Origin of the sequence: Actinoplanes sp. CA-030573 (assembly GCF_050951115.1) — a bacterium.
Lineage (GTDB): Bacteria > Actinomycetota > Actinomycetes > Mycobacteriales > Micromonosporaceae > Actinoplanes.
In genome coordinates this window covers 1,956,839-2,012,139 of sequence record NZ_CP192038.1, presented here as the reverse complement: position 1 = coordinate 2,012,139, position 55,301 = coordinate 1,956,839, and the positions used below count along the sequence as shown (strand labels likewise).

At 71.6% G+C, this 55,301-nt stretch carries 58 protein-coding genes (2 of these 58 running past the window's edge); 23 read left to right on the top strand and 35 right to left on the bottom strand.

Features of this window, described 5'->3' with window-relative positions; genetic code table 11:
* Together ACQP2F_RS09415 and ACQP2F_RS09410 are read right to left on the bottom strand one after the other, a co-directional pair.
* Positions 1-212 carry the start of a class II 3-deoxy-7-phosphoheptulonate synthase gene (locus ACQP2F_RS09415; protein WP_433302546.1) on the bottom strand. Its footprint begins 1,195 nt before the window's first position, so only the first 212 of its 1,407 coding nucleotides appear in the window; it begins with the start codon at positions 210-212; its stop codon lies beyond the left edge, outside the window.
* Positions 213-297: 85 nt separating this feature from the next.
* Entirely contained in the window at positions 298-1,773 is a 1,476-nt protein-coding gene (locus tag ACQP2F_RS09410) for a glycosyl hydrolase family 18 protein (RefSeq protein WP_433302544.1), read from the bottom strand.
* 191 nt (positions 1,774-1,964) lie between these two features.
* Between ACQP2F_RS09410 and ACQP2F_RS09405 the strand changes: the two genes are divergently transcribed.
* Positions 1,965-2,642, top strand: coding sequence for a DUF429 domain-containing protein (locus ACQP2F_RS09405; RefSeq protein WP_433302543.1), 678 nt, complete (start codon positions 1,965-1,967; stop codon positions 2,640-2,642).
* Here the strand turns inward: ACQP2F_RS09405 and proC are convergent.
* The 4 genes from proC to ACQP2F_RS09385 all read right to left on the bottom strand — a co-directional run bounded on the left by proC (position 2,629) and on the right by ACQP2F_RS09385 (position 6,066).
* Positions 2,629-3,456: a pyrroline-5-carboxylate reductase gene (gene proC, locus ACQP2F_RS09400; protein WP_433302541.1), complete on the bottom strand. Its 828-nt coding sequence runs from the start codon at positions 3,454-3,456 to the stop codon at positions 2,629-2,631. The two genes, ACQP2F_RS09405 and proC, sit on opposite strands and share 14 nt — an antisense overlap.
* Positions 3,457-3,514: 58 nt before the next feature.
* Positions 3,515-4,543, bottom strand: coding sequence for a 6-phosphofructokinase (locus tag ACQP2F_RS09395; RefSeq protein WP_433302539.1), 1,029 nt, complete (start codon positions 4,541-4,543; stop codon positions 3,515-3,517).
* A gap of 158 nt (positions 4,544-4,701) precedes the next feature.
* Positions 4,702-5,190 (bottom strand): polyadenylate-specific 3'-exoribonuclease AS, encoded by a 489-nt coding sequence (locus ACQP2F_RS09390; protein ID WP_433302538.1) that lies wholly within the window; start codon positions 5,188-5,190, stop codon positions 4,702-4,704.
* A 21-nt stretch (positions 5,191-5,211) separates the two neighbouring features.
* On the bottom strand, positions 5,212-6,066 hold the full coding sequence (locus ACQP2F_RS09385; RefSeq protein WP_433302536.1) for a phosphotransferase enzyme family protein: 855 nt from the start codon (positions 6,064-6,066) through the stop codon (positions 5,212-5,214).
* Positions 6,067-6,307: 241 nt separating this feature from the next.
* Here ACQP2F_RS09385 and ACQP2F_RS09380 point away from each other — a divergent pair, with 241 nt between their 5' ends.
* Positions 6,308-6,988 carry a Crp/Fnr family transcriptional regulator gene (locus ACQP2F_RS09380; RefSeq protein ID WP_433307417.1) on the top strand — a complete coding sequence of 227 codons (681 nt, stop codon included), beginning with the start codon at positions 6,308-6,310 and terminating at the stop codon, positions 6,986-6,988.
* On the opposite strand, the gene ACQP2F_RS09375 is transcribed toward ACQP2F_RS09380, so the two are convergent.
* Positions 6,939-7,676, bottom strand: coding sequence for a lysophospholipid acyltransferase family protein (locus ACQP2F_RS09375; protein WP_433302534.1), 738 nt, complete (start codon positions 7,674-7,676; stop codon positions 6,939-6,941). The two genes, ACQP2F_RS09380 and ACQP2F_RS09375, sit on opposite strands and share 50 nt — an antisense overlap.
* A gap of 174 nt (positions 7,677-7,850) precedes the next feature.
* On the opposite strand from ACQP2F_RS09375, the gene ACQP2F_RS09370 reads away from it, so the two are divergent.
* Both ACQP2F_RS09370 and ACQP2F_RS09365 read left to right on the top strand, forming a co-directional pair.
* Positions 7,851-8,642: a DUF308 domain-containing protein gene (locus ACQP2F_RS09370; RefSeq protein ID WP_433302532.1), complete on the top strand. Its 792-nt coding sequence runs from the start codon at positions 7,851-7,853 to the stop codon at positions 8,640-8,642.
* A gap of 89 nt (positions 8,643-8,731) precedes the next feature.
* The gene (locus ACQP2F_RS09365; protein WP_433302530.1) at positions 8,732-10,171 is read left to right on the top strand and encodes an alpha,alpha-trehalose-phosphate synthase (UDP-forming); all 1,440 of its coding nucleotides are present in this window, start codon (positions 8,732-8,734) and stop codon (positions 10,169-10,171) included.
* Between the two features lie 59 nt (positions 10,172-10,230).
* On the opposite strand, the gene ACQP2F_RS09360 is transcribed toward ACQP2F_RS09365, so the two are convergent.
* The 6 genes from ACQP2F_RS09360 to ACQP2F_RS09335 are packed head-to-tail and all read right to left on the bottom strand — an operon-like array spanning position 10,231 to position 15,819.
* Positions 10,231-10,992, bottom strand: a complete 762-nt coding sequence (locus tag ACQP2F_RS09360; protein ID WP_433302529.1) for an alpha/beta hydrolase — start codon at positions 10,990-10,992, stop codon at positions 10,231-10,233.
* Positions 10,993-11,035: 43 nt separating this feature from the next.
* Positions 11,036-12,379 carry a flavin-containing monooxygenase gene (locus tag ACQP2F_RS09355; protein ID WP_433302527.1) on the bottom strand — a complete coding sequence of 448 codons (1,344 nt, stop codon included), beginning with the start codon at positions 12,377-12,379 and terminating at the stop codon, positions 11,036-11,038.
* 25 nt (positions 12,380-12,404) lie between these two features.
* Entirely contained in the window at positions 12,405-13,058 is a 654-nt protein-coding gene (locus tag ACQP2F_RS09350) for an endonuclease/exonuclease/phosphatase family protein (RefSeq protein ID WP_433307415.1), read from the bottom strand.
* A gap of 42 nt (positions 13,059-13,100) precedes the next feature.
* Positions 13,101-14,051 (bottom strand): ROK family glucokinase, encoded by a 951-nt coding sequence (locus ACQP2F_RS09345; protein WP_433302525.1) that lies wholly within the window; start codon positions 14,049-14,051, stop codon positions 13,101-13,103.
* A 27-nt stretch (positions 14,052-14,078) separates the two neighbouring features.
* Positions 14,079-15,353, bottom strand: a complete 1,275-nt coding sequence (locus ACQP2F_RS09340; RefSeq protein ID WP_433302523.1) for a hypothetical protein — start codon at positions 15,351-15,353, stop codon at positions 14,079-14,081.
* Between the two features lie 13 nt (positions 15,354-15,366).
* Positions 15,367-15,819 carry an SRPBCC family protein gene (locus tag ACQP2F_RS09335; protein WP_433302521.1) on the bottom strand — a complete coding sequence of 151 codons (453 nt, stop codon included), beginning with the start codon at positions 15,817-15,819 and terminating at the stop codon, positions 15,367-15,369.
* Between the two features lie 81 nt (positions 15,820-15,900).
* Here ACQP2F_RS09335 and ACQP2F_RS09330 point away from each other — a divergent pair, with 81 nt between their 5' ends.
* Both ACQP2F_RS09330 and ACQP2F_RS09325 read left to right on the top strand, forming a co-directional pair.
* A complete protein-coding gene (locus ACQP2F_RS09330; RefSeq protein WP_433302519.1) occupies positions 15,901-17,589 on the top strand; it encodes a sensor histidine kinase in 1,689 nt (562 codons plus the stop codon).
* Positions 17,590-17,596: 7 nt separating this feature from the next.
* Entirely contained in the window at positions 17,597-18,265 is a 669-nt protein-coding gene (locus ACQP2F_RS09325; RefSeq protein ID WP_020512124.1) for a response regulator transcription factor, read from the top strand.
* Here ACQP2F_RS09325 and ACQP2F_RS09320 read toward each other — a convergent pair.
* Both ACQP2F_RS09320 and ACQP2F_RS09315 read right to left on the bottom strand, forming a co-directional pair.
* Complete coding sequence (locus tag ACQP2F_RS09320; RefSeq protein WP_433302517.1) at positions 18,262-18,669, bottom strand: DUF4395 domain-containing protein; 408 nt, start codon at positions 18,667-18,669, stop codon at positions 18,262-18,264. The two genes, ACQP2F_RS09325 and ACQP2F_RS09320, sit on opposite strands and share 4 nt — an antisense overlap.
* A gap of 62 nt (positions 18,670-18,731) precedes the next feature.
* Positions 18,732-19,241 (bottom strand): MarR family winged helix-turn-helix transcriptional regulator, encoded by a 510-nt coding sequence (locus ACQP2F_RS09315; RefSeq protein ID WP_433302515.1) that lies wholly within the window; start codon positions 19,239-19,241, stop codon positions 18,732-18,734.
* 66 nt (positions 19,242-19,307) lie between these two features.
* On the opposite strand from ACQP2F_RS09315, the gene ACQP2F_RS09310 reads away from it, so the two are divergent.
* The gene (locus ACQP2F_RS09310; protein ID WP_433302513.1) at positions 19,308-20,534 is read left to right on the top strand and encodes an MFS transporter; all 1,227 of its coding nucleotides are present in this window, start codon (positions 19,308-19,310) and stop codon (positions 20,532-20,534) included.
* 8 nt (positions 20,535-20,542) lie between these two features.
* Here ACQP2F_RS09310 and ACQP2F_RS09305 read toward each other — a convergent pair whose 3' ends face one another.
* The 5 genes from ACQP2F_RS09305 to ACQP2F_RS09285 form a co-directional block, all read right to left on the bottom strand.
* Positions 20,543-21,379, bottom strand: coding sequence for a TlpA family protein disulfide reductase (locus tag ACQP2F_RS09305; protein ID WP_433302511.1), 837 nt, complete (start codon positions 21,377-21,379; stop codon positions 20,543-20,545).
* Between the two features lie 73 nt (positions 21,380-21,452).
* Positions 21,453-22,586, bottom strand: coding sequence for a glycosyltransferase family 4 protein (locus tag ACQP2F_RS09300; RefSeq protein ID WP_433302509.1), 1,134 nt, complete (start codon positions 22,584-22,586; stop codon positions 21,453-21,455).
* Entirely contained in the window at positions 22,586-23,830 is a 1,245-nt protein-coding gene (locus tag ACQP2F_RS09295) for a M48 family metallopeptidase (RefSeq protein ID WP_433307413.1), read from the bottom strand. The genes ACQP2F_RS09300 and ACQP2F_RS09295 overlap by 1 nt, the downstream gene beginning before the upstream one ends.
* Positions 23,831-23,853: 23 nt before the next feature.
* On the bottom strand, positions 23,854-24,075 hold the full coding sequence (locus tag ACQP2F_RS09290; RefSeq protein WP_433302507.1) for a hypothetical protein: 222 nt from the start codon (positions 24,073-24,075) through the stop codon (positions 23,854-23,856).
* Between the two features lie 73 nt (positions 24,076-24,148).
* Positions 24,149-25,522 carry an NYN domain-containing protein gene (locus ACQP2F_RS09285; protein WP_433302505.1) on the bottom strand — a complete coding sequence of 458 codons (1,374 nt, stop codon included), beginning with the start codon at positions 25,520-25,522 and terminating at the stop codon, positions 24,149-24,151.
* Positions 25,523-25,626: 104 nt separating this feature from the next.
* On the opposite strand from ACQP2F_RS09285, the gene ACQP2F_RS09280 reads away from it, so the two are divergent.
* The 5 genes from ACQP2F_RS09280 to ACQP2F_RS09260 all read left to right on the top strand — a co-directional run bounded on the left by ACQP2F_RS09280 (position 25,627) and on the right by ACQP2F_RS09260 (position 31,039).
* A complete protein-coding gene (locus ACQP2F_RS09280) occupies positions 25,627-27,426 on the top strand; it encodes a DEDD exonuclease domain-containing protein (protein ID WP_433302503.1) in 1,800 nt (599 codons plus the stop codon).
* Between the two features lie 96 nt (positions 27,427-27,522).
* Entirely contained in the window at positions 27,523-29,316 is a 1,794-nt protein-coding gene (locus tag ACQP2F_RS09275; RefSeq protein ID WP_433302501.1) for a RelA/SpoT family protein, read from the top strand.
* Positions 29,317-29,398: 82 nt separating this feature from the next.
* Positions 29,399-29,860, top strand: a complete 462-nt coding sequence (locus ACQP2F_RS09270) for an NUDIX domain-containing protein (protein WP_433307412.1) — start codon at positions 29,399-29,401, stop codon at positions 29,858-29,860.
* A complete protein-coding gene (locus ACQP2F_RS09265; protein ID WP_433302500.1) occupies positions 29,857-30,690 on the top strand; it encodes a nucleotidyltransferase family protein in 834 nt (277 codons plus the stop codon). The genes ACQP2F_RS09270 and ACQP2F_RS09265 overlap by 4 nt, the downstream gene beginning before the upstream one ends.
* A gap of 61 nt (positions 30,691-30,751) precedes the next feature.
* A complete protein-coding gene (locus ACQP2F_RS09260; protein WP_433302498.1) occupies positions 30,752-31,039 on the top strand; it encodes an Lrp/AsnC family transcriptional regulator in 288 nt (95 codons plus the stop codon).
* A gap of 51 nt (positions 31,040-31,090) precedes the next feature.
* On the opposite strand, the gene qcrB is transcribed toward ACQP2F_RS09260, so the two are convergent.
* From qcrB to ctaE, 4 genes are read right to left on the bottom strand one after another with little or no spacing between them, the layout of a single operon-like run.
* On the bottom strand, positions 31,091-32,710 hold the full coding sequence (qcrB, locus tag ACQP2F_RS09255) for a cytochrome bc1 complex cytochrome b subunit (RefSeq protein WP_433302496.1): 1,620 nt from the start codon (positions 32,708-32,710) through the stop codon (positions 31,091-31,093).
* The gene (gene qcrA / locus ACQP2F_RS09250; RefSeq protein ID WP_433302494.1) at positions 32,707-33,801 is read right to left on the bottom strand and encodes a cytochrome bc1 complex Rieske iron-sulfur subunit; all 1,095 of its coding nucleotides are present in this window, start codon (positions 33,799-33,801) and stop codon (positions 32,707-32,709) included. Before qcrA ends, qcrB begins: the two co-directional genes overlap by 4 nt.
* On the bottom strand, positions 33,798-34,655 hold the full coding sequence (gene qcrC / locus ACQP2F_RS09245; protein WP_433302492.1) for a cytochrome bc1 complex diheme cytochrome c subunit: 858 nt from the start codon (positions 34,653-34,655) through the stop codon (positions 33,798-33,800). Before qcrC ends, qcrA begins: the two co-directional genes overlap by 4 nt.
* 50 nt (positions 34,656-34,705) lie before the next feature.
* On the bottom strand, positions 34,706-35,305 hold the full coding sequence (ctaE, locus tag ACQP2F_RS09240; protein WP_433302490.1) for an aa3-type cytochrome oxidase subunit III: 600 nt from the start codon (positions 35,303-35,305) through the stop codon (positions 34,706-34,708).
* A gap of 106 nt (positions 35,306-35,411) precedes the next feature.
* Between ctaE and ACQP2F_RS09235 the strand changes: the two genes are divergently transcribed.
* From ACQP2F_RS09235 to ACQP2F_RS09220, 4 genes are all read left to right on the top strand, one after another.
* Positions 35,412-36,374 (top strand): cytochrome c oxidase assembly protein, encoded by a 963-nt coding sequence (locus tag ACQP2F_RS09235; protein ID WP_433302488.1) that lies wholly within the window; start codon positions 35,412-35,414, stop codon positions 36,372-36,374.
* Positions 36,375-36,426: 52 nt separating this feature from the next.
* The gene (locus ACQP2F_RS09230; protein ID WP_433302487.1) at positions 36,427-36,876 is read left to right on the top strand and encodes a hypothetical protein; all 450 of its coding nucleotides are present in this window, start codon (positions 36,427-36,429) and stop codon (positions 36,874-36,876) included.
* Positions 36,877-36,911: 35 nt separating this feature from the next.
* A complete protein-coding gene (gene trpD, locus ACQP2F_RS09225) occupies positions 36,912-37,970 on the top strand; it encodes an anthranilate phosphoribosyltransferase (RefSeq protein WP_433302485.1) in 1,059 nt (352 codons plus the stop codon).
* 112 nt (positions 37,971-38,082) lie between these two features.
* Entirely contained in the window at positions 38,083-38,283 is a 201-nt protein-coding gene (locus tag ACQP2F_RS09220) for a hypothetical protein (protein ID WP_433302483.1), read from the top strand.
* Between the two features lie 55 nt (positions 38,284-38,338).
* Here ACQP2F_RS09220 and ACQP2F_RS09215 read toward each other — a convergent pair whose 3' ends face one another.
* Positions 38,339-38,764, bottom strand: coding sequence for a cytochrome c oxidase subunit 4 (locus ACQP2F_RS09215; RefSeq protein ID WP_433302482.1), 426 nt, complete (start codon positions 38,762-38,764; stop codon positions 38,339-38,341).
* A gap of 9 nt (positions 38,765-38,773) precedes the next feature.
* Positions 38,774-39,616 carry an aa3-type cytochrome oxidase subunit II gene (gene ctaC / locus ACQP2F_RS09210; protein WP_433307410.1) on the bottom strand — a complete coding sequence of 281 codons (843 nt, stop codon included), beginning with the start codon at positions 39,614-39,616 and terminating at the stop codon, positions 38,774-38,776.
* Positions 39,617-39,905: 289 nt separating this feature from the next.
* Here ctaC and ACQP2F_RS09205 point away from each other — a divergent pair, with 289 nt between their 5' ends.
* The gene (locus ACQP2F_RS09205; protein ID WP_433307408.1) at positions 39,906-41,012 is read left to right on the top strand and encodes a cysteine desulfurase family protein; all 1,107 of its coding nucleotides are present in this window, start codon (positions 39,906-39,908) and stop codon (positions 41,010-41,012) included.
* Positions 41,009-41,272 carry a sulfurtransferase TusA family protein gene (locus ACQP2F_RS09200; protein WP_433302480.1) on the top strand — a complete coding sequence of 88 codons (264 nt, stop codon included), beginning with the start codon at positions 41,009-41,011 and terminating at the stop codon, positions 41,270-41,272. The genes ACQP2F_RS09205 and ACQP2F_RS09200 overlap by 4 nt, the downstream gene beginning before the upstream one ends.
* On the opposite strand, the gene ACQP2F_RS09195 is transcribed toward ACQP2F_RS09200, so the two are convergent.
* From ACQP2F_RS09195 to ACQP2F_RS09180, 4 genes are all read right to left on the bottom strand, one after another.
* Complete coding sequence (locus ACQP2F_RS09195; protein ID WP_433302479.1) at positions 41,265-41,765, bottom strand: AAA family ATPase; 501 nt, start codon at positions 41,763-41,765, stop codon at positions 41,265-41,267. The genes ACQP2F_RS09200 and ACQP2F_RS09195 overlap by 8 nt on opposite strands.
* 17 nt (positions 41,766-41,782) lie before the next feature.
* Entirely contained in the window at positions 41,783-42,757 is a 975-nt protein-coding gene (locus tag ACQP2F_RS09190; protein ID WP_433302477.1) for a carbohydrate kinase family protein, read from the bottom strand.
* Between the two features lie 124 nt (positions 42,758-42,881).
* Positions 42,882-43,250 (bottom strand): iron-sulfur cluster insertion protein ErpA, encoded by a 369-nt coding sequence (erpA, locus tag ACQP2F_RS09185; protein WP_433302475.1) that lies wholly within the window; start codon positions 43,248-43,250, stop codon positions 42,882-42,884.
* Between the two features lie 87 nt (positions 43,251-43,337).
* Positions 43,338-44,441 (bottom strand): glycerate kinase family protein, encoded by a 1,104-nt coding sequence (locus ACQP2F_RS09180; RefSeq protein WP_433302474.1) that lies wholly within the window; start codon positions 44,439-44,441, stop codon positions 43,338-43,340.
* A 67-nt stretch (positions 44,442-44,508) separates the two neighbouring features.
* Here ACQP2F_RS09180 and nadA point away from each other — a divergent pair, with 67 nt between their 5' ends.
* The 3 genes from nadA to ACQP2F_RS09165 all read left to right on the top strand — a co-directional run bounded on the left by nadA (position 44,509) and on the right by ACQP2F_RS09165 (position 47,910).
* A complete protein-coding gene (gene nadA / locus ACQP2F_RS09175) occupies positions 44,509-45,678 on the top strand; it encodes a quinolinate synthase NadA (RefSeq protein WP_433302472.1) in 1,170 nt (389 codons plus the stop codon).
* A 199-nt stretch (positions 45,679-45,877) separates the two neighbouring features.
* On the top strand, positions 45,878-47,233 hold the full coding sequence (gene murA, locus ACQP2F_RS09170; protein WP_433302470.1) for a UDP-N-acetylglucosamine 1-carboxyvinyltransferase: 1,356 nt from the start codon (positions 45,878-45,880) through the stop codon (positions 47,231-47,233).
* Between the two features lie 59 nt (positions 47,234-47,292).
* Positions 47,293-47,910 (top strand): DUF3043 domain-containing protein, encoded by a 618-nt coding sequence (locus ACQP2F_RS09165; protein WP_433302468.1) that lies wholly within the window; start codon positions 47,293-47,295, stop codon positions 47,908-47,910.
* A 174-nt stretch (positions 47,911-48,084) separates the two neighbouring features.
* On the opposite strand, the gene ACQP2F_RS09160 is transcribed toward ACQP2F_RS09165, so the two are convergent.
* Both ACQP2F_RS09160 and ACQP2F_RS09155 read right to left on the bottom strand, forming a co-directional pair.
* Positions 48,085-48,393, bottom strand: a complete 309-nt coding sequence (locus ACQP2F_RS09160; RefSeq protein ID WP_433302466.1) for an AzlD domain-containing protein — start codon at positions 48,391-48,393, stop codon at positions 48,085-48,087.
* Entirely contained in the window at positions 48,387-49,163 is a 777-nt protein-coding gene (locus ACQP2F_RS09155; RefSeq protein ID WP_433302464.1) for an AzlC family ABC transporter permease, read from the bottom strand. The genes ACQP2F_RS09160 and ACQP2F_RS09155 overlap by 7 nt, the downstream gene beginning before the upstream one ends.
* A gap of 111 nt (positions 49,164-49,274) precedes the next feature.
* Here ACQP2F_RS09155 and ACQP2F_RS09150 point away from each other — a divergent pair, with 111 nt between their 5' ends.
* Both ACQP2F_RS09150 and ACQP2F_RS09145 read left to right on the top strand, forming a co-directional pair.
* Complete coding sequence (locus ACQP2F_RS09150; protein WP_433302462.1) at positions 49,275-49,829, top strand: helix-turn-helix domain-containing protein; 555 nt, start codon at positions 49,275-49,277, stop codon at positions 49,827-49,829.
* Between the two features lie 97 nt (positions 49,830-49,926).
* Complete coding sequence (locus ACQP2F_RS09145) at positions 49,927-51,840, top strand: acyl-CoA dehydrogenase family protein (RefSeq protein ID WP_433302461.1); 1,914 nt, start codon at positions 49,927-49,929, stop codon at positions 51,838-51,840.
* A 1,000-nt stretch (positions 51,841-52,840) separates the two neighbouring features.
* Here the strand turns inward: ACQP2F_RS09145 and ACQP2F_RS09140 are convergent.
* The 3 genes in view from ACQP2F_RS09140 to ACQP2F_RS09130 are tightly spaced (at most 25 nt apart) and all read right to left on the bottom strand, a layout consistent with a single transcriptional unit that may run on beyond the window.
* Entirely contained in the window at positions 52,841-53,791 is a 951-nt protein-coding gene (locus tag ACQP2F_RS09140) for an ABC transporter ATP-binding protein (protein WP_433302459.1), read from the bottom strand.
* Positions 53,788-54,561 carry an ABC transporter permease gene (locus ACQP2F_RS09135; RefSeq protein ID WP_433307406.1) on the bottom strand — a complete coding sequence of 258 codons (774 nt, stop codon included), beginning with the start codon at positions 54,559-54,561 and terminating at the stop codon, positions 53,788-53,790. The genes ACQP2F_RS09140 and ACQP2F_RS09135 overlap by 4 nt, the downstream gene beginning before the upstream one ends.
* A 25-nt stretch (positions 54,562-54,586) precedes the next feature.
* Positions 54,587-55,301, bottom strand: partial view of an ABC transporter permease gene (locus tag ACQP2F_RS09130; RefSeq protein ID WP_433307404.1) — the 3' portion only. Its footprint extends 137 nt past the window's final position; the window shows 715 of its 852 coding nt (coding positions 138-852); its start codon lies beyond the right edge, outside the window; it ends in the stop codon at positions 54,587-54,589.

Below are 55,301 nucleotides of genomic sequence, written 5' to 3'. Positions count from 1 at the left end.
GGCGCGACGATCGACGGGACGTTGTCGAGGACCTTGCAGACCGAGGCGACCTCGTCCATGTCGGCCCACGGCGGCATCTGCACCCGCGGCAGCTCCCGCCAGCGGTCGAGGCCGAGCGCCGCGTCCTCCGCGGAGTCGGTGGACGGGCGGGACGTCTGGAAGGCCGGGTTGCTGACCCCCGGGTAGCTCAGCTGATGCCACTCACGGCGCATGGGGAAAGCCTACGAAAGCGGGGCACCAGGCCTGCGCCCGGTGCCCCGCTTCTCACCTGAGGAGATGAGTTGTTGCTGTGTTACATCAGAGGTTGTTCTTGATGGCGGTGATCAGCTCACCGTTGGTGGTGTCACCGGAGAACTCCCAGAAGAACGCGCCGGCGAGACCCTGGTTCTTCACGTACGTCATCTTCCCGGCGATCGTGGACGGGGTGTCGTAGCCCCACCAGTTGCTGCCGCACTTGGCGTACGCGGTGCCGCCGACGGTGCCGGTGGCCGGGCAGGTGTTCTTGAGGACCTTGTAGTCCTCGATGCCGGCCTCGTAGGTGCCGGGCGCCGCGCCGGTGGCCGAGCCGCCGGGCGCCGCCTGAGTGACCCCGGTCCAGCCGCGGCCGTAGAAGCCGATGCCGAGCAGGATCTTGTTGGCCGGCACGCCCTTGCTCTTGAGCTTCTGGATCGCCGCGTCCGAGTAGAAGCCGGCGGTCGGGATGCCCGCGTACGAGGTGAGCGGCGAGTGCGGAGCGGTCGGGCCCTGGGCGTTGAAGGCGCCGAAGTAGTCGTACGTCATCGGGAAGACCAGGTTGAGCTTCTGGATGCCGGAGGCGTAGTCGGCCACGTCGAGCTTGCCGCCGTTCGAGCCGTCCGCCGAGATCGCCGAGGTGATCAGGAACGACGAGCCGAACTTGTTGCGCAGCGCGGTGATGACGTTGTTGTACGCGGCCGGGCCGGACGCGTCGCACTGCAGGCCACAGGCGTTCGGGTACTCCCAGTCGATGTCGATGCCGTCGAAGACGTCCGACCAGCGGGAGTCCTTGATCAGGTTGTAGCAGGAGTTGGCGAACGCGGTCGGGTTGGCCGCGGCCTGGGTGAAGCCGCCGGACCAGGTCCAGCCGCCGAACGACCAGATCACCTTGATGTTCGGGTACAGCTTCTTGAGCTTGCGCAGCTGGTTGAACGAGCCGCGCAGCGCGCCCGCGTCCCAGGTGTCGGCGACGCCGTCGACGCTGGTGGCGGTGGTGTAGGCCTGGTCGTAGTCGGCGTACGAGTCACCGATCGAGCACTGGCCGCCGGTGGTGTTGCCGAACGCGTACAGGATGTGCGTGAGCTTCGCGGCCGAGCCCGAGGTGACCAGGTTCTTGACGAAGTACTGGCGGCCGTAGACGCCCCACTCGGCGAAGTAGCCGACGACGTTCTTGCCGCTCGGACCCGACGTGGTGGGCGGAGTCGTCGGCGTCGTGGTGGGCGGGGTGGTCGTGGGGGCGGTGGTCGGGGCCGTGGTGGGCGGCGTGGTCGGTGGGGTGGTCGTGCCGCCACAGGCGCCGTTGTCGATCCAGACGTCCCACTGACCGCTGTGCGTGGCCGGCGACTCGTTCTGAGTCCACCACTTGGCGGTGTAGTTGTGTCCGTTCTGGGAGGCGGTGTTGTCCTTGACGTAAACGGCGGTCGAGGACCAGGCGGGGGCACAGGCCACCGCGGCTGAGGCCTGGGTCAGCGGCACCACGGCGGACGTCGCCACCACGAGAGCCCCGGCCCAGAGAGCGCGGCGGAGGGATTTCTGCACTTCGTCTCCTCGTGAACAGTTAGGAAAGTTTCCAAAAAGTTCGTAGAGAGACCGTAGTCACAGCCATTCACAATCGTCAAGATGCGCGCTTGCGATTAAGCGGTGTCTTAACTTCTTCCCGGCCGCCGGTACGGGGTGCACACGAACGGACACTGCGCGTAGTCTGCCGTCATGACCATCTTTGGTGGCCGATGACCATCCACGTGATCGGCGTTGATGCGTACGCCCTGGGCTGGGTGGGGGTGGAGTTGCGCGACGGCGTCTTCGGCCGGGCCGTGCTCGCCGCCTCGCTATACGAGATCGTCACCAGCAGCTCGGGCGCGGCCGTGATCGGCGTCGACATCCCCCTCGGCATGCTCGACGACCGCTGGCGGGCGGCCGACACGCTCGCCGCCGACCAGCTCGGCCCCCGCCGCGGCAGCGTCTTCCGGGTGCCGCCGCGCGCGGTCTGGCAGGAGGCCGACTTCGCCGCCGCCAACCGGCTGTGCCGCGAGCTGACCGGCGCCGGCCTGAGCCGGCAGTCGTGGGCTCTGCGGCCCAAGCTGCTGGAGGCGAACGCGATCTGGGAGCGGCATCCGGGCCTGCTCTTCGAGGCCCACCCGGAGGTCTCGTTCCGCACGATGGCGGGCGAGCCGCTGCAGCACGCCAAGAAGACCTGGTCGGGCCAGATGCGCCGGCGCGACCTGCTGGCCCGCCACGGCATCGTGCTGCCCGACCAGATCGGCCCGGCCGGCCAGGCGCCGCCCGACGACCTGCTGGACGCGGCCGCCGTCGCGTGGTCGGCCCACCGGGTGGCCACCGGCGCGGCGCTGAGCCATCCGTCGCCCCCGGAGGAGAACAACGGCTCGAAGATCGCTATCTGGTATTAGCGGCGGCCATCTGCGTGGCGATCTCGGCGGCGCGGTTGCGCGCCGCGTCCAGGGCGTCGAGCAGAGCCGCCCGTACGCCGTGGTTCTCCAGCTGCCGGATGGCGGCCGCGGTCGTGCCCGCCGGCGACGTCACCGCCTCGCGCAGCTTGACCGGGTGCTCGCCGGAGTCGCGCAGCATCGTGGCCGAGCCGATCGCGGTCTGCACCGCGAGCTCGTGCGCCACGTGGCGGGGCAGTCCGAGCAGGATGCCGGCGTCGATCATCGCCTCGACCAGCAGGTAGAAGTAGGCCGGCCCGGAGCCGGAGAGCGCGGTCACGGCGTCCTGCTGCGACTCGGGCACCCGCAGGGTCCGCCCGAGCGGCCGGAAGATCTCCTCGGTGAGGGCGAGATGCTCCTCGGTCGCGTACGGCCCCGGGGAGATGGCCGTCATCGCCTGGTCGACCAGCGCCGGGGTGTTGGTCATGACCCGCACGACCGGGATGCCGCCGGGCAGCCGCTCGGTGAAGTAGCTCGTGGGCAGGCCCGCGCACAGCGAGATGACCAGCCGGTCCGGCGGCACCTTCATGCCGAAGTCGTCGAGCACCTTGCCCGCGTCCTGCGGCTTGGTGGCGATCAGCAGCACGTCGGCCTGGGTGAAGGCGGTCAGGTTGAGCACCGGGCGGATGCCGTGGCGCTCGGCCAGCTCGGCCGCCCGCTCGGGCCGGCGCGTGGTGGCGAGCACCTGCTGGGTCGGCCAGCCGGACCGCAGCAGTCCGGAGAGGACCAGCTCGCCGAGCTTGCCCGCGCCGATCACGGCGACACTGTGCTTGGTCATCTCGCCCCTAACGTAAAAAGGGGGGCGACCCGCGCGGTCGCCCCCCTTTTGGGAAACATCAACTGCCGAAGAAGACCTCGGCCTCTTCGTAGCGGGAGAGCGGGACGGTCTTGAGCTCGCCGGTGCCCTCGATCAGCGGCACGCGGACGATGTCGGTGCCCCGCAGCGCCATCATCTTACCGAAATCGCCCTCGTGGACGGCGTCAATCGCCTGCAGGCCGAAGCGGGTCGCGAGCACCCGGTCGAACGCGGTCGGGGTGCCGCCGCGCTGGATGTGGCCGAGGACGACCGTGCGGGCCTCCTTGCCGGTCTTGGCCTCCAGCTGCTCGGCCAGCCACTGGCCGATGCCGCCGAGGCGGACGTGCCCGAAGGAGTCCAGCTCCTGGTTGACCAGCTGCATCTGGCCCTCGAGCGGCTGCGCGCCCTCGGCGACCACGACGATCGGCGCGTACTCGACCTGGAAGCGCTTGGTCACGTAGGTGGCGACCTGGTCCACGTCGAAGTTGCGCTCGGGCAGCAGGATCACGTTGGCGCCACCGGCGAGGCCGGCGTGCAGCGCGATCCAGCCGGCGTGCCGGCCCATGACCTCGACGACCAGCGTGCGGTGGTGCGACTCGGCGGTGGTGTGCAGCCGGTCGATCGCCTCCATGGCGATGTTGACCGCGGTGTCGAAGCCGAACGTGTAGTCGGTCGCGTTGAGGTCGTTGTCGATCGTCTTCGGAACGCCGACCACGTTCACCCCGAGGTCGCTGAGCTTGGTGGCGACGCCCAGCGTGTCCTCGCCGCCGATGGCGACCAGCGCGTCGACGCCCTGCTCGGCCAGGTTCGCCTTGATCTTCTCGACGCCACCGTCGATCTTGAACGGGTTGGTGCGCGAGGAGCCCAGGATGGTGCCGCCGCGCGGCAGGATGCCACGGACCTCGGCGATGCCGAGCGGCTTCGTCAGGCCCTCGAGCGGGCCCTTCCAGCCGTCGCGGAATCCGACGAACTCGTGACCGTACGCGGCGACGCCCTTGCGGACCACCGCCCGGATCACCGCGTTGAGACCGGGGCAGTCGCCGCCGCCGGTGAGCACGCCGATACGCATGATTTGCTCGTCCTCCCTGAATCGGGTTGCGAGAAGAAGTCGTAAGCCCGTCGAGCCCCAGGGAGCGTTCTCTTACGGCAGCGCTGCCGGCCCGGGGCGGGCCGCAAGCGCACTTTATCTGCCGCCGGAAACTCGGGCGAAAGCGCCCCGGGTCGAGCCTAGCCCTTCATGGCGTTCCAGCGGGCGAGGTTGTGCCGGGCGTCGACGAGGGCGTCGTGCCGGCCGGCCATGCTCGGCAGGTGCGGGCGGCCCCGGTCGTCCCAGAGCTGGCGCAGATCCTTGGTGAAGCGCGGTATCTCGCGGGGCAGGGCCGGCATCGCGCCCCACAGCTGGGCGAGCGCCACGTGGTCGTAGGCGGCGAACCAGGCCCACAGCTCCATCTGCTCGTCGCGGCCGCGCAGCGGCTCCATCAGGAACTCGTGGAGGTCGTCGCGGATGCGCTCGCGGGAGCGCCAGGCCCGGTCGGACGGGGACGGGAGCTTGTCGAGGACGTTGCGGCGCACCCAGGGAATGGCCTTGGTGTCGTCGAACTCGGTGCTGATCGCGTAGAACTCGCGGCCGAACTCGTCGACGACGCCGATCGACACCAGGTCGATCACGAGGCCGTCCTCGATGAACTCACAGTCGTAGAAATAGCGGTAAACCATCGCCACCATCCTTACGTACGGCTAGCCGCCCGGCGCTTCCAGGGCCCGTCTCGCGCGGCGCAGCGTCTTCCTGTCACCCCGGCGGGCGGCCCGATCGGCCCGTACGGCCCAGCGCAGCCGGGACAGCACCGGGAGCGCCGCCTCCAGCTCGTCGCGCCGCACCGGCCCGGCCGCCAGGTACCCGTCGATGAGCTCGCCGGCCTTGGCCACCCCGCCGGCGTAGCCGATCGCCGCCGCCACGTCGTAGACCAGCGGGCCCATCCCACCGGCCCCGCAGTCGAGCAGGCCGGCCCGCCCCGTGGCGGCGTCGACCACGAAACTCGCCGGTGAGGGGTCGCCGTGCAGCATCCCGTACGTCAGCCGATCGGTGACGGTGAGCCGGACCGCCGCGCTCACCGCGTCCGCGACGGCGCCGCGCAGCCAGGCCTCGGCCGCGAGATGCGGCGCGTTGTGGTCGAGCACCTGCCACGGGCGCAGACCGGGATGGTGAAAACCCTGAAGAGCCCGATGTACGGCGCCCAGGCGGTCACCCCACCATTGCTGGTCGACCGGGTCCCGGCCGTCGAGCGGCCGCCCCGGCACCCGCCGCAGCAGGGCCAGCGCCCCGGCCGGCGTCCGCGCCGTCAATCCCCCGGCGAGCGTGCGCACCGGCTCGCCCGCCGCGATGTCCCGGATCCGCAGGTGCTCGGCCGCGACCAGGCCGGCCTCGACCGGTTGCCGGTCGGCGGGCTCGACGAGACGGCACACGTACCGCCGGCCGCCCGCGGTGATCTCCCAGCCGCGGGAGAGCACCTCGCACGGGAGGGCTTTGATCTCGGTCGGCAGGAGATGCCACTGGTCCCGCAGGGTCGAGAGAACAAGGTCGTCATCCGGCACCGCGGGATTATCTCGGCAGATGCCGAAAATACGACGGACAGGATGACCGTCAATCACGCTTGGCTATCGAGAGGTTTACAGATAGCGACCCGCGCGACATGATCGTAGGCACGCTCGCGCAGAAATGGCGCGGGAGGGCAGCTTCGTGCTATTAGTGATCGTTCGCGTCGAGGGGCCGGCGCCGGCCGGGCTCGTCGACGCGGTCCCCACCTGGGGGAGGGATAGCGCCGTGGACCATCGCATGCCGGACTCCGGCGACGCGCTGACCGGCGTGGAGATGTTCGCCGGCCTGGAACCGGACGTCCGGCAGCGGGTCATCGCCACCGCGGTTCCACGCACGTACCGCAAGGGTCAGATCATCTTCGTCGAGCACGACCCCGGCGAATCCCTGATCATCCTGAAACGCGGCGCCGTCGCGATCTTCCGCACCGCGCCCACCGGTGAGCGGGCGGTGCTCACCGTCGTCCGGCCGCCGGACGTGCTCGGCGAGGTGTCCCTTCTGGACGCCGCGACCCGCAGCGCGTCGGCCGAGGCGATCGAGGACTGCCAGGCGCTGACCCTGTCCCGCGCCGCCTTCATGGACCTGGTCCACTCGAACCCGCGCATCCTCGACGCGGTGATGCGGTCGGTCGGCGCGCTGATCCGGCGGCTCACCGAGCAGAACACCGACCACGTCTTCCTCGACCTGCCGGGGCGGGTGGCCAAGACGCTGGTACGCCTGGCCGGCGAGAGCCAGGCGCCGATGATCACGATCGAGCTCAACCAGAGCCAGCTCGCCGAGATGGCCGGCGGCTCGCGGCAGAGCGTGAATCAGGCGATCGGCTCGTTCGCCAGCCGCGGCTGGCTGCGCACCGAGGGCCGCCGGATCGTGGTCACCGATCTCCAGGCGTTGCGGCGCCGAGCGGGGATGGCTCTGTCTTAGCGACGACCGGGGCCTCGATCGAGGTCTTCAGCTTGCTGGCGTAGACGTCTACGTACTCGCGGCCGGTCATGGTCATCAGCTCGTACATGATCTCGTCGGTGATCGCCCGCTCGACGAAGCGGTCGCCGCGCGAGCCGGCGTAGCGGGAGAAGTCGAGCGGCTTCCCGAACCGCATCCGCACCCGCTTGACCTTCGGGATCATCGTGCCGGTCGGCTGGATCTCGTCGGTGTTCAGCAGGGCCACCGGCACGACCGGGGCGCCGCTCTCCAGGGCCAGGCGGGCCACGCCGGTCTTGCCGCGGTAGAGCCGGCCGTCCGGCGAACGGGTCCCCTCCGGATAGATGCCCGCGATGCCACCCTCGCGCAGCACTCTCAGCAGGGTGTCCAGCGCCGCCTGGGCCGCCTTGCCGCCCGAACGGTCGACCGGGATCGTCCCGGTCGCGAGGAAGAAGTGACGCATCAGCCACCCTTTGATCCCCTTGCCGGTGAAGTACTCCGCTTTCGCGACGAACGTCACTCTGCGATCCACCATCAGGGGTGTGAAGATCGAGTCGGAGAAGGACAGGTGATTGCAGGCGAGGATCACCGGGCCCTCGGCGGGCACGTTCTCCCGGCCCCGCACGTCGGGACGGAAGATGAGCCGCAGCACGGGCCCGAGGACCACGTACTTCAAGAGCCAATAGAACAAGAGCGTCCTTCCATGGACCATCGACCGCAAACGGAAGCCTAGGCCTTTCAGTCCCTTTGTGGGTGGTGGGCGGGGCGGTTGGACGGGAACGCGGACGGCGCGCCACAACGCACTCCCGCAACCGGTGCTCGGCGTGTCACCATTCAAGGCACGGTCGGCGAGGGAGTGTGCAGGGTGACAGCGGGTGGCGCCCGCCGGGGGCGGCGGGACAACGGGCTCGACGCGGCCAGCTTCGCGGTGGCCGGCGACGTCGATCCGCGCGTCGGCGAGCACCTTCTCGACGTGCTCCAGGCGGTGGGCATCGCGGCATATCTGCAGCCCACGGCTGATCTCAACCCCATCCTGCGGGCGACCACGCTGCCGTCGCGCCCGACCGACCGGCTCTACGTCGACCGGGCCTACCTCGAGGACGCCCGGGCCCACCTGCTCAAGGAGACCGGCGGCCAGCCGCCGACGCCGCCGGCCGACCCGACCCGCGAGCCCGACATCGAGGCCGAGTGGGCCAAGATCGTGGCCGGGTTCCACACCACCGTCGACCCGACGGCCGCGCCGTGGCCGGCCGCCGAGGGGCTGCCCGCCGCGCCCGAGCCGCCGGTCGCGCCGCCGGTGACCGAGCCGGCGCCGCACAACCGCCGCCGTACCGACCACCCGGCCGAGCCGTCGCTGATCGACGGGCTCGACACCTTCGGTGCCGGCCTCGACGACGACGAGGACGAGGACGAGGAGCGCTACATCCCGCCGCCTCCCCCGCCGTTCCCGCGCCTCTCGAAGTACGCGGTGATGGGCGTGATCGGGGTCGTGCTCGGTTTCGTGCTGTTCCTCTTCCCCGACCTGCTGCCGATCACCCGCGACTACGTGACGCTGCTCGGCTTCGCGGCCATCGTCTCGGGCGCGGTCATGCTCGTCTGGCGGCTGCGCTCGGGTGACGACGACGAGGACGACTTCGACGACGGCGCGGTGGTCTGAGGCCGGTCCGGCGACCCTTTCGGGGTCGGTCGTGTCGAATTGACCACCGTCGGTATAACCGTCCGGTGAGGTTCCGGTAGCCTTCGGTGATGCGCCAGAGCTCGTTGGTCGTGGTCGCCAACCGTCTCCCGCTCGACGACAATGCCGCCCCCGACGGCGCCTGCGAGTGGCGGCGCAGCCCCGGCGGACTGGCCGGAGCCCTGCACGCGATCCTCGACGGCACGCCGGCGACGTGGGTCGGCTGGGGCGGCGGGGTCGGGCCGGCGCGGCCGCTGCCCGACATCGGCACGCTGCGGCTGCGCCCGATGTCGCTCACCGAGGAGGAGCTGCGCGGCTACTACGAGGGCTTCGCGAACTCCACGCTCTGGCCGCTCTATCACGACGCCGTCGAGCAACCGGTCTTCGACCGGGGCTGGTGGGAGACGTACCGGTCGGTGAATCGCCGCTTCGCCGAGGCCGCGGCCGAGGTGGCCGAGCCCGGTGCCGCCGTCTGGATCCAGGACTACCACCTGCAGCTGGTGCCGCAGCAGCTGCGCGAGATGCGGCCCGACCTGCTGATCGGCTTCTTCATGCACGTGCCGTTCCCGCCGCCCGAGCTGTTCATGCAGCTCCCCCGCCGGGTCGACCTGCTGCGCGGGATGCTCGGCGCCGACCTGGTCGGGTTCCAGCGGGAGCAGGCCGCGCACAACTTCGCCCAGCTCGCGGCCAAGCTGGTGAACGCGCGCGGCGCCGACGAGGCGATCCTGCTCGACGGGCGGGTGGTGCGCACCGGCGCGTTCCCGGTCTCCATCGACGTCGCCGAGATGCAGCAGCTGTCCGCCCGGCCGTACGTGGTGAACCTGGCCCGCCAACTGCGGCACGACCTCGGCCGGCACAAGAAGGTGCTGGTCAGCGTCGACCGGCTGGACTACACGAAGGGCATCGAGCACCGGCTCACCGCGTACAGCGAGCTGCTGCGCGACGGGCGGGTGAAGGTCCGCGACACGGTGATGGTGCAGGTGGCGGTGCCGAGCCGGGAGCGGGTGGAGAACTACCGCGGGCTGCGCGACCGGATCGAGCGCGAGGTCGGCCGGATCAACGGCGAGTACGGGCGGGTGGGCGAACCGGCGATCCACTACCTGAACCAGCCGTTCGACCGGGCCGATCTGGCCGCGCTCTACCAGGCGGCCGACGTCATGGTGGTGACCCCGCTGCGCGACGGGATGAACCTGGTGGCCAAGGAGTTCGTGGCGGCCCGGGCCGACGACACCGGCGCGCTGGTGCTCAGCGAGTTCGCCGGGGCGGCGGCCGAGCTCGAGGACGCGTTCCAGGTCAACCCGCACGACCTCGACGATCTCAAGGAGACACTGCTGCGGGCCATGGACGCCGAGCCGGCCGACCTGGCGCGCCGGATGGCCGCGATGCGCGCGCACATCACCGAGAACGACATCCACGCGTGGGCACGTGCCTATCTGACGTCCCTCGATCTGACCGGCAGCCTGGCCCAGCGCCTCCCGCGCCGCCGATCGCCGGCCGCCGCCCGCGGCTAGCCGGCCACCGCCCGGGGTCAGCCGGCCGCCGCCCTGGGCCAGCCGGCCACCGCCCGCGGCTAGCGGGCGGCCAGCTCCTTGGTGAGCCAGTCGAGGATGGCGTCGATCGGCTCGGCCCAGCCGGCGTCCAGCATCAGCTCGTGGCCCATGCCCGGGAAGAGCAGGGGCGCGCCGCCGTAATGGCTCGCCGTGCGTTCGAGCGCCTTGCGGGACACCACCCGATCGTCCGGCGACCCCACGACCAGCACCGGCAGGTTGCCGACCGGGCGGGGCAGGCGTCCCCGGGGTTCCTTGGCCGGCGCCAGTTTGGACAGATAGGCGTCGGCGGCCTCGGCCGGCAGCCCGTTGAACAACTGCCGGCGGTTGAGGCGCAACCGGCCGCCGAAGACCGCCGGGACGGCGCCGACCGGGTTGGCCCGCAGCGCGGCGCCGATCGTGGCCCCGCGCGCCGTCCGCGGGGCGGCGAGGACGGCGGCCCGGGCCGGGTAGCGGCCGAGCGCGCGGGCCACGACCAGGGCCCCGGCGCCGTGCCCGATCAGCACCGCCTGCCTCGGCAGCGACGCCGCCACCTGCACCGCGTCGTGCACCTGGGCGCGCAGGTCGCCGCCCGGGCGCGGGGTCAGCGCGTACGCCGGGAAGCCGCGACCCGCCGCGTGCGCCAGCCAGTGCTCGGCGAAGGCCCATGCCCCGTGGCCGGCGCCGGGCACGAACAGCAGCGGCGGCTGCTGGTCCTCGCCCTCGACCAGCCGCGACACGACCTCGCGCTCGACCGGCGGCACCGGCGACGTCCAGTCCGCGAACCGGATCAGCTCTTCGCTCATCGGGCCGGCTCCCTCTCGCTCGGCGCGACGGCTCGCTCGCCGCTCATCGGGCCGGCTCCATCTCGCGCAGCAGCCCGGCGAGCGCCTTCAGGTAGTCGATGTGGTCGACCTCGAACCAGTGCCGGCGGGTCGGCACCACCTGGCGGCGCGACCAGCTGCGCAACGGCCGGGTGGACTCCTTCTGCTGGACGGCCGCCGCGCGTACCGGATCATCCCGGCGCAGCCGCAGCCAGCGCGCCACCGCGACGCTCTGCCAGTGCGCGAGCGGCAGCAGCCCGGCGTCCGGCTGGAGCAGCCCGACCACCGCCAGCGTCGGATGTTTACGGGCGAACGCGTGCAGATGCAGGTCGGGCCGGCCGTCCTCCCCGGTGTCGAGCAGCTCGGGCGCCAGGAACTCGAAGCGCGGCCGGTAGCCGGTCGCCATGATCACCAGCTCGGGATCGATGCGACGGCCGTCGGCCAGCTCGACCTTGCCGTCGGCGAAGCGGGTCACGTCCGGCACCGGGCGGATCCGGCCGTGCCCGAGGTAGTACGGCAGCTGGCTGTTGACGATCGGATGGCTCTCGTACGGCCGGTGGTCCGGCGCCGGCAGCCCGAAGCGGGTGAGGTCACCGGTCGTCATCGCGACCGTGCGGCGGTAGAGCCACTGCCGCAGGCGCAACGGCAGCCGCCACCGCAGCATCCGGTCGTTGACCTGGTCGGCGGGCCGGCCGAGCACGTACTTCGGCGCGTACCAGTAGCCCCGCCGGGTGGAGTGCCAGACGGTGGTCGCCTGCTGCGCCGCCTCGACCGCGATGTCGCAGCCGGTGTTGCCGCCGCCGATCACCAGCACGCGGCGGCCGCGCAGCTGGGCCGGGTCCTTGTACTGCGCTGCGTGGATGACCTGCCCGCGGAGCTCACCCGGGATCTCGGGGCGGGCCGGGGACCAGTTGTGGCCGTTCGCGGCGACCACGGCGGCATACCTTTGCGTACGCGTGGAGCCGCCCCCGGTCGACCGGGTGCTGACGTCCCAGCGGCCGTCGCCCGCCGGGATTACCGAGACGACCTCGGTCCCGTACCAGATGTGGTCACCCAGCCCGAAATGCGTCGCGTACCGCTCCAGATAGGACAGCACCTGGCTGTGGTGCGGATAGTCGGGCCAGCCGTCCGGCATCGGGAAGTCGGGGAACTCGGTCAGCGGGCGGGACGAGATGAGATGGGTGCCCGCGTAGACCGGACTGCGGTCGTGCCGCCAGTTCCAGGCGCCGCCGACCGAGGTCTCCCGCTCGTAGCAGTCGACGGCGAAACCGTGCTCGCGCAGGTTCTTGATCGCGGCGAGCCCGCTGGCGCCGGCCCCGATGACGCACACCGCGTCCCGACGGTCGGCGATGTCCGGAGTGTCGTGCACGCGGCGATCCTGCCAGAAGGCGCGCCTACGAGGAAGGGAGCTTCAGGTCCACCAGCAGAGGAAGATGATCACTCGCCCGGCGGGCCGGGTCGCTGCCCACCACCTCGTACTTCTCGATGGTGATGTCGGGCGTCACAAAGAGGCCGTCGATGAGCCGGGCGGGCAGCGTGGCCGGGAACGTGAAGTGTCCCGCCGCCGACGAGACCAGGCCGTCCTCGACCGTGCGCCAGGCGCCGCCGCCCGGGCCCTCGTTGAGGTCGGCCGCCGCGATCACCGGGCCCTCGGCGGCGTCGAGGGCCTCCTTCCAGAGCGCGGCCTGGGCCGGGCGCTCGGCCGGGTCGGTGGCCAGGTGCGAGCCGGAGACGGTGAAGGCGCCGCCGCGCACCGAGCCCCGCACGAACACGGCGCCGCGCAGGTGCCGGCCCGGGGTCAGCGGGTAACGCATGCACCAGGTCTCGAGCACCCGTACGCGCAGGCTCACCAGCACGAGGTTGCCGAGCGCGGGCAGGCCGCCGGCCGCCACCACCAGGCCGGTGTCGTCGGCGAGCGCCGCGCACTTGTGCCGCCACCGGAACCGGCGCGGCGCCTCCTGCACGACCAGCACGTCCGGGGCCGCGTCGCGGATCAGGTCGATCAGGGCCGCCCGGTCGTCCTTGAGGCCGTGGACGTTGTAGCTCATGACCCGCAGCGGCACCCCGGACACCGTCGTCCCGTCCCGCCGTCAGATCCGCCGGGCCAGATCGGCCGCGCCGACCACCCCGGCGGTGTTGCCGGTCTCTGCGGCCACCACATCGGCGACCGGGAACCGGCCGCGCTGTTTCAGCTGATCCCGGTACGTCGTCCGGGTCGGCGTCATCAGCAGCTCGCCGGCGTCGACCACCCCGCCCCCGACCACCAGGATCTGCGGGTCGAGGGCCTGCGCGAGGTCGGCCATCGCGACGCCGAGCCAGTAGCCGATCTGCGCGAACGCGTCCCGGGCCACGCCGTCGCCGGCCCGGGCCGCCTCGGTGATCTGCCGGCCGGTGATCGCGACCGGGTCGCCGCCGGCCAGCTCGAGCAGCAGCGCGGCCCGCTCCGGCTCCTGCCGCGCTCCGGCCCGGGCGAACCGCACCAGGGCGTTGCCGCTCGCGTACTGCTCGAGGCAACCGAGCCGCCCGCAGCCGCACGGATGCCCGTCCGGCACCGACTGGATGTGGCCGAGCTCCCCCGCGATGCCGTTGGCGCCGTGCCACAGCTTGCCGTTGAGCACGATGCCGCCACCGATGCCGGTGCCCACCGTGATCATCACCATCGAGTCGTCGGCGTGCCGCGCGACCCCGAACCGGAACTCGGCCCAGGCCGCCACGTTGGCATCGTTCTCGAGCACGGTGGGCAGCCCCACCGCCTTGCTCACGTAGTCCCGCAGAGGCTCGTCGCGCCACGCGAGGTTCGGCGCGAACAGCACCGTGGCCCCCGGCGCGTCGATCCAGGCCGCGGCCCCGATCCCGATCGCGGTCGCCTCCGGGAACTGCCGCGCCAGCTCGGCCGCCACCTCGACGATCGTGTCGCGGGTGCCCGCCGGGTCCTCGGCCGGCGTGTCGCGACGGTTCGACGCCAGAACGCCGCCGTGCTCGTCGACCACCCCTCCGGCCACCTTGGTGCCGCCGACGTCGACTCCGATGGTCAGCGTCACGCTGTCTCCTCTGCTACTGCAAACCGCTCACGCCGCGCCGTCGCCGGGGGCAGCGTCGCCCGCCGCGCCGTCGCGCTCCCCAGACGCCGCGGCGCCCGGTACATCATGATCCACGGTCGCGGCGCCGCCCACGTCGCCAACACCCGCTTCCGCGGTGGCCGCGGCCCATACATCAAACCTTTGAGGGGTACGCCGCCCCCGCGTGCCCCCACCACGCGTGGCACCCGTCTCCCCACCGCCCGCAGAGCCACCACGCGCCGGCACATCGCCACCCGCCACCGCGCCCGCGGAGCCACCGCTCGCCGTCGTGCCCGCGGAGCCACCGCTCGCCCCCGCGCCCGCCGAGCCACCGCTCGCTCCCGCGCCCGCGGAACCATCGGTCGCCTTCGCGGCCTCCGCCAGCGCCGCCGCCTCGGCCACCCGGCGAGCCGCCTCGGCCGCGGCCTCGCGCGCCTTCTTGGCCGCCGCCCGCCGCTCGGCCTGCGCCGCCGCCCGCTTCGCCGCGGCGGCCGCCCGCTCGCTCTCGGCCGCCGCCGCGCTCGCCGCCGAAGCCGCAGCCCACGGATCGGTCCCCGCCCCAGGCGGATTTTTCGGTTTTGTCGGAAATGCGGATTGGGCCACCGCGTCGCCGAAGGTTACGGCCTCGTGAGTGGCCGACCCGGTCGCCTCGGGAGTGGCCGACCCGGTCGCCTCGCGAGTGGCCGACCCCGTCGCCTCGCGAGTGGCCGACCCGGTCGCCTCGCGGGTGGGCGGCCGCGCTGCCCGGGTGGCCGTCGACCACGCCTGGTCGGGGCTCGGCGCCGGCGGGGCAGCCGGCTTGGCGGCTCGCTTGGGCCGATCGCCCGCGAACACCGAAAGCCCCCGCATCAGGCTCGCCACCCCCGAGGCGATGTCCCCCGCGCCCGCCGCCAGCCGGACAGCCGCCTCCGGGCTCGGGTCACGCACCGCCGCGATCGCCTTGCACACCGGGCAGACGCAGCACTCGGCGCTCCCCGTGGCCCACCGCGACCGCGCATGCTCCCACGAGCCGCGCCCCCGCTCCGACGATCCGCGCCCTTGTTCCCACGAGCCGCGCCCCCGCTCCGACCGGCCACTTCCCTGCCGACCGGCCGCCTGATCGTCACTCCCCGGCTGGTCACGCCCGGGACCCGCCGCCAGGCGGTCGACCGCCCCGGCGACCGTGCGGGCGAGCGCGCTCAGCCCGGCGCCGACGGTGTCGCGCGTACCGGAAGGATCGCTCGAAGCCATCGCGAAGATGGCGGCCACGAGGCGCTCGGCCTCCTCGCGCGCTGAATCTGGCATCGCCCCACCCCGCCTAGCTCGCCGGGAGGCTCTCGACCCGGCGCTTGAGCTGCTTCAGCGCCGTGTCCATGATCATCTTCTCGGCCTTGCGGCGGAACATGCCGAGCATGCCGATGGAGAGCTCGACGGCGAGCGTGTAGGTCACCGTCGTGGTGCCGTCGTCGTTGCCGGCCAGGTCGTAGGAGCCCTCCTGGGACTTCTGGGTCTTGGACGGCTCGACCAGCTGCCACTCGATGCGGCTCAGATCGTCGGCGTACGCGTACTCGAGCGTGTAGTCGTCGGCCATGACCCCGGCGTCGATCACGAAGCGGACCCGCGCGGCGTAGCCGTCCTCGTACTCCTCGAGGACCTCGATCTGCTTCAGCGCGTCGACCCACTCGGGGTAGCGGGGAAAGTCGCAGATCACCGCGGCGACCGCGTCGACGGGCGCATGTACCTGGATCGACTGCGTCGAGGTATCCGCCATGCACGGAGGCTACCGCGTCGGTACGACATTCCCGACGACCGGGCCGAGCCGTATCTTGCAGCGGCGACTACCATCCGTCAGGTGCCGGTGCTAGCCAGTGTCTCCGCGCGCGTCCAACCGCTCGCGGTGACCGCGCGCGTCATCATGTTGGCGCTGGTCGCGGCCCTAACCCTGATCGCCACCCGCGACCCCGCGCAGCTGCGCTGGATCGCCCTGCTCGTGGTCGCCGCGCTGCCCGCGTTCCTGGCGCCCGAGCACCGCATCCTCGGCCCGCTCGGGCGGTTCGCCGAGGTCACGGTCACCGGGCTCGCGGCCGGCTCGATCGCGGCCGCCGCCACCGCCAGCGGCACCGTGGATGCCGGGTTCGGGGCCGAGGCCGTGCTGCCCTATCTCGCCGTCCCGCTGCTGACCGCCGCCCTGCGCCGGCGGCCGACCGAGGGCGCCGCGCTGCTCGGCGTCGCGGCCGTGGCGCTGGTCGCCGGCGGCACCCTGATCGGGGCGGACAGCCCGATCACCCAGCCGGGCTTCCTCGCGGCCGGCGGGCAGTGGCTCGTGCTCGGCGCGATCGTCACCTTCGCCGCCGATACGATGAGGCAGCTGATGCAACCGGCCGAGCAGACCCCGCAGCCGTACGCGGAAGCGACCCGCCTCCTGACGCAGCTGCGCAGCGTGGCCCGGTCGCTCCCGGGCGCGACCCTGGACCCGGGCGGCATCTCCGAGCACCTGCTCGACGAGCTGCGCATGGTGGCGCCCAGCGACCGTTCCGCCGTTCTCTCCACCAGCGGCGGCGGCCGTCTCGTGGTGCTGGCCCAGACCGGCGCCGACCGGGTCGACTGGGAGACGACGCTCGACGCCGACTCCGCGATCGCCGACGCCTGGGCGACCCAGCAGCCTCAGGTGGCGAACCGGTCGCAGGGGCGCTCGGCCCGCCGGGGCGACGTCTCCTCACTTGTCGTTCCGCTGGTCGCCGGGGTGCGCACGATCGGGCTCGTCATCCTCGAGACGGACGCTTCCAACGCGTACCCCTCCTCGGTGGTCTTCGATGTCACCGGCGTGACCGAGCCCGCCGCGATCCGCCTCGAGGCCGCCCTGCTCTTCGACGACGTGCGCTCGCTGGCCACCAATGAGGAGCGTCAGCGGCTGGCCCGCGAGATCCACGACGGCGTCGCGCAGGAGCTCGTGATGGTCGGCTACGGCATCGACAACGCGCAGGCCACCCTGCCCGAGGGCGCCGAGGAGACGGCCGAGGAGCTGCGCACCCTGCGCAACGAGGTCACCCGGGTGATCACCGAGCTGCGGCTGAGCCTGTTCGAGCTGCGTTCCGAGGTGGACCGCAACGGCGGGCTGGCCGCCGCGATCGCCGAGTACGCGCGGACCCTGGGCACCTCGGCCGGGCTGCGCGTGCACTTCACCTTCGACGAGTCCACCGCCCGCCTGCCCGCCGCGACCGAGGCCGAGCTTCTTCGTATCGCGCAGGAGGCGATCACCAACGCGCGTAAGCACGCCGGAGCCTCTAATCTGTGGGTTACCTGCACCGTGGACCCGCCGTACGCCGAGATCGAGGTCTCCGACGACGGCAAGGGCTTCGCCGACGACCGCCCGGACGGTCGTTACGGCCTGACGATCATGGCCGAGCGGGCGGAACGGATCCGGGGCCGTTTGAAGATCACGCCGCGACACCCCAGCGGGACAACCGTAGCCGTAGTGCTCGGATCGCCGGGTAGGCGCGATAGCGTGCGGGATAGCGTTTCCGCTCCAGAAGGGGAGTAACCCGAGCATGTCGACCAGTCCTGCGCCGACGACGCGCACCAAGGTCCTCCTTGTCGACGATCACGACCTGATTCGTAAGGGGCTGCGACACGCATTCGAGCGCGACCGGCAGTTCGAGGTCGTCGGTGAGGCCGCCACGGCGGCCGAGGCGGTCCGGCAGGCCGGCGCCCTGCAGCCCGACGTGGTGATCATGGACCTCCGGCTGCCCGACGGCAGCGGTCTCGAGGCCACCAAGGCGCTCCGGAAGAACAACGCCAACATGGGCATCGTGGTCCTCACCATGTACGCGGGCGACGACCAGCTGTTCGGCGCGCTCGAGGCGGGCGCCAGCGCCTTCGTGCCCAAGACCGCGCCGGCCGACGAGGTCGTGGCGGCCGCCCGGCACGCGGCGTCGGCGCCCAGCGCGTTCACCGCGGCCGACCTGGCCGAGGCCATGAAGCGCCGGCTGGCCCCGTCCGGGCCGCAGCTCTCGCCGCGCGAGGGTCAGGTGCTGCGCCTGCTCGCCGACGGGATGAGCGTGGCCGGCATCGCCAAGCAGCTGTTCGTGTCGGAGTCCACGGCCAAGACCCACATCTCGAAGCTCTACGAGAAGCTGGGCGCGGCCAACCGGGCGCAGGCGCTGATGACGGCGCTGCGGCTGGGCCTGCTCGAGGCGCCGGACGCCCCGAAGTTCTAAGCGGTCCGCATCCGCTTGAGCAGCAGGTAGGCCTCGCACCCCAGGCAGAGCCCGAAGGCCGCGTTCAGGAACGCCGCGAGCAGCCCGAACGGGGCGAACACCACGCCCAGCGTGGTCAGCCCGGTGAGATACCCCAGCGTGCTCACGGCCAGGAAGCTAAATCCGACGGTCTGGGCGAATCGGACGGGGGCGGCGGGCTCACGCTCGGCCGGGGGGCCGAGGCGGGGCAAGATCAAGCTCCGGTACGCGTACGCGTAAGGGCCGCGCCGCGGATCGAGAGCGGTGACGGCGAAGACGATCGTCTGGGCGAGTGCCAGCCAGCCCCAGCCGGTGGCCAGCACCACGACGAGAACGGCGCTGGTCACGGCCGCGGCGAAGCGCTGGCCGCGGGGGTCGAGTTCCATGCTCCGAAGCGTCGCATTGTTCGCCGTCGACGCCGGTGTGTGCTCAATCACCACCGGACCGGTCAACTTTCCAGGGATCGCACGACCTTGCGCAACAGGGCGTTGAGCTGGAGAAGCTCGTCGTGCGTCAGCGCGCTCATCATCTGCTGGTCGCGCGCCATGCCCTCGAAGATGTGCCGGTCCCACTGCTCGCGACCCTTGGCCGTCGGCCGCACCAGCACCCGCCGCCGATCGGCCGGGTCGACCTCGCGCGTGACCAGCCCCGCGCCGGCGAGCCGGTCGAGGCGGCTGGTCATCGCGGCCCGGGTCACGTGGACGGCGTCGGCCAGCTGGGCCGGGGTCGCCTCGGTCGGATAGGGCTGCACCATCAGCGCGTGAAGGGTCTTGTAGTCCTCCAACGTGAAGTCCTCGTTGCCGGCGAAGGCCGCCGCGTCCTGGCGCTTCGCCCACTTGGCGATGTCGTACATCCGGACCAGCGCGCCCTCGACCTCGGGCGCGAACCGGGGGTCGTCCTTCCAGAACGCCGCCCAGCGCGCCACGTGCTGATCGACCCCGTCCCTCTCCTCGGCCATGCCGCCCATTGTTCCACGCCCGATATTTAGATTGCGAATAATTCGACGTCGAACTAGTCTCGCCTCATGCTCAGCGACTTCCGCCTGCTCGCCACCGGCCAGACGCTCTCCTGGATCGGCAACGGCTTCCAGACCGTCGCCCTCGCCGTCGCCGTGGTTCGCGCGGGCGGCGGCGCCGGCGACCTCGGCATCGTGATGGCCTGCTCGTTCACCGCTCTGCTGGCCTGCTCGCTGGTCGGCGGCGTCTGGGCCGACCGCCTCCAGCCGCAGCGGGTCATGGTCGTCTCCGACCTGATCCGCCTGCTCTGCGCGGCCGCGATCGCGGTGATGTTCGCGGGCGGCGGCTACCACCTGGCTCTGCTCTGCGCGCTGACCGCGATCTCGGCCGGCGCCGGCAGCTTCTTCAGCCCCGCGATGACCGCGCTGCGCCCACTGCTCGTCCCCGCTTCGTCCCGTCAGGCCGCCAACGCGACGCTCAGCATGCTGCAGACCGGCAGCTCGGTGGCCGGTCCGGCGCTCGGCGGCCTCACCGTCGCGGCGTTCGGCGCCCCGGCCGGCTTCGCGGTGAACGCGGCCAGCTTCCTGGCGTCGATGGCGGCCTGCCTGCTGCTGCGGACCCGGGCCACCCGCGGCCCGCGCTCGTCGATGCTGAGCGAGCTGCGCGCCGGCTGGCAGGAGATCAGCAGCCGGAGCTGGCTGCTGGGCGGCCTCTTCGGGGCCGGGGTCTACCACATCGCGAACGGGATCATCCTGGTCCTGGTGCAGGTGGTGGCCATCGAGCGCCTGGGCGGCGCCACCGCGGCCGGCTTCATCGCCGCCGCCGAGGGCCTGGGCGGCACGATCGGCGCGGCGGTGGCGTTGCGCTTCAAACCGCGGCGGTTGCTGCGGGCGGGCTGGCTCACGCTCATGCTGATGCCGTTCTGGGCCCTGGCGTACGTCTGGCCGGCCACCCTGGTAGCCGTCCTGGCCGGCGCGATCATCGGCTGGGCCGGCCTGATCTTCTACGACGTGGCGTGGGAGACGGCGTTGCAGGACCGGGTCCCCCAGAACGCCCTGGGCCGCGTCGCGTCGTGGGACACGATGATGTCCTTCCTCGCGATCCCGATCGGCAACGCCCTGGCCGGCCCGGTCGCCGACCGTTTCGGCATCGACCGGGTGCTGACCGTCTGCGCTCTGGTCCTGCTGCTGGCCGCCGCTTCCCAGCTCTTGATCCCCGCCACCCGGAACCTGACCCGAGCCGGCGAGACCCCGGCCGCTCACACCCCGCCCGAGCTGGCCGAGGCAACCCTCTAGGGCACCGCTCAGCCTCGAGCGGGAAGCAGGCCGGCCAGGGCCGCGATCAACTGCGGCTTGCTCGGCACACCGGTGGCCCGCTTCACCACGCGCCCTTCGGCGTCGAGCACAAGGAGGGTGGGGGTTCGCCAGATGCCCAGCTCCCGCACCTCGTCGAGGTGGCTCTCGGCGTCGACCTCGACGTGCCGCACGCCCGGCAGCAGCTCGGCGACCTCGGAGCTCACCCGCCGCACCGCCCGGCACGGCGCACAGAACGCCGACGAGAACTGCAGCAACGTGACCGCCGCCGGCTCGACGCCGAGCCGCTCGCGCAGGTCCGCCCCGAGAACCCGCCCGGCCGCGCTCGGGTCGCTCTCCGCCGCGCCGGCCCCGGCCGCGTCCTCGACCACTCCGGGCTCTTCCTCCCGGTCCGGCACCGGGGCCGCCGCTTCACCGCGGTCGAGCGCCACGCCGGCCTCCGAGACCGCCGCATCACCGCGGTCGAGCGCCACGCCCGCCTCCGGGGCCGCCGCTTCACCGCGGTCGAGCGCCACGTCCGCCTCCGGGTCGGCCGCGGGCGCCGGGACCACGGTGAGCGCGCGAGCCTTGGGAGTCTGCTGCGCCCCCTGCACCGCCGCGGCCGCCGCCGTCGACGCCGCCTTGGCCGCCGCGGTCGCGGCCGCCGTCGGGGAGGAATGGTCGGGTATCTCGACGACCTCGAGCCCGGCCGCCCGCAGGATCGCGGCCCGCTTCCGCTTCTCGGCCGCCTCGTCGCGGAGAACCCCATCGGTGCGCCGGCGCCACAAACCGAACGTCGTGGCGACGATCAGGACGGCGACGATGACGGCGATCCCCAGCGGGTCCATGAGGAAACGATGCCACGCCGAAGTTGCCGAATCCCCGGGTAGCGACGCGATTCACGTCCGCCGATCCCCGAAGCTAGACCGCAGACCCATCCAGCAGCCCCGTCAGCCGGGCCGCCTGCCGCTCCCAGCGCCACTCGCGCTCGACCCACTCCCGGCCCGCCCTGCCCATCGCCCGGGCCTTCGCCGGATCGCCCAGCAACTCGGTCAAACGGGACACCAGGGCCGCCACGTCGCGGCCGCCCACCACGTACCCCGTCTCGCCCTCGCGAACGGCGTCGGGCGCGCCCCCCGAGTCGCCCCCGACCACCGGCAGCCCGGTCGCCGAGGCCTCCAGATAGACGATGCCCAGGCCCTCGACGTCGAGGCCGGCGGCCCGGGTGCGGCACGGCATCGCGTAGACGTCGCCCGCCGCGTAGTGCGCGGGCAGCTCGGCCCACGGCACCGAGCCGGTGAACACCACATCGGACTCGACGCCCTGCTCGCGGGCCAGCCGTTCCAGCTTCGCGCGATAGGGACCGCCGCTGACCAGCAGCAGGGCGGCTCCCGGGACCCGGCGCCGGACCGCGGGCAGGGCGCGGATCAGCATGTCCTGGCCCTTGCGCGGCACCAGGCGGGAGACGCAGACGATCACCGGGCGGTCGCTCAGGCCGTGCCGGGCCCGGACCGCCGAGCCGTCGGCTCCGGGGTGGAACGCCTCGACGTCGACCCCGGGCGCCAGCCGCTCGAGGCCGGTGAGGCCGTGCAGCGCGCGGTCGAGCCGGGTGCGCTGGTACTCCCCCAGGTACGTCACCACGTCGTTGCCCCGGGCGATGTGCCGCAGCAGCTGCCGCGCGCCGGGCAGCGCGGCCCAGCCGATCTCGTGCCCGTGGGTGATCGCCACCGCCCGCCGCACGCCCGCCGACCGGCGCAGGCCGTCGGCGAGCAGCCCGAGCGGGGCGGCGGCGCCGAACCACACCCGGTCGCAGTCGTGCTCGCGGGCCAGCGCGGCCGCCCGCCGGGCCACGGCCGGGGTCGGCAGCAGCACGCCGGTCTGCTCGCGGACCACCTCGAACGGCTGCTCGGCGTCGAACTTGGCCGCGCCCTTCCACGTCGACGCGTAGACCACCACCGAGCCCGCCGGCTGCCGGATCGCCAGGTTGTGCACGAACTGCTGGATGCCGCCGGGCCGCGGCGGGAAGTCGTTGGTGATCAGCAGCGTGCGCCCCATCAGCGAGCTCCCCGGGCGTAGGCGCGAGCCGCGGCCATGCGCTCCACCGTGGACGGGTGGCTGGCGGAGATGACGTACTCCCAGGCCGGTGGGTCCGGATCGGAGAGGTTCACGGTGCCGAGGCGGCGCTGCATGGCCTCGAAGGTCGCCGGGTCGCCGGTCAGCGTCAGCGCGTGCTCGTCGGCCCGGGCCTCGATGCGGCGGGACACGTAGGCCTGGGCCGGGCCGGCGACCAGCCCGGCCACGGTCACCGCGGCCAGCATCAGGCCGATGCCGCGCGGCTCGCCCAGCGACGTGACGCCGGCCAGGCGCAACAGCCCCGACCACGAGCCGAGCAGGAACAGGGCGATCACCGCGACGGCCGAGCCGAGCCCGCCGAGGACGGTGCCGATCAGCACGTCGTTGTCCTTGGCGTGGCCGAGCTCGTGCGCGACCACCGAGACGACCTCCTCCGGCGTGGCCTCGGTGAGCATGGTGTCGTAGACGACGATGCGGCGGGTCGGCCCGAGCCCGGAGACGTACGCGTTCACCGCGCGCGTGCGGCGCGAGGCGTCGGCCACCAGGACGTCGCGGACCGGCACGCCGTCGCGGTCGGCGAGCTCGATCAGCGCCGACCGCAGCGGGCCGCCGGCCATCGGCGTGAACTTGTTGAACACCGGCTCGACCAGCACCGGCAGGACGAACGAGAGCAGCACCACGAGCCCGGCCGCGCCCACCGCCCCGAACGCCCACCACCACCGCGGCGCGAAGTGGGTGATCGTGTAGAAGCCGAGCAGGGCCACGCCGCCGATGACCGCGCCGACCGCCCACGACTTGAGCAGGTCGACCGTCCACGCCCCCCAGGACTGGGTGGAGATGCCGTACTTCACCACGACGACGTGCCGCCAGGCCGCGAACGGCAGTGTGACGACCTCGGCCACGAGCACCACGGCCAGGCCGCCGAGCAGGGCCTGGACCACCCAGTTCGAGCCGAAGGCGCCGACGATCCGGGCGCCGAGCGGGGTCAGGCCCAGCGCCAGGGCCACCAGCAGGCCGACGGCCATCGCGCCGTACGACCCCGGGCGCAGCTCGGCGTGGAACTCGCGGGCCCGCGCGACCTTGTCGGCCGGGAGCGAGCCGAGGGCGGCGAGCTGGTCGGCGCGGGGCGCGGGCGGTCGGTGCCAGGGGATGGTCACGGCCGCGAAGACGGCGAGCAGCACGAGCAACACAACGAGGGTGCCGGCCGCCCAGGCGCGCGACGTCATCATCCGCCCCATCCTAGGGTTGATCACGCAACGTGTCGGCGGCGCGGGAGCATCGGGACGACGACCGGCGGCTCCGGGGTCTCCACGATCTCCACCTCGAAGCCGGCCAGCTCGAACGTCTCGATCGCCCGCAGCTCGCCGGGCGTCAGGTCGGCAATGCCGTCAGGGGTGTCCAGCAGCGCGCTGACCAGGCAACCCCGGCATGCGTCGGCGGAACCGGCGCAGCGACCGCAGTCGACGATCATCACTCCTCCTCACCCGGGTGGCGCACCGGCCACCATCGGTGACGGTCACGCTAGGCGAGGGGTATGACAAAAATCAGGAGCGGGCGAGCCGGCGGAGAAGAGAGTCGGCTCCCATCGGGTACGCGCCATGGCGCCGCACGCCGTCGGCGACCTCCCGGTCCGACGAGATCACCACGATCGGCCGCCCCGCCGGCTCGGCCCGGACCAGTTGCCGGATCAGCTCGTCGGCGGTGTCGCCCTTGCGGGAGAACAGCACGCGCACCCCGCGCGGCGCCGGCGGCAGCCCGTGCACCCGCTCGGCCCCGTCGAAGACCACGGTGATCTCGTCCCCGGTCTGGGCCGCGATCCCGCCGAGGCCGGTGATCAGCCGTTTGCGCTGCTGCTCGAGCGACATCTCGGCGAAGCCGCGCTTGGTCACGTTGTAACCGTCGACGACCAGGTGCGCCCGCGGCAGCGCCAGCAGCTGGTCGAGCCGGCCCGGGTCGTCGGTGTCCTGGGCCCGCGCCCGGGACCGCTCGGGCTGGCCGGGCCGCTCGGCGGCGGTGTCGGCCACGAAGTCGGCCGGCATCTTGTCGGACGGGCCCAGCGCCAGCTCGCGCCGCAGGCCCGACGCGGCCTGCCCGATGGTCTCGATGAGCAGCCAGAGCCGGGCGTCGTCGGCGGCCCGGGCGTCCTTGGCGCTCTGCTTGCCGGTGGCGGCCTGCGCCTCCGCCTCGGCCAGGCGGGTCTTCAGCCGGCGTACCTCCGCGTCATGGTCGGCCGCGATGCGCGACGCGCGCCCCTTCTCGGTGGCCAGCAGGTCGCTCGCGCGCTTCTGGGCCGCCTGCGCCTCGCGCAGCGCCTTCGCCGTCGACCGCGCCTCCTCGCGCAGCTGGCCCAGCTCCTCGCGCACCCGGGCCAGCTCGTCGCGCAGCTTGTCGGCCTCGACCTTGGCCACCGTGCGGTCGTGCTCGGCGCGGACCGCCCGCTGCTCGGCGTCGCGGATGCGCCCCTCGACGGCGGCGCTGTCGGCCTCGGCCCGGACCGCGTCGCCGGCGCCCTCGACCAGGTCGCGCCAGCCCTCCGGCCGGGCCAGGTAGGCCAGCGCCGCGACCTCGACCGGGTCGGCGGCGGCCGGCGCGACCCCGGCCGACACGGCGACGCCGAGATCACCCGCCTCGGTCACGACCTTGCCGCTGATCCGCTGGCGGAAGAGCGGGTCGGAGGTCAGCTGCGCGGCGATCTCACGGCCGCCGAGCCGGGCACGACGATTCGGGGCGAAGCGGGCGACCCGCCGCAGCACGACCGGGATCTCGTCGGCGGGCAGGCCGGGAAGAGCGGCCGCCGCCAGGACGGTGATGCGCTGCCGGACCGGCTCGGGGAGGATCGGTTCCGGGACAAACTCCGCATCCTGGAAAATCGCCGCCTCCTCCGTGGGGCGGTCGCCGGGATACGAAGGCTCGGACATCTACCTATTCTCACACCGTGGGCAGCGGAAAAGCTTGTCGAAGCAAGTGATCTTTTGTGACGGCGCGCCGGTTATTGTCGTACCCCCTCTCTAATGTCCCCGCCGTGGCCCAACCCGCATACGTCCAGGGCACTCTGGACACGCTTCTCGCCGCCGACGGCTCGGTCGATCCGGCGGCCCTCTCGCTCGCCGACACCACGTTCGTGGTGCTCGACCTGGAGACGACCGGCGGCGCGGCCGACGGCGGCGGCGTGACCGAGATCGGCGCGGTCAAGGTCCGCGGCGGCGAGGAGCTGGGCGTCTTCGCGACCCTGGTCAACCCGGGCGAGCGCATCCCGGCGTTCATCACCGTCCTGACCGGCATCACCGACGCGATGCTGGCCCCGGCCCCGCCGATCGAGTCGGTGCTGCCCAGCCTGCTCGAGTTCCTGCGGGGGTCGGTGCTGGTGGCGCACAACGCGCCCTACGACGTCGGCTTTCTCAAGGCGGCCTGCGCCCGCCACGGCTACCAGTGGCCCGGCCCCCGGGTGCTCGACACGGCCGCGGTCGCCCGCCGGGCGCTGACCCGCGACGAGGTGCCCAACCGGAAACTTGGCACACTCGCCCAGTTCTTCCACGCCCGGGTCCAGCCCACCCACCGCGCGCTCGATGACGCCCGGGCCACCGTCGACGTGCTGCACGGGCTGATCGAGCGGCTGGGCAGCTTCCGGGTGCACACGCTCGGCGACGCGATCGAGTTCGCCAAGGCGGTCACGCCGACCCAGCGCCGCCAGCGCCACCTGGCCGAGGGCCTGCCGCACGTGCCCGGGGTCTATGTCTTCCGGGCCGCCGACGACCGCCCGCTCTACGTCGGCACGTCCAAGGACATCGCCACCCGCGTCCGCAGCTACTTCACCGCGTCCGAGAAACGCGCGCGCATCTCCGAGATGCTCGCCGCGGCGACCCGGGTCGAGGCGGTCGAGTGCGCCCATTCGCTGGAGGCCGAGGTCCGCGAGCTGCGGCTGATCGCGGCACACGCCCCGCCGTACAACCGCCGCTCGAAATATCCGGAGCGAGTGGTCTGGCTCAAGCTCACCACCGAGGTCTACCCCCGGCTGTCGGTGGTCCGGCGGCTGGCCGACGACGACGCGGCCTACCTCGGCCCGTTCTCCTCGCGCCGCACCGCCGAGCTCGCCGCCGCCGGGGTCTACGACGCGCTTCCGCTGCGCCAGTGCGGTCACGCGCTCTCCCTCCGCACGCCGACCCCCGCATGCGCCCTGGCCGAGCTGGGCCGATGCCCGGCGCCGTGCGAACACAAGATCACCCCGGAGGCGTACGCGGAGACGGCCGCCCTGCCCTTTCGGACCGCCATCCACGGCGACCCCGAGATCGTGGTCGCCGCGCTCATGGGCCGCATCGAGGCCCTTTCCGAGGTCCGGCGGTACGAGGAGGCCGCGGTCCTCCGCTCCCGCCTGATCGCCCTGCTCCGGGCCACCGTCCGCATGCAACGCCTGGCCGCGCTGACCCGGCTGGCCGAGGTGGTGGCCGCCCGGCGCGACACCGTCGGCGGGTGGGAGATCGTCGTGGTCCGGCACGGCCGGCTCGCCGCCGCCGCCACCTCCCCGCCCCGCGAGCATCCCCGGCCCACTCTCGACGCGGTCCGGATGACCGCCGAGACGGTCCTACCCGGACCGGGCCCGGTGCCGGCCGCGAGCGCCGAGGAGACCGAGCGGATCCTCGCCTGGCTCGAGCGGCCCGACACCCGGTTGGTGGAAACCTCCGGCGACTGGGTGTCACCGGTTCGTGGCGCCGCGCGCTTCACCGCCCTGCTCAACCGGGCAGAAGCCGCAGCATCGGGCAAAGACTCGGCCGTTCGCTCATCCGTAACTGACCGTTCGGATGACGCTCGCTCGCTTAGGCTGTAAGGCAAGTGGAATCACTCGGCGCGGTTCGGGTGGCTTCACGGCGATTTGCCAGGCGGGCCGGCCGACAAGACGGCCCGAGCGGTGAGGGGGTGTCCAGTGGACGTCGACGCCGGCCACGGCGCCGCCCTTGGACGTGCCCTCCCCACGCAAGCGCCCGCCGAGCAATCCATCTCCCAGCGGCTCCGGTCCTTTCTGAGCTTCCCGGGCAACGACGACGACCCGGTGGCGAAGCTCACCAAGACCCACCGCGGCATCCACCCGTCCGCCGACGCCGGCGTGCTGCGCCGCAGCTACGCGATCGCGGAGAACATGCACCGCGGCCAGATGCGCAAGTCCGGCGATCCGTACATCACGCATCCGCTGGCCGTCGCCCAGATCTGCGCCGAGCTCGGCATGGACACGACCACCCTGGTGGCGGCCCTGCTGCACGATACGGTCGAGGACACCAGCTACACGCTCGAGGCGCTGCACAGCGACTTCGGCCCCGAGGTGACCCACCTGGTCGACGGCGTGACCAAGTTCGACAAGGCGTTCTACGGCAAGGCGGCCGAGGCCGAGACCATCCGCAAGATGATCGTGGCGGCCGGCAAGGACGTCCGGGTCCTGGTGATCAAGCTCGCCGACCGGCTGCACAACATGCGTACGCTCGACGCCCGCTCCCCCGCCAGCCGCGCCCGGATCGCCACCGCCACCCTCGACGTGCTGGTGCCGCTCTGTGACCGGCTCGGCATCCAGGCCCTCAAGCGCGACCTCGACGACGTGGTGCTCTACCACCTCGAGCCCGACTCCTACGCCCGCATCGACGAGCACGTGCGGAACCGGCCCGGCTGGCAGGAGTACCTCAACGAGGTGACCGGCAAGGCGCGGGCGGCCCTGCGGCGCCAGCGAGTGTCGGCCGTGGTCAAGCCCCGCCCGCGGCACTACTACTCGATCTGGAAGGACACGGTCGCCGGCGACCATCCGGTCCCGTTCGACCTGCCCCGCATCGCGGTGATCGTCGACGGCCCGCCCACCGACTGTTACGCGGCGCTCGGCGCCATCCACGGCCAGTGGCGACCGGTCGCCGGCCGGTTCAAGGACTTCATCGCCTCGCCCAAGAACAACCTCTACCGCTCGCTGCACACGACCGTGACCGGCCCCGACGGCCGCTTGGTCGAGGTGCTGATCCGCACCGAGACGATGCACCGCTACTCGGAGTACGGCGTGGCCACCGGCTACCGCTACCCGAAGGACGCCGAGACCGCCGACCCGTCCGGCGCCGACCAGCTCTCCTGGCTCAAGCGGGTGCTCGACTGGCAGCAGGACACGACCGATGCGGCCCAGTTCCTCTCCTCGCTGCGCTGCGATCTCGCCGAGGCCCAGATCACGGTGTTCGCCCACGGCCGCGCGATCGAGCTGCCCAGCGGCTCGACCCCGGTCGACCTGGCCTACGAGCTGAGCTCGGAGAAGGGCGACCAGTGCCTGGCCGCCACGATCAACGGCCGGCTCGCCCCGCTCAGCTCGCAGCTGCGCGACGGCGACGTCGTCGAGATCTTCTCCGAGTCCGACGGCCACGTCGAGGTCGAGCCCAACGCGCCGCGCGGTCCCCGCAAGGAGTGGCTGGGCTTCGTGAAGTCGAGCCAGGCGCAGCTCTCGATCAACCGCTACTTCGACGACAAGAACGAGCCCCGCATGAGCATCGCCGACAAGGTGAAGCTCGGCCGGGCGACGATCGGCCTCACCCTCCGCAAGCACGACCGCGGGCTGGCCAGCGAGGTGCCGCTGCGGCGTCTGGCCGAGGAGCTGGGCTACCCCGACCTCGAGACGATGCTGGTCGCGGTGTGCGAGCGCAACCTCGAGCCGGACACGGTGGTCGAGCAGCTGATCGCCCTGGTCGACCACCCCGACTGACCGCTCGGCGGGCACCGCTAGCCTTGGCGACGTGAATTTCCCTCGGCGTGTGCGCGGCCTGGCGTACCTCACGTTCTATCGGATGCCGCTGCCCGCTCGCCGTTTCGTGGCCAAGCTCGTCGCGCCGAGATATCTGGTCGGCGCGGTCACCGTCCTGCGCGACTCGGAGGCGAAGGAGAACGGCGGTCCCGAGCGGGTGCTGCTGCTGCGCCAGCCGCATCGCGGCGGCTGGGGCCTGCCGGCCGGCCTGCTCAAGAAGCGGGAACAGCCGGTGGTGGGCGCGGCGCGCGAGCTTTTCGAGGAGACCGGCGTACGCGTGGAGCCGGCCGACATGACGGCCGGCAGCCCCAACGCCATCGTCCACGTGGTGGGCGTGGTCGACACGATCTTCTTCGCCTACGTCCCGGCCTCCGCCACGCCGCTGGTGGTCGACGGCGCCGAGGTCCTGGAGGCGGCCTGGTTCCCGGTCGACGACCTCCCGCGCCTGAGCGCCAACACGGCCCTGGTCCTGAACACCTACGGCATCATCCCCCGCGCCTCGTGACCGGGATCTGCGCGGTGGTCCTGGCCGCCGGCGAGGGCCAGCGTCTCCGACCGCTGACCGAGACGCTGCCCAAGGCGCTCTGCCCGGTCGGCAACGTCCCGCTGCTCGACCGAGCCCTCGCGCGCGTAGCAGCGCTCGGTTTCGACTCGCCGGCCAACGTCGCTGTCAACGCCGCCTATCTCGCCGACCAGGTCGTAGCCCACGTCGCCGACCGCGCCCACCTCTCGGTCGAGCCGGACGGGCCCCTCGGCACGGCCGGCGGCGTCGCGCGCCTGCGGTCCTGGATCGACGGCCGCGGCGTGCTCGTCGGCAACGCCGACGCCTACCTCGCCGACCCGCGACGATCCCCCGGCCCCGACATCGCGGCCATTCTGGACGGGTGGTCGGGCGCGACGGTCCGCATCCTCACCAAGCCGAACCGGCCCGGCGAGACCGGTGGCTTCAGCGGGCGCCGGTTCGCCGGCTTCTCGCTCCTGCCCTGGCGCTACGTCCGCGAGCTGCCGGACGAGCACGGCAACCTGGTCCGGACGTCCTGGCGCCCGGCCGAGTCCCGCGGTGAGCTCGAGCTGATCGGCTACGAGGGCGTCTACATCGACACCGGCACGCCCGCCGACTACCTCAGCGCCAATCTGCACGCCGCGAATGGTCAGACCCTGATCGACCCCACCGCCGACGTCGATGGGCCCGTCTCCGCGTCCGTCATCGGGCCGCACGCGCGCGTCCGCGGCAGCGTCACCCGCGCCGTCGTCTGGCCGCGGGCCGAGGTCGGCCCGGGCGAGAACCTCACCGACGTGATCCGCGCACCGGACGGCCTGACCGTCGCGGTCTGACCGCGGCGTCGCCGATACCATGGTCGCGACACATCCCGCCTCTCATCGTCGAGGAGCCCAGGTGAACACCGCGATCGTGCACATCGACTGCGCCACCGACTCGATCCCCGAGGTCGCCGAGGCGCTCGCGGCCCTCGACGGCGTCAGCGAGGTCTACTCGGTGGCCGGCAACGTCGACCTCATCGCCATCGTCCGCGTCCCGCACTTCGACGACATCGCCGAGGTCATCGCGGGCAAGATCTCCAAGACCCCGGGCGTGCTCAACACGGAGTCCCACATCGCGTTCCGCGCCTACTCGAAGCACGATCTCGAGGACGCCTTCGCGATCGGCCTTCCCGACGCCGACTGAGGCGACGAAAAAGGGGCCCGCCGAAGCGGGCCCCTTTCGCGTTGCTCGGGTCTAACGGCCGGACGTGATTTCCTCGCGCTCGTCGCGGGCGCTCACCGGCGGCATGCCGGGCGACACCGGCGCCTCGGCCGGCTTCTCGACCGGGAAGAAGAAGCCCTTGATCGCCGGCGCCAGCGCGCCCACGCGGTTCATCTTCTTCGGGACGACCCAGCCGCCGTACTCGATCGGCACCGGGTGGCCGTGGTCGTCGACCGGGCCGAGCGGCTGGTGGACCTCGATGAACTGGCCGTTCGGCAGGCGGCGGATGATGCCCGTCTCCACGCCGTGGGCCAGGACCTCGCGGTCGTGCTGCTGGAGACCCAGGCAGATGCGGACCGCGATGAAGTACGCCAGCGGCGGCCCGATCAGCAGGCCGATGCGGCCGGCCCAGGTCATCGCGTTCAGGCTGATGTGGAACTTGTCGGCGATCACGTCGTTGCCGCCGGACAGGGTCGCGACCAGGAAGAACGTGAACGCCATGGCGCCGATGCCGACCCGCTCCGGGTTGTCGCGCGGGCGCTGGAGCAGGTTGTGGATCGACTTGTCCTTGGTGCGCCGCGCCTCGATCCACGGGTAGAACATCGGGATCGTGGTGAGCGCGCCGAGGCCGACCACCGCGGGCCAGAACAGCGGCGGGATGCTGTAGCCGTTCCCGATCGGGATGTAGATCTGCCAGTTCGGCATGAGACGGACCAGGCCGTCCATGAACATGACGTACCAGTCGGGCTGCGACGCCGAGGACACCTCGGAGGCGCGGTACGGCCCGAACAGCCAGATCGGATTGATCTGGAACAGACCGGCCATCAGCGCCACGGTGCCGAAGACGGCCATGAAGAAGCCGCCCTGCTTGAGCGCGTAGCGCGGGAACATCCGCTCGCCGACCACGTTCGTGTTCGTGCGCATCGGGCCGGGCCACTGGGTGTGCTTCTGCGCGAAGACCAGGCCCAGGTGGACGCTGATCAGGGCGAGCAGGCCGCCCGGGATCAGCAGCACGTGCGCGATGTAGAACCGGCCGATGATCAGGTGGCCCGGGAACTCGCCGCCGAAGATCGAGGCGGAGATCCAGGTGCCGGCGACCGGGATGGACAGCATGATCGCCGAGGCGATGCGCAGGCCGGTGCCGGACAGGCCGTCGTCCGGCAGCGAGTAGCCGGTGAAGCCGGCCAGGAAGCCCAGCAGGAACAGCACGACGCCGATCGCCCAGTTCGCCTCGCGCGGCTTGCGGAACGCGCCGGTGAAGAACGTACGGGCCATGTGCACGACGATCGAGGCCATGAACAGCAGCGCCGCCCAGTGGTGCATCTGCCGCATGAACAGACCACCGCGCACCTCGAACGACAGGCGCAGCGACGACTCGTAGGCGGCCGACATCTCGGTGCCGCGCAGGGCCGGGTAGGCGCCCTGGTAGGCGACCTCCTTCATCGACGGGTCGAAGAAGAGGGTCAGGAAGGTGCCGGTGAGAAGCAGGATGATGAACGAGAAGAGGGCGATCTCACCCAGCAGGAACGACCAGTGGTCGGGAAAGACCTTGTTGAGCAGCCCCCGCAGCGGGGTGGCCGCCTTGTAGCGCTCGTCCACCCCCTTGGCGAAGGTGACGGGCGCCTGCGTGAGATCAACTTTCCGGCGCTTCACGGCCGCTCCCAGAAGTCGGGTCCGACGGTGTCCTTGTAGTCGGACTTTGCCACGAAGTAGCCCTCGTCGTCCACGCCCAGTGGCAGCATCGGCAGCCGACGGGTCGCCGGGCCGAAGATCGGCTGCCCGTTCCGCGTGATCAGGAACTGGGACTGATGGCACGGGCAGAGCAGCCGGTTGGTCTGCTGCTCGTACAGGCTGGCCGGGCAACCCGCGTGCGTGCAGATCTTCGAGTACGCGACGTAGTCACCCCACATCGAGCCCTTGTTCCGCGGGTCGGCGTGGGCGTTGGCCCGGGTGCGCTCCGCGTCGTCCGGCCGCAGGTGGATCAGCAGCGTCGGGGAGTCGGCCCACTCGTTGGTGGAGCCGCCCGGGATGCCGGGGAACACCGTCAGCTGACCGCCGGTGCTGACGTCCTCGGGACGCAGCGGCGTGCCGTCCTGCCGGGTCAGCCGGACCAGGTTGCCGTTGTTGAACTTCGGGTTGAAGCCCGTCGAGAACATCATCGGCGGGTCGTCCTTGTGCGGGTTCTCGATGAGCCCGCCGATCAGCGGCGCCGCGGCGGCCAGGCCGAGCGGCGCGAGGCCGACCGCGATCGCGCCCTTGAGCAGCGGCCGGCGCTGCACGCCCTCGCCCAGCTCCTGGCCCACGAACATGATCGTCTGGCCGGTGATCAGCTGCTGGTCGGGCGCCGAGCCGCCGTTGTGCCGCTGCTGGATCGACACCTCGTGCGGCAGCAGCTTCTTGGCCCAGGCGAGGATCGCGAAGGCGATCGCGAACAGCGCGATGCCGAGCGAGATGCCGAGCAGCGGCGTGTAGTAGTCGCTCAGCGTGTGGCCGAGCTCGAACTCCCACGGCCACCAGATGTAGAAGCCGAGAAACGCCAGCCCGGCCACGCCCGCGATCAGGAACAACAGGGCGATGTTGCGCACGACGCGCTTCTCCGCCTTGGAGTCCCGGCCGTGGAACTGCGACTCGTACGTGACGATCTCGATCTCGTCCCGCCGGGCGCCTTCCTTGACGATCTCGAACCGGCTCAGGCGCGGGTCGTTGACGTCGACCGCTTCCGGCTCGTCGTGCAGCGTCGTCATGACTTCCCCGCAATCCACAGCGTCGTGAAGACCAGGATCACAATGCCGAACCCGAAGATGGCCAGGCCCTCGGTCACCGGGCCGTACCGGCCGAGGTTGAACAGGCCGCCCGGGTCCTTGTCCTCCTGGAGCTGCTTCGTGACGTACGTGATGATCTCGCGCTTCTGCTCGGGCGTCAGCTCGTTGTCGCCGAACACCGGCATGTTCTGCGGGCCGGTCAGCATGGCCGCGTAGATGTGCTCGGGGCTGACGTCGTGCAGGCTCGGCGCGTACTTGCCGGAGGAGAGGGCGCCGCCGGCGCCGCCGAAGCCGTGGCACGAGGTGCAATTCACCCGGAACAGCTCACCGCCGCGGGCCAGCGCGTCCGGGTTCGCCTTCAGGTCCTCGACGTAGTTGCCGTCGGCCGGCAGCTCGGGGCCTCCGCCGAGCTCCTGGATGTACTGACCCAGCTGCTTGGTCTGCGTCTTGTCGAACTGCGGCTTCTTCTCCTCGGCCTGAGCCTCCTGGCGGGTCATCGGCATGCGGCCGGTGCCGACCTGGAACTCCACCGAGGCCGACCCGACGCCGATCAGGCTCGGCCCGCGGCCCGGCACACCCTGCGCGTCGCGCCCGTGGCAGGTGATGCAGCTGTTGTCGTAGAGCTGCTTACCCTCCTGCGCGGTCGCGGAGAGCTGCACGTTGTCCTCGGCGAAGGCGCCGGGGGCGAACGCGGTGTACACGCCGCCGGCGAGCGCGAGCGCGGCGAGCATGCGCACCGCCGCGCCGAGCCGCCGGCGCGCCCGGCTGGGCGCACCGCGCCGCCGGGTGAACAGCCCCCGGAAACGCCGGCCACCGGCGGGGGTGTGTGAAGTCATGGGCTGGATCCCTCTGGGTTTCGACCTGAAGCTCATGGACGGGCGCGGCTCTACTTCAGCCAATAGATCATGAGGTAGAGCGCGATCCACACGACGTCCACGAAGTGCCAGTAGTACGACACGACGATCGCCGACGTGGCCTGCGCCGGGGTGAAGCGGCCCATCGTCGTGCGGATCATGTAGACGATGAACGCGATCAGACCGCCGGTGACGTGCAGGCCGTGGAAGCCGGTCGTGAGGTAGAACATCGAGCCGTAACCGTCGCCGTTGATCTTGATGCCCTCACGGACGAGGTTGTGGTACTCGTTGGCCTGGCCGAGCACGAAGATCAGGCCCATCACGAACGTGATCGTGAACCAGCGCCGCAGCGCGAAGACGTCGCCCTTCTCCGCCGCGAACACGCCGAACTGGCAGGTGACCGAGGAGAGCACCAGGATCACCGTGAAGGTCGTCGCGTACGGGATCTTCAGCTCGGGAGTGTGCTCCTCCCACATGCTGTAATCCGCCGCGCGGATCGCGAAGTACATGGCGAACAACGCCGCGAAGAACATGAGTTCACTGGAGAGCCACACGATCGTCCCGACGCTGACCATGTTCGGTCGGGTCAGGGAGTGGATCCTGCTCTTGTCGATGGCTGAGGCCGCTGTCACGGGCTCATTATTGCCCCGCGATCAGTCCAACGTGCCGCGGGGGGTGGAATCCGGCACGAGTCGCAGCCCGGAAGAACGGTCACCGACCGGATAGGCCTAGCCTCGAGTGGTGCAGCTAGTCGAAACGCCCACGTCACTGGCCTCGGCCGGGGATACTGTGCTTCCGCCGTTCACCGCCGCCTCGATCTTCACCGAGTTCCACGTGGCGAGCCTGGTCGGACTGTTCCTGCTGGTCGCGGGCGCGCTCTACGGCTACGGCGTCCATCGGCTCCGGCTGCGGGGCGATCACTGGCCGGCCGGGCGCACGGTGGCGTTCGTCGCCGGTGGACTGGGCTCGATCGCGGCGGTCACGGTCAGCGGCATCGAGGCGTACGACGACACGCTGCTCTCGGTGCACATGGTCCAGCACATGGTCCTGTCCATGGTCGGGCCGATCTTCCTGGCGCTGGGCGCCCCGGTGACCCTCGCCCTGCGCACCCTGCACGGCCCGAGCCGCCGGACGCTGCTGGCCGTGCTGCACAGCCGCGTGGTCAAGGTGCTGACGTTCCCGCTGGTCGCGTTCGGGATCTTCATCGCCAACCCGTTCATCCTCTACTTCACCGGGCTGTACCGCGCGACCCTCGAGCACGCCTGGCTGCACGAGTTCATCCACATCCACTTCATCGTGACCGGCTGCCTGTTCTTCTGGCCGCTGCTCGGCCTCGACCCGCTGCCCGGCCGCTGGCCGTACCCGGGCCGGGCGCTGCTGATGGTGCTGTCCGTGCCGTTCCACACGGTCCTCGGCCTGACGATCATGCAGAGCAAGACGCTGCTGGCCGGCGACTACTACCCGAACCTGCACCTGACCTGGTCGAACCCGTGGAACGACCAGGTGCTCGCGGGCGGCATCCTCTGGGCCGGCGGCGAGATCGTGAGCGTCACCATGCTCGGCATCCTCGTGCTGCAGTGGATCAAGCAGTCCGAACGGGAGGCCCGCCGGATCGACCGCGCCCTGGACCGCCAGGAGGCGCAGGAGGCGGCGCGGGCGGCGGCAGCGACGAAGCTCACCGGCCCGGCCGACGGCGAATAGCGCGTTCGGTACGATCAGCGGGCTACTACGAGACGTGAACCGGGGCACATTCATGAGCGACGTACAGGCGAACTCGCAGCCGGACCTCTACACGGTCCTGCTCTACAGCGACGACATCGCGGTCCGCGACCGGATCCGGCTGGCGATCGGCACCCGCCCCGCCGCCGACCTCGCGGTCGAGTTCGTCGACGCCTCGACCTGGGAAGAGTGCCGGATCATCCTCGACAAGTACGAGATCGACCTGATGGTGCTCGACGGCGAGGCGTCGCCGGCCGGCGGCCTCGGCATCGCCCGGCAGACCAAGGACGAGTACGCGACTCCCCCGCCCGTCTGCGTGGTGCTGGCCCGCGCCGCCGATCGCTGGCTCGCCGCCTACGCGCAGGTCGACCAGACCCTGACCTACCCGCTCGACCCGGTGACCACGGGCCAGACGATCGCCGCCATGCTCCGCGACCGCCGCAACGGCGTGGTCCCGCTGGGCACGCTGGGTCACCTCGGCTGATCTTCCACTCTTCATTCCCCCCCGGAGGGCCCGCCATGGGCGCACGCACCTGGCCGAACCTGACGAGCGCCCTGCTGCGCGGCGAGGAACTGGCCACGGCCGACACGGCCTGGGCGATGGGCGAGATCATGGCGGGCAACGCCACGCCCGTGCAGATCGCCGGCTTCGCGATGGCGCTGCGCGCCAAGGGCGAGACCCCGGGCGAGCTGGCCGGCCTGGTCGAGGCCATGCTGGCCAGCGCCACCCTGGTCGAGCTGCCGGAGAAGACCCGCACCTCCGCCGTCGACGTGGTCGGCACCGGCGGCGACCGGGCCAACACGGTGAACATCTCCACGATGGCCGCGATCATCACGGCCGCCTCGGGCGTCACCGTGGTGAAGCACGGCAACCGCTCGGCGTCGTCCACCACCGGCACCGCCGACCTGCTCGAGCACTTCGGCATCCCGCTCGACCTCGGCCCGGCCGGCGTCGCCCGCACGGTCGCCGAGGCCGGCATCGGCTTCTGCTTCGCGGCCCGCTACCACCCCGGCATGCGGCACGCCGCCGTCACCCGGCGCGAGCTGGGCGTGCCCACGTTCTTCAACGTGCTCGGCCCGCTGACCAACCCGGCCCGGCCGACCGCGGCCATGGTCGGCTGCTTCGACCTGCGGATGGCGCCGGTGATGGCGGCCGTCTTCGCCAACCGCGGCGACTCGGCGCTGGTGGTGCGGGGCGAGGACGGGCTGGACGAGTTCACCACGGCCGCGCCGACCCGGGTCTGGATGGCCCGCGGCGGCGCCGTCGAGGAGCTCGTCGTCGACGCGGTCGAGCTGGGCCTGCCCCGCAGCGAGCCGGCCGACCTGCGCGGCGACGACGTGGCGTTCAACGCCCGGGTGGCGCACCGGACGTTCGCCGGCGAGCCCGGTCCCGTACGCGACGCCGTGGTCTTGAACGCCGCGGCCGCCCTCGCCGCGCAGAACGGCTTTCCCGGCGACTTCAGAGACACGCTGCGGGCCGGAATAGCCCGGGCCCAGGAAACGATCGACTCCGGGGCCGCGACGGCTCAGCTGGCCCGCTGGGTGGATGTGGCGCGGGCGGCCAAGGCCGCCGAATAGGGCGCGATAACGAAAAGGCATCAGACACGCCGCCGGTAATCCGCGGCGATGGTGCCCATCCGTGGCAGCGTCTGAATCACATTCGGGTAATTCACCAGGACAGGAGCATCCCGTGTCCGAGCGTGAGCTGCGCTGTGTGATCTGCGACGGCGACATGATGTTCGAGGTTCCACCGTGCCCGGACGATCACGACGACTGCCCCGAGCTCGTCTGCACCCGCTGCGGCGCGGCCGAGGTCGTCGCCCCGATCGTCGTGCACCTGTGGGGCAAGCAACCGGCGGCCCAGGTGCCGCACCAGCGCCGAGCCGCCTAGAAACACCGAGGCCCGCGTCCCCCGAGGGGAACGCGGGCCTCGCGTCAAACCAAACTCAATGCTCGGCGGTGTGGCGCGTGCCGCTGTAGTACTCGAAGAGCATCGCGCTGGCGGCGATGATCACCATGACCAGGCCGGCCGCGATCAGCCACCACATCCAGAACACCAGGCCGAGGCCGGCGATGGACGCGGCCAGGGCGATGCCGAACGGCCAGTAGCTGCCCGGGCTGAAGAAGCCGATCTCGCCGGCGCCCTCGGCGATCTCGCCGTCCTCGCGGTCCTCCGGGCGGAGGTCGATGCGCCGCGACACGAACCAGAAGAACGTGCCGCACATCGTGCAGAGCAGTCCGGAGAGGATCAGCGCCACGGTGCCGATCCACTCGACGCCGCCGAACTCGCCGTTCGTCCAGAAGCCGTAGAGCGCCGCGGCGGCGAAGAGGAAGCCGGCAACGCCGATGAAGATTTTGTACTCGGTCTTCACGTCAGTCCCCTAGCTCCCGGCCACGTTCCCGGACTGGTTCCAGTTGTTCAGGTGGCGGCGGGTGTTCAGCGGCTCGGTGGTCGTCGCGTACGGCGCCTGGCCGATGGCGACCATCGCCTCCTGGGTGCTGGCGCCGCCCTTCTTGGCGGTCAGGAACTTGTCGAAGTCCGCCGGCGACACCGCGACCAGCTCGAACTGCATGAACGCGTGGTAGGTGCCGCAGAGCTCGGCGCACCGGCCGACGTAGCGGCCCGTCTTGTCCAGCGTGACCTCGAACTTGTTGCGAATGCTGCCGGGGAACACGTCCCGCTTGAACAGCAGCTCGGGCACCCAGAACGAGTGGATGACGTCCTTCGAGGTCTCCTCGAAGCGGATCTTCTCGCCGACCGGCAGGACCAGCAGCGGGATCACGTCGGCCGAGCCGATGGTCGAGGCCACCGTGTTCGCGTCGGCGCCGACGCCGTCGCGGTAGTCGAACTCCCACTGCCACTTGAACGCCACGACCTGGACCACTTGGTCGGGGTTCTTGGAAAGCTTGTCCACGTCGGTCTGCACGATCGCCGTGTAGTAGAAGAGGACCGCGACCACCAGGATCGGGGTGACCGTGTAGAGGACCTCCATCGGCATGTTGAACCGGGTCTGCACGGGCAGCTCGTCACCGCGCTTGCGGTACCGGATGATGCACCAGAAGATCAGGCCCCACACGAAGAAGCCGACGGCCAGCGCGGCGATGACGGACCCGATCCACAGGTCGTACATCTTGTGTCCCTGCAGGCTGATGCCGTTGCTGGGCCACCCGAAGTTGCCGAATTTGCTCCCGAACTCCTGCAACGAACAACCCGAGAGCAGCATCAGCAGCCCCGCGCCGCCGAGAGCGAGCCCGGTGATCCGGACTGCCGTCCGCGGCCGTGCGGCCGAACTCTTTGCGCCCACCTGCTTCTGCCTCCCTTAGCAGCGCCGCCTCGCCCGAAAACGGACACGGGCGGCAAGGCGTCACCGACGGTCGCACACTACTCGACCAGGCCCTACCGTCCGGTTTCGGGGGTCGGATCTTCCGTCTCCCCCGGATGCCGGCCGTCAAACGGACGATACCGTTCTCCGGGTGGGAGACACGGGCGTTCCGGCCGGACCGGCGGCCTACATGGACGCGGCCACCGCCGTTCCACTGCATCCGGTGGCGGCGGAGGCGCTGGTGGCGGCGCTGGCGGACGGCTGGGCCGACCCGTCGCGGCTCTATTCCGCGAGCCGGCGGGCGCAACAGCTGCGGGATGCGGCCCAGGCCGCGATGGCCGAGTCGCTGGGCGTACGCCAGGACGAGGTGTCCTTCTGGTCCTCCGGTACGCAGGCGGCACAGGCCGCGGTGCTGGGCGGGCTCGCGGGACGGCGCCGGCAGGGTGTGACCTTTGTGCACTCCGCGATCGAGCATTCGGCCGTCCTGCACGCGGCTCCTCAGGGACAATCCGTCGAGGTCGGCGTGGACCGCTTCGGCCGGCTCGACCTGGCGGCCTGGGACCGGGCCGTGTCCGCGCCCGGCGTCGGCCTGGCCGCCCTGATCAGCGCCAGCCACGAGGCCGGGACCGTCCAGCCGGTGGCGGCGGCCGCCGGGTACTGCGCCGAGGCCGGGGTGCCGCTCTACGTGGACGCGGCCCAGTCGATCGGCCGCCATTCGGTGCCGCCGGGCTGGTCACTGCTCAGCGCCAGCGCGCACAAGTGGGGCGGGCCGCCGGGCGTGGGCGTGCTGGTGGTGCGCAAGGGTGTGCGGTGGATCTCACCGTACCCCCAGGATGATCTTTATCGCCCCGGCGCGACGGGCGCCCTCGACCTGCCGGCCGTGGTGGCCGCGGCGGCGAGCCTGCGCGCGGTGCTGGCCGAGGCGGAGACCGAGGCGGTGCGGCTGAGCGCGCTGGTGCGCCGGATCCGCGAGCGGGTGCCGGCCACCGTGCCCGACGTCGAGGTGGTGGGCGATCCGGACGACCGGCTGCCGAACCTGGTGACCTTCTCCTGCCTGTACGTGGACGGGGAGGCCCTGCTGCACGCACTGGACCGCCAGGGGTTCGCGGTGTCGTCGGGCTCCTCGTGCACGGCGTCGACGCTGCGGCCCAGCCACGTGCTCGAGGCGATGGGCGTGCTCAGCCACGGCAACGTCCGGATCTCCCTGCACCGGGGCACGACGTCGGCGGAGGTGGACCGCTTCCTGGCCGTGTTGCCGGGGATAGTGGCAAATATCAGGAAAGAGGCGGGAATATGAGCGAAGGATCCGCCGCCGCTGGGACCGACGCGGGCGCCCGTCTCCCGGCACTCACTCTTGACTGCCTCGGTCAGCGCTGCCCTCTCCCCATCATCGCCCTCGCCCGGCAAATCGGAAATGTCGGGCGAGGTGAAGTGGTGCGGGTGCTCGCGGACGACCCGGCGGCGGCCAATGATGTGCCCGCCTGGTGCCGGATGAAGGGGCAGGTGTACCTCGGCTCCCCCGAGCCGCATGCGTTCGACGTGCGCCGGGTCAGCTGAGGTAGTCGACGACCGGGCCGACCGGCTCCTTGGCCAGGAACGTGTCCACCACCAGACGGGGGCCGAGGTACGGCTCGTACTCCTGCTGCCGCTCGAGCACCCGCACCCAGTCCGGGACGCCGTCGTGGTCGCGGGTCTCGTAGCGGGCCTCGACCCGGCGCCGGTGCTCGGCGTCGTCGCCGCAGACCACCTCGACCACCCGCAGCGGCACCTGCCGGCGCGCGGCGAGGTCGACCCAGAGCTGCCTTGCCGCCTTCACCGGGTTCACCGCGTCGATGATCACGTGGTGGCCGATCTCGAGCTGAAGCTCGGCGAGGGCGGCCACCACGCCGTACGCGGCGAAGCCGGGCCGGGTCTCGTGCACCTCGTACCGCCGGAGCGTGAAGTCCACCGTGTCGACGGCGAGCACCGTCGCGGGCAGCTCGGCGGCCACCCGCGCGGCGAGCGTGCTCTTCCCGACGCCGGGCAGCCCGGCGAAGACGGCCAGGACCATCAGCTCCGCCCGGGGGCTCAGGCCAGGAACGGCTTGATCTCGGCGGCGGCCTCGTCACCGTACGAGTCGGCGAGCCGCTTGGCGAAGTCGTCGGCGCGGACGTCGTACTCCTGCGGTCCGACCGACTCGAGCACCAGGGCCGCCACCAGCGAGCCGACCTGGGCCGCCCGCTCGAGGCCCAGGCCCCAGGAGACGGCCGCGAAGAAGCCGGCCCGGAAGCCGTCGCCGACGCCGGTCGGGTCCTCGGGGATCACGTCCCGGGCGACCGGCACGTGGATGCGCTCGATGTCGCGGCCGGTGATCTCGACGCCGTCCTTGCCTAGCGTCGTGACCCGGATGCGCACCTGCTCGAGGACCTGGTCGGCGGTGAGGCCCGCCTTGGTCTCCAGCAGCGAGCGCTCGTACTCGTTGGTCAGCAGGTACTCCGCGCCGCTGATCAGGGTCAGCACGTCGCTGCCCTCCATGCGGGCGAGCTGCTGCGACGGGTCGGCCGCGAACTTGAAGCCCCGGGCCCGGCACTCCTCCGAGTGGCGGATCATGGCGGCCGGGTCGTTCGCGCTGATCAGCACCAGGTCGAGGCCGCCGGCGCGGGCGTCGACCGGCGCCAGCTCGATGTTGCGGGCCTCGGACATCGCGCCCGCGTAGAACGAGGCGATCTGGTTGAGGTCGTCGTCGGTGGTGCAGACGAAACGGGCCGTGTGCGCGACCTCGCTGACGTGCACCGAGTCGCAGTCCACGCCGTGCCGCTCGAGCCACGACCGGTAGTCGGCGAAGTCGGCGCCGACCGCGCCCACGAGGATCGGGTGCAGGCCCAGCTTGCCCATGCCGAAGGCGATGTTGCTGGCCACGCCGCCGCGCCGGACCACCAGGTCGTCGACGAGGAAGGAGAGCGAGACCTTGTGCAGCTGGTCGGCGATGAGCTGGTCGGCGAACCGGCCCGGGAAGTGCATCAGGTGGTCGGTGGCGATCGAGCCGGTGACGGCGATCTTCATGTCGGCCCTCGGGGGTCGGGAAACAGGGGCGGCCTTGCTACCGCAGCCTACCGGCAGGTTACGCGCCGCAGGCCGCCCCGTTAACGGGACGGCCTGCGAGAAGGTCGTGCTATGGAGCGGCGGATCAGTGGAACGAGTCGCCGCAGGCGCAGGAGTTCTGCGCGTTCGGGTTGTCGATCGTGAAGCCCTGCGCGTCGATCCGGTCGGCGAAGTCGATCGTGGCGCCCGCCAGGTACGGCGAGCTCATCCGGTCGACGACGACCTCGACACCGCCGAAGTCGCTGACGATGTCGCCGTCCAGCGAACGCTCGTCGAAGAAGAGCTGGTAGCGCAGGCCGGAGCAGCCACCGGGCTGTACGGCGATACGCAGGCGCAGGTCGTCGCGCCCTTCCTGCTCGATCAGGGCCTTGACCTTCACCGCGGCGACGTCGGTCAGGATGACGCCGGTCGGGGCGGCGGCCTCGGTCGACGGGGTGTGCGCTTCAGTGGTCACTGCGTATCTCCCTGCCAGGGTGCGAACTCTGCCGTACCACCCAACGCTAGCCCTGTTCCGGACGATTCCCAATCCGGGTGGCCCAGGTCACCTGCTCCACTGGGCGGAAAGGCGCTCGGACAGCTCACGCAGCCCCCGGGCGGGCTCGGCCAGGGCGGTCTCCGCCGACCCGAAGTGCTCGGTCAGCGACAAGGTCTCGGTCACCCCGGCACTGGCCGCCTCGCGGTAGCCGGTCTCGTTCCGGCCGCAGACCACGATGCAGGGCAGGCCCCGGTCGCGGGCTCCGTTCGCGATGCCGGCGACCACCTTCCCCCGCAGCGACTGATGGTCGAACGAGCCCTCGCCGGTGATCACCAGGTCGGCCGCGTCCAGCTCCTTCTCCAGGCCGATCAGGGTGCTGACCAGGCCGATACCGGAGACGACCCGGCCGCCCACGGCGATCAGGGCGGCCCCGATGCCGCCGGCCGCGCCGCCGCCCGGCGCGACCTCGAGGTCGGTGACGCCGAAGGCGCGCTCGAGCACCCCGGCGAACTGCTCGAGGGCGGCGTCGAGCCGGAACACGTCCTCGTCGGTGGCGCCCTTCTGCGGGCCGAAGACCTTGCTGGCGCCGTGCAGCCCGGTGAGCGGGCTGTCGACGTCGGTGGCCGCGACCAGCCGGACGTCGCGCAGCCGGGGCTCGCCGCCGAGCGCCACCGCCGCGGACAGGGCGGCGCCGCCGTAGGGCAGGGCGTAGCCGGCCACGTCGACCGGCGCGGCGCCGAGCGCGGCCAGCATGCCCGCTCCCCCGTCGTTCGTCGCCGAGCCGCCGAGCCCGATGACCAGCTCGGCCGCACCCGCCTCGATGGCCGCCATCATGAGCAGGCCCAGGCCGTACGAGGTCGTGGTGCCGGGGTTGCGCTCCTCGCGGGTGAGTAGGTGCAGGCCGCACGCCTGCGCGCTCTCGATGTAGGCGGTGGCGCCGGCGAGCAGGACCTGACCGCGCACCGGGCGGCCGAGCGGATCGACCGTCTCCACGTCGAGCAGGCGGCCGTCCAGCGCGCCCGCGAGGACCTCGACGAAGCCCGGACCGCCGTCCGAGAGCGGGCGCAGCACGAGGTCGTCGGAGGGGTTCCAGCCGGACGCGACGGCGGCGGCGACGGCGGGGGCGGAAAGGGTGCCGGCGAACTTGTCCGGACAGATCAGTACGCGCACGCACCGAGTGTGGCAGGCCACTCCTTACGCACGAGATGGCGGTTCCGAGCTGTGCGACGATGAGTTCGTGACCTCGACCTGGACCGAACCGGCGAACTCCGCCACTGCGCTCCTCCTGCTCGGCCGTGGCAGCGACCCTGCCTCCGAGCGCGGCGTCGACTGCCCCGGTGACCTGCCGGCGCCCAGCGACCCCGATCTGGTCGCCCGCGCCACCGCCGCCAAGGCCGCGCTCGGCGACCGCGTCTTCGTCCTCGGGCACCACTACCAGCGCGACGAGGTGATCCAGTTCGCCGACGTCACCGGCGACTCCTTCAAGCTCGCGCAGCAGGCCGCGGCCCGGCCGGACGCCGAGTTCATCGTGTTCTGCGGCGTGCACTTCATGGCCGAGAGCGCGGACATCCTGACCACACCCGAGCAGAAGGTGGTGCTGCCCGACCTGGCCGCCGGCTGCTCGATGGCCGACATGGCGGTGCTCGGCCAGGTGCAGACGGCCTGGGAGCACTTCGAGGACCTGGGGATCGCCGGCGACATCGTCCCGGTCACCTACATGAACTCGTCGGCCGACATCAAGGGCTTCGTCGGGCGCAACAAGGGCGTGGTCTGCACGTCGTCCAACGCCAAGCGGGCGCTGACCTGGGCGTACGAGCAAGGTTCGAAGGTCTTCTTCCTGCCCGACCAGCACCTGGGCCGTAACACCGCGGTGCTGGAGATGGGCTTCGACCTCGACGACTGCGTGCTCTACGACCCGCACAAGCCGAACGGCGGCCTGACCGACCAGCAGCTGCGCGACGCCCGGATCATCCTGTGGCGGGGGCACTGCTCGGTGCACGGCCGGTTCACCCTCGACAGCGTGCGGGAGGTGCGCGAGCGGGTGCCGGGCGTCAACGTGCTGGTCCACCCCGAGTGCCGGCACGAGGTGGTCAAGGCGGCCGACTACGTGGGCTCGACCGAATACATCATCAAGGCGCTCGACGCGGCGCCGGCGGGGTCGGCCTGGGCGGTGGGGACGGAGCTCAATCTCGTACGCCGGATGGCCCTCGCCCACCCGGACAAGCAGATCATGTTCCTGGACCGCACGGTCTGCTACTGCTCGACGATGAACCGGATCGACCTGCCGCACCTCGTGTGGGCGCTCGAGGAGCTGGTCGCCGGCCGGGTGCCGAACCAGATCACGGTCGACGAGGACACCGCCCACCACGCCCGCGTCGCACTCGACCAGATGCTTGCCCTACCGTAACTATCAGTAACCATGGAAGCGCTGTCCGGCGGGCAGCGCTTTTATGTTGTCTTAATCATCAGCATTTCAGTCCGGTCTGGGCGTTGTGCCGACTTCCCTTATTGTCACTCAACGCTATGATTCCCCGGTTGCCGAAACGGGTACCCCCGCCCGTCGATCACTTCCGGGCGCCCCGATCGCCCGCCGGCTGGAGGTTACGTTGACCGACGATGTCCTGGTCGTGCACGGCGGTACGCCGCTGCAGGGTCAGATCCGGGTCCGTGGCGCCAAGAACCTCGTCTCCAAGGCGATGGTCGCCGCCCTGCTGGGCGAGACACCGAGCCGCCTCTACGACGTGCCGCGCATCCGCGATGTCGAGGTCGTCCGCGGCCTGCTCGAGCTGCACGGGGTCAAGGTCAGCGACGGCGCCGACGACGGCGAGATGGTGATGGACCCGACCAACGTCGAGAGCGCCAGCACCGACGAGATCAACGTGCACGCCGGCTCGAGCCGGATCCCGATCCTGTTCTGCGGCCCGCTGCTGCACCGGCTGGGCCGGGCGTTCATCCCGGACCTCGGCGGCTGCCACATCGGCCCGCGGCCGATCGACTTCCACATCCAGGCGCTGCGCGAGTTCGGGGCGGTCGTCGACAAGGCGCCCGAGGGCATGCACCTGAGCGCGCCGAACGGGCTCAAGGGCGCCAAGCTCGAGCTGCCCTACCCCAGCGTCGGCGCCACCGAGCAGGTGCTGCTCACGGCCGTACGCGCGGAGGGCGTCACCGAGCTGCGCAACGCCGCCATCGAGCCGGAGATCATCGACCTGATCTGCGTGCTGCAGAAGATGGGCGGCATCATCACCGTGCACACCGACCGGGTCATCGAGATCCAGGGTGTGCCGAAGCTCCACGGGTACGCGCACAAGCCGATCCCGGACCGGATCGAGGCCGCCAGCTGGGCCGCCGCCGCGCTCGCCACCAAGGGCGAGATCGAGGTGGTCGGGGCCCGGCAGGCCGACATGATGACCTTCCTGAACGTGTTCCGCTCGATCGGCGGCGAGTTCCAGATCACCGACGACCGGGTGGCCCGGCCGGGCGTGACCGGGGCCGAGGGCGGCATCAAGTTCTGGCACCCGGGCGGCGACCTGCAGCCGGTCGCCCTCGAGACCGACGTGCACCCCGGCTTCATGACCGACTGGCAGCAGCCGCTGGTGGTGGCGCTGACCCAGGCCCGCGGTCTGTCGATCATGCACGAGACCGTGTACGAGCAGCGGCTGGGCTACACCGACGCGCTGAACCAGATGGGCGCGACGATCCAGGTCTACCGGGACTGCCTGGGCGGCACGCCCTGCCGCTTCGGCCGGCGCAACTTCAAGCACTCGGCGGTCATCGCCGGCCCGTCCAAGCTGCACGCGGCCGACCTGGTCATCCCCGACCTGCGGGCCGGCTTCGCCCATCTGATCGCGGCGCTGGCCGCCGAGGGCACGTCCCGGGTGTACGGCGTGGACCTGATCAACCGCGGGTACGAGGACTTCGAGAACAAGCTCGCGGCGCTGGGCGCGCACGTCGAACGTCTCTGATTTGCCAGAAAGGGCGGCGCGGTGTGCTTCGCACCGCGCCGCTTGGCTACTCTCCTAGCGTGTCCTCGCTTTTTCGCCGCAAGTCCGCTGACGTCGTCACCCCTTCCGTCGAGGAGGAGGAGACCAGCGCCGCGCCCCGCCCGAAGGGCTACACCCCGAGCAAGCGTGAGCTCGGCCAGGTGACGCCGAAGCGGCAGAGCACGGGCCGCAAGGTCAACGCCGAGGCGCCGGCCAACCGCCGCGAGGCCATGAAGCAGGTGCGTGAGCGGCAGCGAGTCGAGCGGGCCGAGGCGGCCGAGGGCATGCGCCAGGGCGACGAGCGCTACCTGCTGGCCCGCGACCGCGGTCCCGAGCGCAAGCTGGTCCGCGACATCATCGACGCGCGCCGCACGGTCGGCACGTGGTTCTTCGGCGGCGCGCTGATCGTGCTGATCGGCTCGACCATCCGCATCCCCGCGATCCAGCTCGCCAGCAACGTGCTGTGGGCGCTGCTGGCGGTCGCCGTGATCGTCGACAGCGTGCTGATCGCGCGCAAGGTGAAGAAGCTGGTCAAGGAGCGCTTCCCGAAGTCGTCGGTCCGGGTGGGCTCGCTTCAGCTGTACGGCGTGATGCGCGGCCTGACGTTCCGCCGCATGCGCGTGCCGAAGCCACAGGTGGAGCTCGGCGACAAGATCTGACCGTCGCGGGCGTTCTCCGGGCGCTCGCGTCGCGGGCGCTCAGGCCGTGGGCGCGGTCTTTATGGGACGCCGGCCAGGCGCAGCAGGGGCCGCGCGATTTATGGGACGCCGGCCAGGCGCAGCAGGGCCGCGGGCTTTATGGGACGCCGGCCAGGCGCAGCAGGGCCGCGGGCTTTATGGGACGCCGGCCAGGCGCAGCAGGGCCGCGGTCGCCGCCGCCGCGAGCACGACGACCACGAACGGCGCCTTCCGCCAGGCCAGCACGCCGCCGACCAGCACTCCGAGCGGCCGGGCCGGTCCGGCGAAGTGGGTGCCGGCCATCAGCGCGGCGGTCCCCGCCAGCGCCGCCAGCAGCGCGGCGGCGGCCATCGGGAGAATGCGCTCGAGGGTGGCGGAAAGCTTCAGACGTCCGCGCAGCAGCACGCCGCCGAGCCGCATGCCGTAGGTGCCGACGCCGAGGGCGATGATGGCCGCGATCAGCATGTCTCCTCCTCGACCGCGTGCCGCCTCTGCTCCGAGGCCGCGTTCCGCCTCTCCTCGACCGCGTTCCGCCTCTCCTCGACTGCGTGCCGCCTCTCCTCGACCGCGTTCCGCCTCTCCTCGACTGCATGCCGCCTCTCCTCCTCGGCCGCGTGCCGCCGTGGGCGCACGAGCGTCAGCAATCCCGCCAGCGCGCAGATGACCGGCAACCCGGCCGGCAGCACCGGCGTGAGCAGCACGGCGACCGCGGCGCCGGTCAGGGCGACCGTGCGCGTCGTGCGGTCGCGCAGGGACGGCATGATCAGGGCGATCAGCGCGGCCGGGAACGCCGCGTCCAGACCCAGCGCGTCCGGATCGCCGGTGGCGCCGCCGAGCAGGACGCCGAGGGCGGTGCCGATGTTCCAGGACGTGAAGAGCGTCGCGCCGATGATGAAGTAGACCCGGCGCCGGCGGGCCGGGTCGGGCTCGGCCAGCGTGAACGCGGCCACCTCGTCGGTCAGGAGGTGGCTGCCGATCACCTTCTCGCGCCGGCGCGGACCGAGCGCGCCGCCCACGGCCAGGCCGAACGGCAGGTGGCGGGCGTTCAGCAGCAGGCCGGCGAAGACGGCGGCGAGCGGGTTGCCGGCCGCGAGCAGGCCGACCGCCAGAAACTGCGAGCCACCGGCGAAGACGACCGTGGACATCAGAAAAGGCACCCACACCGGCAGCCCGTACGCGATCGCGATCGCCCCGAACGACGCACCCACCGCGACCATCGCCGCCGCGATCGTCACGGCGTCTCGCAGGAGAGCCCGGTCCGTTCGCTGTAGCGTACGCATGGTTTGAAATACTGAACGATACTCACCGCGTTCGTCAAACCGAACGAGCCGATCGATGGAGCGAACATGCACGAGCCAACCCCTCCGCTCGCCACCATCGCCGCGGCGCTGCGTCGCGAACGGGAGCGGGCCGGCATCTCGCTGGCCGAGCTGGCGCGGCGGGCCGGACTGGCCAAGTCCACGCTCTCCCAGCTCGAGGCGGGCACCGGCAACCCCAGCATCGAGACGCTCTGGTCGCTCGGCGTCGCGCTCGGCGTGCCGTTCAGCCGGCTGGTCGAGCCGCCGGTCGACCAGGTCCGCGTGATCCGGGCCGGCGAGGGGCCGCGCCTCCAGGCCGATCAGGCCGACTTCGTGGTAACCCTGCTCGCGGCCGGCTCGCCGCACACCCGCCGCGACGTCTACCTGATGGAGCTCGAGCCCGGCCAGCCCCGGGAGGCGGCCGCGCACCTCCCGGGCAGCGTCGAGCACCTGGTCGTCGGCGCCGGGCGCGTGCTGGCCGGGCCGGTGGGCGAGGCGATCGAACTGGGCCCGGGCGACTACGCGTCGTTCCCCGGCGACGTACCGCATCATTACGAAGCGCTCGAGAACTCGTGGGCCGTGCTGGTGATGGAGCATCGGTAAGCCGATGTGACAGATGGTTGCCTGCACCTACCGTTGGGTAACACGCCTCGGTAACGTGGCGACCAGCGAGGTCAGAGCCCGTCGAGGGAGGTCAACCGTGACCACGACGCAGCCCAACCGCACCGACGTCTCCGAGCGTCAGGCACGCCAGGTCGCCGAGGCGGCACGCGAGGCCGAGTGGCGGAAACCGAGCTTCGGCAAGGAGCTGTTCCTCGGGCGGTTCCGGCTCGACCTGATCGATCCGTGGCCCAGCGAGCAGCCGCGTCCCGACGCCGAGCAGTTCCTCCGCGACCTCGGCGAGTTCGCCCGCACCGAGATCGACGGCGCCCGGATCGAGCGCGAGTCGCACATCCCCGACGAGGTCTTCCACGGCCTGGCCCGGCTCGGCGCGTTCGGCATGAAGATCGACAAGGAGTACGGCGGACTCGGCCTCACCAACCTGCACTACTGCCGGGCGCTGACCCTCGTCGGCTCGGCCAGCGCCTCGGTCGGCGCCATGCTCTCGGCCCACCAGTCGATCGGCGTGCCGCAGCCGCTCAAGATGTTCGGCACCCCGGAGCAGAAGAAGGCGTTCCTGCCCCGGCTGGCGGCCGGCGAGGTGTCCGCGTTCCTGCTGACCGAGCCCGACGTCGGCTCCGACCCGGCCCGGCTCGCCACCACCGCAACCCCGGTCGAGGGCGGCTACCGGCTGAACGGGGTGAAGCTGTGGGCCACCAACGGCACGATCGCGACCCTGCTCGTGGTGATGGCCCGGGTGCCCGACAAGGGGATCACCGCGTTCGTGGTCGAGAGCGAGTCGCCGGGGATCACGGTCGAGCGGCGGAACTCGTTCCTCGGGCTGCACGGGCTGGAGAACAGCGTCACCCGGTTCCACGACGTCTTCGTGCCCACCGAGAACGTCATCGGCGCGGTCGGTAAGGGCCTCAAGATCGCCCTGACCACGCTGAACACCGGCCGGCTGTCGCTGCCCGCGATGTGCATCAGCGCCGGTAAGCGGTCCCTCGCGATCGTCCGCGAGTGGGCGGCCGACCGCGTGCAGTGGGGACTGCCGGTGGCGCGGCACGAGGCGGTCGCCAAGAAGATCGCGTTCATCGCCGCCACGACGTACGCGATGGAATCGATGCTTGATCTTTGCTGCATGATCGCCGACGACGACCGCAACGACATCCGCATCGAGGCCGCGCTCGTGAAGCTGTTCGCCAGCGAGATGGCCTGGCTGGTCGCCGACGAGCTGGTGCAGGTCCGCGGCGGTCGCGGCTACGAGACGGCCGACTCGCTGGCGGCCCGCGGCGAGCGCGCCGCCGAGGCCGAGCAGCTGCTGCGCGACCTGCGGATCAACCGCATCTTCGAGGGCTCGACCGAGATCATGCACCTGTTGATCGCCCGCGAGGCCGTCGACGCGCACCTCTCGGTGGCCGGCGACATCATCGACCCCGAGGCCGGCGTCGGCCGCAAGGCCAGGGCGGCGGCCCGGGCCGGCGGGTTCTACGCGCGCTGGCTGCCCACCCTCGCCGTCGGCAAAGGCCAGGCCCCGTCGTCGTACGCCGAGTTCGGCCCGCTCGCGGCGCATCTGCGGTACGTCGAGCGCGCCTCCCGCAAGCTGGCCCGGTCGACCTTCTACGCGATGTCCCGCTGGCAGGGCAAGCTCGAGCGCAAGCAGGGCTTCCTCGGCCGGATCGTCGACATCGGCGCCGAGCTGTTCGCGATGTCGGCCGTCTGCATGCGCGCCCACGCCGAGCGCGACCATCGACCCGAGGGCCTCGAGCTGGCCGACCTGTTCTGCCGCCAGTCCCGCCTGCGCGCCGACGCCCTGTTCACCGCCCTGTGGGAGAACACCGACGCGATCGACGTCAAGGCCTCCCGGCGCGTGCTGCAGGGTCGTTACGCGTTCCTCGAGGACGGCATCCTGTCGTCCCCCGAGGGCGACGAGGCGTGGGTGGCGGCGTGGCAGCCGGGTCCGTCCGTGGTCGACGACGTCCGCCGGCGTATCCCGAAGCCCGAGCCGAAGTAGTAAGTAGCCGCGCGGAAGCCGCCGTGCCGGTCTGGTCGGGTCGGGTCGGCATGGCGGGCCGCGCTCGGCGGGCGCTCGGCCCGGCGGGGCCCGGCACGGTCCACCAACTGCGCTTCAGCCCGAGGACAAGCAAACCGGCCCGCGGCATTCCAAGGCCGTCCATGCAGAGCCCCTACCAAACCCCACCCCGTTCACTGGGTGGGGTGAGTTAAGCAGCCGGGTACGACAAAATTCCGGCCGCCATCCACAGCGTCGATCAAACGGTGGCCGACTTACGGCGGCCGCGGATCAGGTCGAGGACGGCGACGCATGGCCGACGGCCCCATGAACCCCGTAGGCCGAGAGCGCACCGGCACTCACCGCCGGCGGATCTTGATGACGTCCCGTATCCCCGCCGCGCCAACTCATCAGACTTCGACCGTGCCGGCGAGCTCCGCGGCCGCGACCTGTCGATCTTGATGACTTCCGGCCCGCAGGGCGATGTTCTGTCCCGAGACATGGGCGACGCTGGTGCGGCGTGCGGTGCCCGGCGATGCCGATGGCGCCGTTGCTGGCCACCAGGCAGCGGTGCAGGGCGGCCTCGGTTTGCCGGGGCGGGCTTGTGGGTCCGCCGAGGCTGACCGCGGGTGGCGAAGGCCTGGTCGAGGGTGGCCCGGTGGGCCAGCGCGCTGTGCCATCGAGTGTTGTGGTGGCCGCGGTAGGTGTCGAGCAGCTCGATCAGCGCCGGGCATCCAGCAGGTTCATCACATGCCGCCGAGAAGCCATACCCGATAGCACGGACCAACCCGGCCATGATCGCAGCCAGGTGACACATGTATCGGGACTTCAGCACCGACACATGTCATGGACTGAATAGCTTCCAGGGCGACGCAAGTCATCACGGCAGCAACCTTCCCCACCCCGTGCACTGGGTGGGCAAAGCTAAGCAGCCGGGTACGACAACTTCCGGCCGTCATCCACAGCGTCGAGCGCGACGGCGCCCGCGACCCTTCCCCAGAAATCAGCCCGCGGCATAAAGGCGAGCCACAACATCCTCGATATCGGGCTCGACCACGGAAAGATCCCGCACCGACGCGGCGGTCACCAGCGACGCGACCGCCGTGCCGGCTGAGGTCGAGTCCAGGGCGAACGTCACCCGGTGCCCGTCGGCCTCGACGGCGGTCAGCGTCGCGCCCTCGACGGTGAAATCCGGGGGCAGCGGCGCCTCCAGGTCGACGACCAGGCTGCGGAGCGAGCCGTAGCGGGCATGCAACGCCTCGATCGTGCCGTCGTGCACGACCCGGCCGTGGTCGATCACCACCAAGCGGTCGCACAGGCGCTCGATGTCGGCCAGGTCGTGGGTGGTCAGCACGAGCGTGACGTCGCCGGTCGCGCCGAGCTCGGCCAGGAACGAGCGGACCGCCTGCTTGCTGACCACGTCGAGGCCGATCGTCGGCTCGTCCAGGAACAGCACCTTCGGCCCGTGCAGCAGCGCCGCCGTCATCTCGCCGCGCATCCGCTGGCCGAGCGACAGCTGCCGAACCGGCGTGTCGAGGAAGGCGTCCAGCTCCAGCAGCGCGCGGCAGCGGCGCAGGCGGGCCTCGTGCTCGGCCGGCGGCACCCGGTAGATGTGCCTCAGCAGGCGGAACGACTCGCGCAGCGGCAGGTCCCACCACAGCTGTGAGCGCTGCCCGAAGACCACGCCGATCCGCAGCGCCAGGCGGGTGCGCTGGGGCACCGGGGTCAGGCCGAAGACCGAGACCTCGCCCGAGGTGGGGGTGAGCACGCCGGTCAGCATCTTCAGGGTGGTCGACTTGCCGGCGCCGTTCGGCCCGATGTAGCCGACCATCTCACCCGGCTCGATCGTCAGGCTGACCCCGTCGACGGCCGAGACCACGCGTTTCTCCCGCCGGAAGCGGCCGGCTTTGACGCGTACGGCGAAATCTTTGCGAAGGTCTTGCATGCGAATCATGAGCCGGTGCTCCGGTAATGACGGACGCCCGAGCGCCACACCAGGGCGGCGACGAGCGTGGCAGGCAGGCAGACCAGCGGCGCCACGAAACCGGCCCAGGCCGGGAGCCCGAGCGGGTCGGTGTGCCCGAGCAGGGCGAGCGCCGGTTGGTAGGAGACGAAACCGAAGCCGAGGGCGTACGCGAACAGGTCGCGGAACCAACCTCCATAAACCGAGATGGGGTAGGAGGTGAAGTCGCGCCCGCCGTAGGTGAAGGCGGCGCCGATCTGGCCGGAGTCGACCCACCAGAAGGCGAGGCTCGCGCTCAGCACGAAGATCGCCCCGAAGAAGAAGCCGCCCCCGATCGGGGCCAGCACCGCCAGCAGCACCCGGCCCGGCGTCCAGTCGACGTGGTTGACGTGCAGCGCGACGCCGTAGACGGTCAGGCCGAAGGCGACCCGCAGCACCTTGCGCACCGGCAGATCCATGAAAACGAGCTGCGGCAGGACGCCCAGCGGCCGGAGCAGGATCGTGTCCAGGGTGCCGGATCGCACGTACCGCTGAAGGTCGTCGATGTTGCCCACCACCGCGTCGCAGAGCACGAAGCCGGAGACCGCCAGCCCGGTCATCAGCACGCCCTCGGCCAGGGTGAACCCGCCGAGGCTGGTGGTCGCGCGGAACAGGACGAAGACGGTGAGCACGTCGAGGACGGTGGCGCCGAGGTTGCCGATCACCTCGACCGCGAACGACGCACGGTAGGAGGTCACCGAGCGGATCTTTCCGGCGATCATGGCGCCGTACGCCCGGAGCCGCCCGTCACCCACCCTGCACCACCAGCTTGCGTTCCGCGCGCCGCTGGACCAGCCGGCACAGCGCCAGGAGCGCGATCGCCCAAGCGGCCTGGAGCAGCACCAGCCCGAGCTGAAGCGCCGGCGGATCGCGCTCGACCAGCACGTCGAGCGGGGTCTGTAGCAGGCCCGGCAGCGGGGTGGCGACCCAGAGCGCGACGCTCGCCCACTCGGGGAGCAGGCGCAGCGGGAAGTAGAGGCCGGAGAGGACTCCCGAGCCGAGGGTCCAGAGCATGATCGGGCCGCGGGCGTCGTGCAGCCAGAAGGCGGTCGCGTTGACCAGGTAGCGGCAGCCGAAGCTGGAGATGACGCCCAGCACCACGGAGATCAGGAAAAGCGGGACGGTCTGCGGCCGTTGCGGGACGTAGAACGGGAAGAAGATCAACCCGGCCACCACCGGCGGGATGAACCGGGTGAGCATGCCGTGCCCGGCGCGGCCCAGGTCGGCGGCGAAATAGGCGGTTACCGGCGGAATCGGGCGTAACAGATCGGACGCGACGTCGCCGGTGCGGATCCGGTCGGCCAGCTCCGTCCAGCCCCAGATGCCGGTCACCGTCAGTAACCCCTGCCCCACCCAGACGAACGTCACGAGCTGGGCCGGGTCGTAGCCGCCCGGGCGGCCGCCGGTCGCGCCCTCGGCGACGGCGAGGAGCACGTAGCAGCGGAGGAAGCCGAAGACTATG

Coding starts and splice junctions, on each gene's coding strand:
- ACQP2F_RS09200 (WP_433302480.1), top strand. CDS start 41,009: ATGAGCGAAGGATCCGCCGCCGCTGGGACCGACGCGGGCGCCCGTCTC.
- ACQP2F_RS09150 (WP_433302462.1), top strand. CDS start 49,275: ATGCACGAGCCAACCCCTCCGCTCGCCACCATCGCCGCGGCGCTGCGT.
- ACQP2F_RS09360 (WP_433302529.1), bottom strand. CDS start 10,992: ATGAGCGAAGAGCTGATCCGGTTCGCGGACTGGACGTCGCCGGTGCCG.
- ACQP2F_RS09350 (WP_433307415.1), bottom strand. CDS start 13,058: ATGAGCTACAACGTCCACGGCCTCAAGGACGACCGGGCGGCCCTGATC.
- ACQP2F_RS09140 (WP_433302459.1), bottom strand. CDS start 53,791: ATGATTCGCATGCAAGACCTTCGCAAAGATTTCGCCGTACGCGTCAAA.
- ACQP2F_RS09160 (WP_433302466.1), bottom strand. CDS start 48,393: ATGCTGATCGCGGCCATCATCGCCCTCGGCGTCGGCACCTACGGCATG.
- ACQP2F_RS09325 (WP_020512124.1), top strand. CDS start 17,597: ATGTCGACCAGTCCTGCGCCGACGACGCGCACCAAGGTCCTCCTTGTC.
- qcrA (WP_433302494.1), bottom strand. CDS start 33,801: ATGACGACGCTGCACGACGAGCCGGAAGCGGTCGACGTCAACGACCCG.
- ACQP2F_RS09270 (WP_433307412.1), top strand. CDS start 29,399: ATGCCGCTGCCCGCTCGCCGTTTCGTGGCCAAGCTCGTCGCGCCGAGA.
- ACQP2F_RS09365 (WP_433302530.1), top strand. CDS start 8,732: ATGCGCCAGAGCTCGTTGGTCGTGGTCGCCAACCGTCTCCCGCTCGAC.
- proC (WP_433302541.1), bottom strand. CDS start 3,456: ATGACCAAGCACAGTGTCGCCGTGATCGGCGCGGGCAAGCTCGGCGAG.
- ACQP2F_RS09380 (WP_433307417.1), top strand. CDS start 6,308: ATGCCGGACTCCGGCGACGCGCTGACCGGCGTGGAGATGTTCGCCGGC.
- ACQP2F_RS09285 (WP_433302505.1), bottom strand. CDS start 25,522: ATGTCCGAGCCTTCGTATCCCGGCGACCGCCCCACGGAGGAGGCGGCG.
- ACQP2F_RS09295 (WP_433307413.1), bottom strand. CDS start 23,830: ATGACGTCGCGCGCCTGGGCGGCCGGCACCCTCGTTGTGTTGCTCGTG.
- ACQP2F_RS09290 (WP_433302507.1), bottom strand. CDS start 24,075: ATGATCGTCGACTGCGGTCGCTGCGCCGGTTCCGCCGACGCATGCCGG.
- ACQP2F_RS09135 (WP_433307406.1), bottom strand. CDS start 54,561: ATGATCGCCGGAAAGATCCGCTCGGTGACCTCCTACCGTGCGTCGTTC.
- ACQP2F_RS09195 (WP_433302479.1), bottom strand. CDS start 41,765: ATGGTCCTGGCCGTCTTCGCCGGGCTGCCCGGCGTCGGGAAGAGCACG.
- ACQP2F_RS09310 (WP_433302513.1), top strand. CDS start 19,308: ATGCTCAGCGACTTCCGCCTGCTCGCCACCGGCCAGACGCTCTCCTGG.
- ACQP2F_RS09315 (WP_433302515.1), bottom strand. CDS start 19,241: ATGGCCGAGGAGAGGGACGGGGTCGATCAGCACGTGGCGCGCTGGGCG.
- ACQP2F_RS09335 (WP_433302521.1), bottom strand. CDS start 15,819: ATGGCGGATACCTCGACGCAGTCGATCCAGGTACATGCGCCCGTCGAC.
- ACQP2F_RS09300 (WP_433302509.1), bottom strand. CDS start 22,586: ATGGGGCGCACGCTGCTGATCACCAACGACTTCCCGCCGCGGCCCGGC.
- ACQP2F_RS09190 (WP_433302477.1), bottom strand. CDS start 42,757: ATGAAGATCGCCGTCACCGGCTCGATCGCCACCGACCACCTGATGCAC.
- ACQP2F_RS09390 (WP_433302538.1), bottom strand. CDS start 5,190: ATGGTTTACCGCTATTTCTACGACTGTGAGTTCATCGAGGACGGCCTC.
- ctaC (WP_433307410.1), bottom strand. CDS start 39,616: ATGCTGCTCTCGGGTTGTTCGTTGCAGGAGTTCGGGAGCAAATTCGGC.
- ACQP2F_RS09395 (WP_433302539.1), bottom strand. CDS start 4,543: ATGCGTATCGGCGTGCTCACCGGCGGCGGCGACTGCCCCGGTCTCAAC.
- ACQP2F_RS09230 (WP_433302487.1), top strand. CDS start 36,427: ATGAGCGACGTACAGGCGAACTCGCAGCCGGACCTCTACACGGTCCTG.
- ACQP2F_RS09205 (WP_433307408.1), top strand. CDS start 39,906: ATGGACGCGGCCACCGCCGTTCCACTGCATCCGGTGGCGGCGGAGGCG.
- ACQP2F_RS09305 (WP_433302511.1), bottom strand. CDS start 21,379: ATGGACCCGCTGGGGATCGCCGTCATCGTCGCCGTCCTGATCGTCGCC.
- ACQP2F_RS09340 (WP_433302523.1), bottom strand. CDS start 15,353: ATGCCAGATTCAGCGCGCGAGGAGGCCGAGCGCCTCGTGGCCGCCATC.
- trpD (WP_433302485.1), top strand. CDS start 36,912: ATGGGCGCACGCACCTGGCCGAACCTGACGAGCGCCCTGCTGCGCGGC.
- qcrC (WP_433302492.1), bottom strand. CDS start 34,655: ATGACTTCACACACCCCCGCCGGTGGCCGGCGTTTCCGGGGGCTGTTC.
- ACQP2F_RS09405 (WP_433302543.1), top strand. CDS start 1,965: ATGACCATCCACGTGATCGGCGTTGATGCGTACGCCCTGGGCTGGGTG.
- ACQP2F_RS09320 (WP_433302517.1), bottom strand. CDS start 18,669: ATGGAACTCGACCCCCGCGGCCAGCGCTTCGCCGCGGCCGTGACCAGC.